This window comes from Streptomyces sp. NPDC087787 (assembly GCF_044743035.1).
Classification (GTDB): domain Bacteria; phylum Actinomycetota; class Actinomycetes; order Streptomycetales; family Streptomycetaceae; genus Streptomyces.
On sequence record NZ_JBIUVQ010000020.1, the window covers coordinates 1 to 55,605 of the forward strand.

Consider the following 55,605-nt stretch of genomic DNA (forward strand, 5'->3'; position numbering starts at 1 on the left):
CGGCCGTCCCATCGCCAACACCCGGGTGTACGTGCTCGACGAACGCCTGCGACCGGTACCGCCGGGCGTCCCCGGCGAACTGTACGTGGCCGGCGCCGGACTGGCCCGCGGCTACCTCAACCGCCCAGCACTCACCGCCGAACGCTTCCTCGCCGACCCGTACGGCCCCGCAGGCAACCGCATGTACCGCACCGGCGACCTCGTACGCCGGCGCACCGACGGCGACCTCGAATACATCACCCGCGCCGACCAGCAGGTCAAGGTCCGCGGCTTCCGCATCGAACCCGGCGAGATCGAAGCCGTACTCACCACCCACCCCCACGTCGCCCAGGCAGCCGTGATCGCCCGCCAGGACCGTGCCGAGGACAAGCAGCTCGTCGCCTACCTGGTGGCCCGCCACGGCGCACAGCCCGTCCGCGACCACGGCGTCGAACAGGACCATGTGGGCGAGTGGCGGGAGATCTACGACGCACTGCCCGTCACCGCGGGCGAAGTCTCGTTCGGGCAGAACTTCACCGGCTGGAACAGCAGTTACGACGCCGAGCCGATCCCCGTCGAGCAGATGCGGGAGTGGCGTGACGCGACCGTGGAGCGTATCCGGGCCCTGCGGCCCCGCCGGGTGCTGGAGGTCGGTGCCGGCACCGGCCTGCTGCTCTCACAACTCGCCCCGGAATGTGAGACGTACTGGGCCACGGACTTCTCCGCCACGGCCGTCGACGCACTCACCCACCACGTGAAGCGCTCACCCGGCCTGGCGGAACGGGTCGTGCTGCGGACGCAGCCCGCGCACGACACCGAAGGGCTGCCGGCCGGCGCCTTCGACACGATCGTGCTCAACTCCGTCGTCCAGTACTTCCCGACCGCCGCGTATCTGGCCGAGGTCGTCGACCGGCTGATGGGACTCCTGGCTCCCGGTGGAACCCTGTTCGTCGGAGACGTCCGCAATCTACGGCTGCTGCGGTCGCTGACCACCGCCGTGCAGCTGCACAAGGCGGACCCGGACACGGATCTCGCCGCGGTGCGCGGCGCCGTGGAGCGGGGAGTGCGGGTCGAAAAGGAACTCCTGGTCGATCCGGACTACTTCACCGCCCTGCACGACCGCGTCGACGGCCTGGGCGCCGTCACCGTCCAGCTCAAACGCGGCCACCACCACAACGAGCTGACGCGGTACCGCTACGACGTCACCTTGCACAAGCAGCCGGTCGCCCCGCTCCCGCTCGAAGGGCGGACCGAGGTGGCATGGGACGGCTCGGACACCCTGCGCGGCCTCCTCGCCGAGCAGGACCCGGCCGTGCTGCGGGTCACCGATGTGCCTAACGGCCGCGTCGCCCGGGAGGCCGCGATCGCGCGAGCCGTGCGGACCGGCGACACCCCGCTGCCCGAGCTGCTGGCACGCCTCCACGCGGTGGACGGCGACGACGGCCCGGACCCGGAGGAGTTCCACGCGCTCGGTGCCGAGTACGGCCGCTGGGTCGGCGTGACCTGGTCCGGCACGGCGGACGACGCGATGGACGTGGTCTTCGCCGACCTGTCGCGGCTGCCGTCGGGCGTACCGGACGGGCTGTACCGGCCCGCCCGGCGTGGTGCGCGGTCGACGTCGCTGACCAACGATCCGGCCGGGGTCCGCACCGCCGGCGCCCTCATGGCCGAGGTGCGGGACTGGGTGCGGGACCGGCTGCCCGACCACCTCGTACCCTCCGCGTTCGTCCCGCTGGGCGCGCTGCCTCTGACCGCGGGCGGAAAGCTGGACCGCGCCGCGCTGCCCGCGCCCGACCCCGGCTCCACGGCTTCCAGCAGGGCCCCCCGCACCCCGCAGGAACAGCTCCTGGCGGAGCTCTTCGCGAACGTCCTCGGTCTGCCACGGGTCGGGGTCGACGACAACTTCTTCGACCTGGGCGGACACTCCCTTCTGGCCACCCGCCTGGTTTCCCGCGTCCGGGCCGTCCTCGGCGTCGAACTCGATGTACGGATCCTGTTCGAGACGCCGAGCGTGGCCGGTCTCGCGCAGCGGCTGGACGAGGCCGGGCGGGCGGCCAGGCCCATGCTGACCCCCCGCCCGCGCCCCGATCGGGTGCCGCTGTCCCACGCGCAGCGCCGCCTGTGGTTCCTGCACGAGATGGACGGGCCGAGCGGCACGTACAACATGCCGCTCGCGCTGCGGCTGACCGGCACGCTCGACCGGCGGGCGCTGCGGGAGTCGCTGGCGGACGTGGTGGCCCGGCACGAGAGCCTGCGCACCGTCTTCCGCGCCGAGGGCGGGGTCCCCCACCAGCACGTGCTCACCCCGTCTCAGGCCCGTCCGAGCCTGCCGGTGACCGGCACCGACGAGGCCGGGCTGCCCGGACGGCTGGCGCAGGCGGCCGGGCGCGGGTTCGGCCTCGACACCGAACCACCGCTCCGGGCGGAGCTGTTCGCGCTGGCGCCCGAGGAGCACGTTCTCCTGGTCGTGGTGCATCACATCGCGAGCGACGGCTGGTCCATGGGCCCGCTCTCACGGGACCTGGCCACGGCCTACGCGGCACGGTGCCGGGGCGAGGAGCCCGCATGGCCGCCGCTGCCCGTGCAGTACGCCGACTACACGGTGTGGCAGCGGGAACTGCTCGGTGAGGCATCCGACGCCGGCAGCCGCTTCGCCACGCAACTCGGCTACTGGACAGAGGCGTTGGCGGGTCTGCCCGAGCAGATCACGCTGCCGGCCGACCGGCCGCGGCCCGCGAGCGCCTCGCACCGCGGCGGTCAGCTGGCGGTGCGGATGGACGCCGAACTCCACCAGGGGCTGCGGGAGCTGGCCACGGCGCACGGCGCGAGCGTGTTCATGGTGCTGCAGGCGGGCCTGGCCACACTTCTCAGCAGGCTCGGCGCGGGCAACGACGTCCCGTTGGGGAGCCCGATCGCGGGCCGCACCGACCCGGCCCTCGACGACCTCGTCGGCTTCTTCGTCAACACCCTCGTGCTGCGTACCGACACCTCCGGCGATCCGGCCTTCAGCGAACTCCTCGGCCGTGTCCGGCAGACCGCTCTGGCGGCCTACGCCCACCAGGACGTGCCGTTCGAGTATCTGGTCGAGGTCCTCAACCCGGCCCGTTCCCTCGCCCACCATCCGCTGTTCCAGGTCATGCTGGCCCTGCAGAACGCCCCCGCGGCCGACTTCGCCCTGCCTGGACTGGACGTCGGACACATGGCGGCGCCGACCGGTACGGCCCGGGTGGACCTCACGTTCAGCCTGGCCGAACAGCACGGTGGCGACGGCAGCCCCGCGGGGATTCTGGGAGCGGTCGAGTACGCCACCGACCTGTTCGACCCGGAGACCGTCGAGGCGCTCTTCGCCCGCTGGACCCGGTTGCTGCGGGCCGTCGTCGCCGACCCGCGACAGCCGATCAGCAGGATCGACACGCTGTCCGACGAGGAACGCGGGCAGTTGCTCGCCGAGGGCACCGGTGTGGAACTGCCCGAGGCCGGACTGCCCGAGCTGTTCGCCTCCCGGGTACGCGCGACCCCGGACGCGGTGGCGGTCGTCTGCGGGTCCACCACACTCACGTACGCGGAACTCGACGCGCGGGCCAACCGCCTGGCCCATGCCCTGATCGGGCAGGGAGTGCGGCCGGAGACGGCGGTGGCGGTACTCCTTGAGCGCTCCCCGGAACTGGTCGTGGCGCTCCTGGCGATCGTCAAGGCCGGCGGCGCCTATGTCCCGCTCGACCCCCGCTTCCCGTCCTCGCGCGTCGACCTGATCGTGCGGGAGACCGGTGCCGCGCTGGTACTCACCGAGGAGGTACTCACCGCGCTCAACCAGGCCGAGGCACGGACCACCGATCCTCAAGTCCACTGCAACCCAGAGCAGTTGGCCTATGTGATGTACACCTCCGGCTCGACCGGACAGCCCAAGGGCATCGGCGTCACCCACCACGACGTCGCTGATCTGGCCCTCGCCCCCTGCTGGAGCGGCGGCGCCCACGAGCGGGTGCCGCTGCTCTCCCCGACGGCCTTCGACGCCTCCACCTACGAGTTCTGGGTCCCCCTGCTCGGCGGTGGCCGGATCGTCGTGGCGCCGCCGGGGCAGCTGGACACCCAGGCGCTGCGGCAGGTGGTCGCGGACAACGAGGTGACCGGTCTCTGGCTGACGGCAGGCTTCTTCCGTCTCGTGGCGGAGGAACAGCCGGACGCCTTCGCCGGTGTCCGCGAGGTGTGGACCGGCGGTGACGTGGTGTCGGCCACGGCGGTCGCCAGGGTGATGGAGGCCTGTCCCGGCATCCGCGTGGTCAATGGCTACGGTCCCACCGAGACCACCACCTTCGCCGCCCACCACCGCATGACCGCACCACCGGACACCACGCGGGGCGTGCCGATCGGGCTGCCGATGGCGAACACGCGCCTTCACGTGCTCGACACGGGACTGCGCCTGGTCCCACCGGGTGTCGTCGGCGAGCTGTACATCGCCGGGACCGGCCTCGCCCGCGGCTACACGGGCCGCCCGGGCATGACCGCCGAGCGCTTCGTGGCCGACCCGTTCGGCCCGGCGGGCAGCCGCATGTACCGCACCGGGGACCTGGTTCGGCGGTCGGCCGACGGCACGCTGGAGTTCACGGGGCGCGCCGACGACCAGGTCAAACTGCGCGGCTTCCGGATCGAGCCCGGCGAGGTCGAGGCAGTGCTCGCCGGTTGTCCCGGGATCGCGCAGACCGCCGTCGTCGTCCGCGAGGACCGGCCCGGGGACAAGCGGCTCGTCGCCTACCTGGTACCCGCGCCCGGCTCGGCGCCCGATCCGGCGGACCTTTCGGAACGGTTGCGGCGCGCCCTTCCCGAGTACATGGTCCCGTCGACGTTCGTTCCCCTCGGTTCGCTGCCGCTGACCCGGAACGGCAAGCTCGACCGCGCCGCGCTGCCCGCCCCCGAGTACGGCGCGTCCGGGCCGGGCCGCGGCCCGCGCGACCCCCGGGAGCAGTTGCTGTGCGGCCTGTTCGCCGAGGTGCTGGGGCGCGAACGGGTCGGCATCGACGAGGGCTTCTTCGACCTGGGCGGACACTCGCTGCTCGCCGCCCGCCTGGTCTCCCGGATCCGGGAGACCATGGGGGTCGGGCTGGGGCTGCGCGCCCTGTTCGAGGCGCCCACGGTCGCCGGCCTGTCGGAACGCCTGGCGACGGGCGGCCCGGAGGACGCCTTCGACGTGGTCCTGCCACTGCGCACCACCGGGGACCGCACACCTCTGTTCTGCATCCACCCGGGCGGCGGCATCAGCTGGTGCTACAGCGGCCTGCTCACCCACCTGGGGCCCGAGCACCCGGTCTACGCCATCCAGGCCCGCAGCCTCGGTCGGCCCGAACCGCGGCCCACCTCCTACCAGGAGATGGCGGTCGACTACGCCGACCAGATCCGCCGGATCCAGCCGGAGGGCCCCTACATGCTGCTCGGCTGGTCCGCGGGCGGCCTCATCGCCCACGCGATCGCCGCGGAGCTGCAGGGCAGGGGCGAGCGCACCTCGCTGCTGGCGATCCTCGACGCCTACCCGGTCAAGGACGTCGCCTTCGACGAGGCACCCGTGCCCAGCGAACGGGACGTGCTGGTCGGCATGGCCGACTGCGACCCGGACGAGCTGGGTGACGCGCCGCTGACCCATCAGGACGTCATGGAGATTCTCCGGCGCCGCGGCAGCGCACTGGCCAACCTGGAGGAACACCACATCGAAGCCGTCGTCGCCATCATGATCAACAACGCGACGCTGGCGCTCGCGCACGAGCCGGACGTCTTCGACGGCGACCTGCTGCTGTTCAACTCCACCATCGACCGGGAGGACGACTCGGCGAACGCCGGCATCTGGCAGCCCTACGTCACAGGGCGCATCGATTCCCACGACATCACCACCCGCCACGACCGCATGACACAACCCGGGTCCCTGGCCCAGATCGGCCCGATTCTCGCGGCGAAGATCGCGGACATCACCGGGACCGCACCGAACCCGACGACCTGTCAGGAGCAGTGATCATGACCAACCCCTTCGAGGACAACGACGGCCGCTACATCGTTCTCGTCAACGACGAGAACCAGCACTCCCTGTGGCCGTCCTTCGCCGACATCCCCTCCGGCTGGGCCGTCACCCACCCGGAGGACACCCGCGAGGCATGCCTCGCCTACATCGAGGAGCACTGGACCGACATGCGGCCCAAGAGCCTCGTCGACGCGATGGACGGTCAGGAGTAGAACCCGTCATGACGACCACCGCCGATCATCCCCCGGCCGGTCCGTGTACCGGCCCCGGCGAGATCACCACCGCGATGGTCTCGGCGGAGTTCCGCCGCGACCCGTACCCGCTCTACGCCCGGATGCGCCGGGAATCCCCGGTGCACCGCGGCCCGCAGGGCATCTGGTATCTCACCCGGTACGCGGACGTCGAGCGGGCCCTGGGCGACCTGCGGCTGTCCAACGACCGCGACCGGATGACCCGCGCCCTGGGCGCTCGTGACGGCAGTCTGCGGGACATCAGCCGGCTCACTGCGCGGCTCGGGCGCGTGATGAGCAACACCGATCCGCCGGAACACGCCCGGCTGCGCAAGCTGGTCAACAGGGCATTCACCGTCCGGCGTGTCGAGGCGCTGCGGGACCGCGTCCAGGCGGTCGTCGACCAGCTCGTCGACAGGGCGTCGGCGGCGGGGCCGTCGATGGACGTCATCGCCGCACTCGCCTCGCGGCTGCCGCACTGCGTGGTCTGCGAGCTGTTCGGAATTCCGGACGGCGAGCGTGAACGCGTCAAGGGGTGGTTCCGTGCGCTGGGCCGGATGACGGAGGACATCGACAAGGCCGTGGAGGCGGTGGACCAGTTCGAGGAGTACCTGATGTGGCTGGTCGGCCGGCGGCGGGACTCCCCCGGGGACGACCTGATCAGCGGGCTCGTCGCCACCCAGGCGCGCGACGACCACCTCACCGACACCGAGCTCCTGTCCACCTGCTTCATGCTCATCACCGCGGGCGATGAGACCACCACCCACCTCATCGGCAACGGCACCCTCGCCCTTCTCCGTCATCCCGACCAGTTGGCCGGGCTTCGCACGGATCCCACGCTGATCCGGCCGGCGGTCGACGAGCTGGTGCGCTACGACTCGCCGACACAGGCGATCGTGCGGGTCGTGGCCGAAGATGTGGAGTTCGCCGGGCACACCCTGGCCGCCGGGGACCTGGTGTACCTGGTCCTCGCCGCCGCCAACCGCGACCCCGAGCGCTTCGAGGACCCGGACCGGCTCGACCTCACCCGCCCCGGCAACCGGCACCTGGGATTCGGCAACGGACCCCACTTCTGCCTCGGGGCGCCGCTGGCCCGGCTGGAGACCGAGCTGGCCATCGGCACACTCGTGCGCCGGCTGCCGGACCTGCGCCTGGACACGGACCAGTTGGAGTGGCGCCCCAACCCGTTGCAGCGTCGCCTGGTCGCGCTGCCTGTCGCCTACTGAACACCCGCGAACCACTGATCGAGGAGTCATCGCCATGACCCGGGAATTCCGGGTGCGCCGGGAACAGGACCTTCCGGCCACGCCCCAACAAGTCTGGAACGCGGTCGCCACCGGAGCGGGCAACCTCGGCTGGCTCTACCCCATGGAGGTCGAGCCACGCGTCGGCGGCGCCGTCACCCGCGGCCACGCCACCGTTGTCGAATGGGAGCCGCCGCACCGCTTCGCCTGCCGTTCCGAGGACGGCAAGGGCTTCTCCAACACCCTCAGCTACGCCATCGAAGCCCGGGACGGAGCCTCCCACCTCTCCATGGGCATCCACTGGGTACATGAGGGAACCGTCGACGGCGGCTGGGACACCCGTGCCGACGCCGCCGAGAAGCACGTCGACTTCTACCAGCACAGCCTCGCCGAGTACCTGCGCCACTTCGCAGGTCACCGCGCCACCTACGTCAAGGCCGACCGGCCCTCACCACCGGCGCGCTCCGACGTGTTCACCTCACTGCTGCGGCAGGCCGGCCTCACACCCGGCACCGCCGTCGGCGACACGGTGCGCTTCCTCGTACCGGACGGCCTCGGCGGGCCGCGGGACGCCGTCGTGGACTACCTCAGCGGCGACTTCCTCGGCCTTCGCACCGACGACGGGCTCTACCGCTTCTTCAACGGGCAGACCTGGAACTGGCCGATCTGGCTCGGCCACCACCTGTTCACCGGACCCGTCGACGAGAAGCGGGCAGCGCAGGAGTGGCAGGCATGGCTGGAGAAGGCGGCACCCTGATGGAGACAAGCCAGATGTCCGACGGAACGCCCCTGTATTCCGCCGAGCTCATCCAGGAAGGCGGCGCCTACAAACTCGTCGTCACCGATCGCCTGCGCCACACCGTGCAGACCGCGTACGTCCCCAGGCGGGCGGTGGAGCAGCTTCCCACTTTCCTCTCCAAGCTCAATGCCAAGCAGACCAACGGGTTCCGGCAGCCATGACGGCCCACGACGACAAGAGATGGTTCCGTGTCCACCGGCGCGCGGAGGAGCCCAGGCTCCGGCTGGTGTGTTTCCCGCACGCCGGCGGCACGGCACAGCTGTTCCACAACTGGCCGGCACTGCTGCCGCGGGACGTCGAGGTGCTCGCCGTGCGCTACCCCGGCCGCCAGGACCGGCTCGCCGAAGCGTGCGTCGAGGACATGGCCACCCTGGCCGACGCGATCGAGGACGCCCTGCTCCCGTGGCTCGAACGGCCGTTGGCGCTCTTCGGACACAGCATGGGATCCTGCGTCGCCTACGAGGTGGCCCTGCGGCTTGAGGCCCGCGGCATCGTCCCCCGGCACCTGCTGGTCTCCGCACGCGCCGCTCCCCACCGCGCCGGGCACACCGCGCTCCACCTCGCCGACGACGAAGCCCTCGTCGCCCGCGTGCGACAGCTTGGAGACGTGTACTCGGAGGCGTACGACATCCCCGAGCTGCGTGAGCTGCTGCTGCCCGCCCTCCGCGCGGACTACCGGCTCATCGAGGGCTATCGCCCCGGGCATCCCGCCCCGGTCAAGGCACCGATCACCGCGTACGTCGGCCGGGACGACCACAGTTGCGTACTCGACCGAGTGCTGGCCTGGTCCGAAGTCGCCGCCCCGGGCTCCTTCGAGCTGCGCTCGTTCCCCGGCGACCACTTCTACCTCGTGCCTCACGAAGCCGAAGTGGTCACGGACATCGCCGGGCACCTGGCGCCCGCGACGTAACGGCCCGTCGGGTGGGGAATGCTCTGAACACGTGGAGGTGTGAAGCGACTCGCGCCGGCTGCTGCCCGTGTCGTCGGTGACCGGAGGCGGAGCCCGGTGCCACGGCACATGGCGCCCGCGGTGTTCCCAGGGGACGATGCCTGTGCCGGGCGCCGAGGCGTACGGCTTCGGCGGCAGCGGCCACGGCGATCGGGACGGAGGGCACGATGCGACCGGACACACGCGCCATCGACGCGGCACTCCGGCTGCTCAGCCGGGACTGGGCGGGACTGGCCGTCGCCCTGCTGCCGGCGACTGTCGGCGCATGGTGCGTCACCCTGGACGGCGGCTGGAGGGTTCTCGGCGGAGTGCTCTGTGCCGCGGCCCTGGCGCTCGCTCTCGGGTCTCTTCGCCACCTGGTGCATGTGGCACGCGTACGGGTGAGGCATCCGCCACCCGGGCGAATGGTCGACGTGGGCGGGCACCGCATGCACATCCTCGCCGAAGGGGACAGGGGAAACCGGCCGACGGTGGTCTGGATGCCGGGCGGCCATGCCGGCGGGTACGCCCTGTACCCGCTGCACGCGTTGGCGCGGGCGCGGATGCGTTCGGTCCTGGTGGACCGGCCGGGCTCCGGCTGGAGCGACCCGGGCCCCTTCCCCCGCACGACGGCCGCCGAAGCCGTCGAACTGCTCACCGCGCTGGAGCGGGGCGGCGAGAAGGGGCCCTACGTCCTGGTGGGGCACTCCTTCGGGGGACTGCTCATGGCCAATGCCGCCAGGCGCCGCCCCGACCTCGTGGCCGGTCTGGTGCTGCTCGATCCGACCCCGCCCGACGCCATCGCCTTCGGCCCGCCGATCCCGGCCCTGCGGCGGGCCTCGGGGCAGCAGATCGCCGTCGCGGCGCGCCGCCTCTTCGGCCTGCACGCCCTCGCGGACCGGAACGGAGCCCTTTCCTCCGGGGGGCCGGCGGAGGTCCTGTCCGCGGTCGAGACCAGGACCAGAGCGGCCTGCGCGGCCGCGTCCATCCTGCGAGAGCTGTCGCCGGACGGCATCACGAGGGACGGCTGGCACACGGTCGTGCATGACGGCGAGCTCGGCTCACTCCCGCTCCTCCTCGTGGCGCCAGGCGACCTGACCGGCGGCGACGAGATCTTCGACAAGGCCGACGCAGAGGAGAACGCCCGGTTACGGCACTTCTTCCTCACCGTCAGGGAACGGTTTCTCACGGCTTCCAGCAAGGCCCGGAGGGTCTACACCCCGGCGGGAACCGGTCACGATTTCCCGAACCAGGTGCCCGAGTTCGTCGTGCGGGTGGTGAGTTCGTTCCTGGAGGAATGTGCGCCGGACGCGCCGCACTCACCATGAGCCGTCGCGGAACCACGGTGGACCGCGGACCACCTCCGCCCAATCGAATGAAAGGCGTCGGCGTCCTCGGGCGCGTCGGCCGGGGGCCGACTACGGTGTCTTTCGGTGGGGGTGAAATTCCTGCCCGACGCTGACTGCCTGCCCGGTCCGGCACGTGTGGCGGCGGGAGCCGTGTTGTGTACACAAGAGAGGGTTCACGCATGCCCCCTGTAGTACCGCCCTTCCTCATCGGCCTCATCGCGGCACCTCTGCTCGACAGAGTCGGCAAACCGCTGCTGCGGGGCATCATCAAGACGTCGGTCGCTCTGACCCTGGAAGTCAAGCGTGCGGCCATCGAGGCGGGCGAGGAGATCCAGGAACTCACCGCCGAAGCGGCCGCCGGGCGGCTCGCGGCCCATGCGCCCCGGACACGGGGCGCCACAGCGGACTGAAGAATGATCAAGGGCCGGTTTCGGATGTCTCCGGAACCGGCCCTGACCTGCGCGGCATGAGACATCGCAGCACTGCGACCGAGTTCGCAACAGGCCCTAGTACTCCAGCTGCGGGTACAGCGCCGTCAGCTCTGCGGACAGTCCCGCCTTCACACGTTGCGTGATCTCGTCGGCCAGTACCTCGTGGGCGCCCGTCTCGATCCCGTCGAGAGCCAGGACGGCGACGTCACGCGGGCGGGACTTGGGCGCGTCCACGCGCGAGGCCATGTCCGTGTCGATGTATCCGACATGCAGCCCGGTGACCGCGATTCCGCGCGGGCGGAGCTCCAGACGCAGGGAGTTGGTCTGCGACCACAGGGCTGCCTTGGTGGCGCTGTAGGAGCCGGCGACGCCCAGCCAGGAGAGCACGGAGTGGACGTTCAGGATGTGCCCGCCTCCATTGCGTTCGATGATCGGGGCGAAGGCGCGGGTGACCAGGAGCGGACCGTAGAAGTTGGTCTCGAACTCCGCGCGTATGTCCTTGAGCGCGGCGTCCAGGAACGAGGTGGCCCCGAGCGAGACACCCGCGTTGTTGACCAGGACCGTGACGTCGCCCGCCTGCGCGGCCGCGGCGGCCACCGACTCGGGGCTGGTCACCTCCAGACCGAGCGGCACGGCGTCAGGGTGGGTCACCGTGCGCGGGTCGCGAGCCGTGGCATACACCTTGGCGGCGCCCCGCTCGTACAGCTCCTCCACCAGGGCCTTCCCCAGGCCGCGACTGCCACCCGTGACGAGCACCACGGCGTTCTTGATCGACGTCATGTTCTTCTCCACCTCGGAAACCGATCGGTTTCCGACAAGGTAAACCGATCGGTTTCCCGGCGCAAGCGGAAGATGGACGGCTCGCGGCCGCCCGTGCGGTACGGGCGGCCGGGGGAGACAAGATGACCGTGCGGCCGAGAGTGCCGACTTCAGAGGCAAAGGACGTGGGGTCAGCGCACCCCGGCCGCGTCGAGCAGGGCGGCCAGCGTGGGCTCCAGAAGCCCGACGAGGTCATCGGCCTTGATGCCCGCCCGCGCGCTGGCGCCGTCGAAGATCAGAGCGAGTTGCCGGGCCAGCAGGTCGGGGTCACTCGCCCCTCCGGACGCCGCTTCCGTGCGGAAGAACGCCATCAGGTGCTCCTTCACCCGGCACGCCACACGGCTCGCAGGGTGCTCCTCGTTCTTGAGTTCGACCTGAACGGCAAGATACGGGCACCCTCGGTACTCCTGCGTCCCCGCCTGCGCCTCGACCTGCCGGAAGACGTGAAGGATCCGGTCGCGTGGCGAACGTCCACTGTCCGGCGGCGGCAGCAACAAGGTCTCGAACTCCGCCGCACGGCTCTCCAGGCTCGCCGCCAGCAGGGCGTCCTTGCTCTCGAAGAGTTGATACATGGACCGCTTGGACACGCCGGCCGCCTTGCACAGCGCTTCGACACCCACACCCACGCCCTCGCGATAGGCGAGGGCGGCCGCCGCATCCAGCAGTCGCTGCCGGGGGCCGGACTTCACCTCTGTGGTCATACGGAGAGGTTAACCTCGCCCCCACCACGGATACCGATCGGTTTAACTCGTACGAGCATGCGACGACGTACCGCGGCCCCCGTCCGGTGCCGGGTCGGCCGGTCCGGGCAGCCCGCCGGGACCGGCTTCCGGGACCGGGCGTACGAGGGCCGACTCGACGCTCTCGCCGAGGAAGCCGCCCGACTGGTGCTGCCACAGCTTGGCGTAGGCACCGTCCGCCGCGAGCAGTTCCTTGTGGGCGCCCTGCTCGACGACACTGCCGCGGTCGAGGACGATGAGACGGTCCATACCGGCGACAGTGCTCAAGCGGTGGGCGACCACGAGGGCCGTACGTCCGTCCATCAACCGCCACAGGGCGTCCTGGACGAGGAGCTCGCTCTCCGAGTCCAGCGCGCTGGTCGCCTCGTCGAGCAGCAGGATCGGGGCGTCGCGCAGGATGGCCCTGGCGAGGGCGACGCGCTGGCGCTGGCCGCCCGAGAGCTTGACTCCCCGCTCCCCCACCAAAGTGGCGAAGCCGTCGGGGAGTTGGTCGGCGAACTCCGTGACGTGCGCGGCCGCGGCCGCCGCGCGGATCTCCTCGTCGGTGGCGCCGGGCCGGGCGAAGGCGATGTTGTCCCGCAGACTCCGGTGGAACATGGCGGGTTCCTGCGGGACGTAGGCAATCAGTGAGCGCAGGTCGCTCTGGCGCAGCCGGCTGATGTCCTGACCACCGATCAGGACGCGTCCGTCGTCGATGTCCGACATCCGCAGCAGGAGCCGGGTGAGCGTGGTCTTGCCGCCGCCGGACCTGCCGACCAGACCGATCCGCGCGCCCGCGGGCACGTCCAGGTCCAGCCCCTGGAAAATCGGCTTCGCACCCGTATGGGCGAAGGTCACCGCCTCGAAGCGGATGCCCGTGTCCCGCGGTGAGAGCGGTTCGGGATTCACCGGGTCGAGCACGGTGGGCGGATCCAGCAGCAGCTCCGTGAACTGGGCGGCCTCGGTCATCGAGCTTTCCAGACGCCGGTAGATCTGGTTGAACTCGAACATGATCTGTGTGGCGTTGGAGTAGTAGGTGAAAGCGACGACGATCTCCTCGACTCCCTGGCCCGAGCCGCCGAAGGCGATGGCGACCAGCAGACCCAGCACGTTGGTCAGCACGGACATGGGGGCGACCAGGGTGTCGACGCGCAGATTGCCGTAGTCCCACGACCTCAGCGTCAGGCGCCGGGAGTCCGCGACCCGGCTGCGGTGTTCCTCGGCCTCCCGCCGCTCGGCCGCGAACGCCCGGATGGTCTCCATGTTCGCGAGGCTGTCGGCGACGTGGCCGGAGACCCGGGCGATCGCCGCCTCGCGGTCGTTGACGAGTCTCTGCCGGCGGCGGATCAGAGGCGTCGCGGCCACCACGGTCAGCGCGATCATCACCAGAAGGCCGGCGACGAGCATCGGTTCGTAGCCCCACAGCACCACGGCGCCGAACACCAGGGGGACGAGACTGCCCACGATCCGGTACGTCACCGTGTCGACGAAGTCCTCGAAACGCTTGCCGAAGCTGAGCACCCGTTTGGTCAGGGAGCCGGCGAAGTTGTCGTGGAAGAATGCCGCGTCCTTGGCCAGGAGTTCGTCCATGCCGCTCACGTACAGGTGTTCCATGCCGAGGGCGTCCACGCGGTTCAGGCAGTGCTGCCCGATCCGCCACAGCGTCTCGGCGAGCAGCAGCGTCACGCCGAAGCCCAGCACGTACGGCAGCGCCGAGCTGAGGGTGAGACCACCGTAGCCGGCGGCCTGTCCTGCCAGTTTGGCGATCAGCAGGGGGGCGACGTAGCGGATGCCGATGTTGCCCACGGCCGGCAACAGCAGCGCGGGCAGGGCCAGCAGTCGTAGCCGCAACAGTTCCCGGCCGTAGCGGCGCAGTGCCAGAACGACCGCGCTCCTGCCCGGCGTCGGTCCTCGCGTATCTGTTGTCCCCATCACACTCCCGGAGGTTCGGAAGTCGGAAGTCTCCCGTCCGCAGAGCCTCCCAGTCCAGGCATTTAACGCGGAACGGCGAGAACCGGACACCGCTGCGTTCAGCGTGCGCAGAGGTGTCCGGAGGTGAGCTTGAGGCAGCTCCCGCCGGTGTTCGTTGCGTGCCGGCAGACGGCCCATCAGAGGATCGGGATCGCCGAACTGCTCGATCGCGGTGTCGATCACCTGCCGGGGTGTGTCCGCGGCGCGAAGGCCGGCCGGATGGACAGCGATCACGGCCGCAGGGGCGGCGCTCTCCGCCCTCTTCAGCGCGCTGCCGAGCCCGATCGTCGTGACACGCCGAGGCTGGTCAAGCACGCCGGTCCCCGGCTGGTCCCCAAGAATGCCCAAGGGCCGGTTTCGGATGTCTCCGAAACCGGCCCTCTGCGACTGTCTCCAGTCGGGACGACAGGATTTGAACCTGCGACCCCTTGACCCCCAGTCAAGTGCGCTACCAAGCTGCGCCACGTCCCGCTGCGTTCGCGTGGTGGTTCGTCCGAACGCGCAGGTGAACCCTACCTTACGCGGGCGGGTGCGGCCGACTTGCGGCTATCCCTCCGCGCCCGTGTAGAAGGCGGTCGTGCGGCCGGCGGCCGCACGTGCGTGTGCCGGTTCCTCGCCGCTCGCGACGTTGGCCTGGTACCACCCCTCGCTGCTCTCGGCGATGAACCTGCGGCCGTCCTCGGAGCCCATCCAGGTCATGGCCTCTCCGGAGTCGACCTGAGCGCCGCTGGACAGGTGGAGGGTCAGGCCGATGAGCATCATGTCCCAGCCGACCCCGACCGCGCCGGGCCCGTACTCGCCCCATTTGGCGTCGTCGATGCGGAAGAGGTGGTCCAGCTCGAAGCGCGTGCCGCCGTCCTCCCGCGCGGTCAGGCGCAGCTCGATCCAGCTCGTCTCGTCGCCGTACTCCCAGGTGGCGGCGAAGCTCTCGGGCGGTTCACAGCGCTCGACCGTGCCTCCGGCGTTGCCCTGGAGCTGGTAGTGGCCGCCCAGGCGGAGTTCACCGGTGACGGGGAGGAACCAGCGCGGGATGCGTTCGGGGTTGGTGCACGCGTCCCAGACGTCCTCGACCGGGGCGTCGTAGTCCTACCTCACGGTGACCACGCGGGCCTCGGCCGCCTTGAAGGCACGGCGGCCGACCCGGCGGTGTACGGCGTCGATCTGCTGGGTCACGTCGATCATGGGTGCTCCTCGGGGGTGGTCGCCACCGCGCGGCCGGCGTTCGGGTGTCCCGTCGGCCGACTCGATGGCCGGTGCGTCAGCGGGTGCGGCGGGACGCCTCGGCGGTCTCCTGCTCATTGTCGACGTGCTGGGCGTAGACGAGGAAGTCGTCGACCATGCGGTGGAAGAGTGTCGCGAGCCGGCGCAGGTCCTCGGGGGACCAGTCGGCCAGGGCCGCCTCCATACCGCGGGCGCCGGCCTCCCGGACGCGGGCGATGGCGTCCCTGCCGAGGTCGGTGAGCTGGATGCGCTGGGCGCGGCGGTCGTCGGGGTCGGGGATCCGGGTCACATGGCCCGACCGCTCCAGCTGCTGGACCGTGCGGGTGACGTGGGAGGCCTCCACGCCCAGGCGGTTGGCCAGCTCCCCCGGCCGCTGGGGCTCGCAGTCGGCGATCTGCCGCAGCAGGGCGACCGCCGCCCGGTCCAGCGGCACACCCGCCATACTCATCAGCTTCTCGTGCTGCCGGGCCCGTGTACCCAGGTAGGTGATGCGCATCAGGGCGCGCTCGATCTCGGCCACCTCGGGCGAGACGGGTCCGGTGGGCAACGATGGAGTGACCATACGGGCAACTTTACCATATCATTGCCTTACTCAAGCAAATTGCCGCGCGCCGGCCGGGGCACCGTCCCCGTGTCCCCGGGACGTCCCCGCCGTCCCAGGGACACGGGGACGGCATCGCGGGGGTGCGGCACGGAAACGCTGGGCGGCATGTGATCACGACCGCGTGACCACAGGAACGACAGCCCGGAGGTTTCCATGATCCGACGGACCCTCACCAGCGGCGTGCTGGCCACGGTCGCGGCGCTCGCGCTCGTGCCGACGGCGGCCGACGCCGCCCCGGCCGGTCCCGGCTCGCACCCGGCCGTGTCGGCGGCCGCCTCGCATCCGCTCCCCTCGCTGCTGCCCGAGCCCGCCCGGCCGGCGGGTCACGTCAACCGGTGGGCGACGCAACACCGTTCGACTCACTCCCTCGGGCGTGTGATCACGCACCGACGGGCACTGAACGTCCGCTCCGGCCCCGGCACCCGGTACCGGGTGGTCGGCGCCCGGCACGCACACCGCCTGGTGGCGCTGAAGTGCCGGACGCACGGGTCCCGGGTGGGCGGCACTCGGCAGTGGTACCGCCTCGCGCACGTACGGGGTTACGTCTCCGCGCGCTACGTGCGGGTCCGGAACACCCTGCCCTGGTGCTGACGTACCGTCAGGCACGGTCGAGGTGACCGGCCGGGCCCGTCCGGGAGCGGCATGCTCCCGGACGGGCCGTCGGCTCGAGGTGTGTCGATGACCTCACCCCGGGAAACCATCCCGACAACCGGGGCGAAACGCCCAAAGCGGGAACGGAGTCGGGAGCAGCAGCATGCGGCAACCCCAAGGAACGGCAGCCCCACCCGGGCAGTTGACGACAGCCCTGCGCGAGCTGCGGGACCGTACGGGTCTGAGCCTGGCGGCCCTGGCCGCGCGCACTCCGTACAGCAAGTCCGCCTGGCACCGCTATCTGACCGGGGCCAAGCATCCGCCCCGCTCGGCCGTGGAGGCGCTGGCACGGCTCTCGGGCGCCGATCCCGACCCGGCGCTGGCCCTGTGGGACGCCGCCGGCGCGTCCCCTTCCGCGGCCACCGGGACCGGCCCCGATCCGGAGTGCGTCCCAGGGCGCGCATCCGAGTCCGAGCCCCCGCACCGGTCCGGGGCCGGGCCCCGGTCGCAGTCCGGGCCCCGGCCGGCGTGGGTGGGGCGGCTGCCGCTGCTGACGGTTCTCGTCCTGCCGGCCGCGGTCACCGTGGTGGCCGCGCCGCTCCTCACGTCCTCCCCCGGCAGGCCGGCGGGGGCCCGGGTGGTGGTGGCGGCGCCACGCTGTCACGGCGCCTCCTGCCAGGGGGAGTTGCCCGACGCCTCGGCCTGCGCCGGGGACGCGCGGACCCAGAGCGCCGTGTCCGGCGCGTCGTACACCGTGCGGTTGCGGTACTCGCCCTCCTGCCGCACCGTCTGGTCCCAGGTGCGGGTACGGGGCGCGGTCGCCCGGGAGATCTCCGTACGGATGGGCGGGAACGTCCTGTCGGCCACCTACGCCGCGGGCGACACCAGCGGCGATACGAGCCCCATGCTCGGTGTCTCCTCGCCACGGGGTGTGGAGGCCTGCGCCGAGGTCGAGGGGAAGCTGGCCTGCACCGGCCTGGGCCCCGACGCGACTGTCCACCCGTGACGGCCTTCCCGCCCCACGCGAGGCCGGGGCGTCAGCCCGCGGCCAGGAGATCCTGGTGGGAGCCGCTCGGCGCGGGGCGCTTCGGAGTGCGCAGGGCCGCGATGCCGATGAAGACCATGGAGGAGACGCCGGCCAGGGCGAAGGCGGTGAAGCCCCAGGAGCCGTGGCCGGCGGCCGGCAGCCGGCCGCCGGCCGCCGAGCCAGGGACCGGAGACGGCGCCGAAGCGGCCCATGCCGGAGGTCCGGCCGACGGCGGTGGCGCGGTTGCCGGGGCTGGAGCGCAGGGAGACCGTGGCGTAGATCATGGTCTGCGCGCTGTTGAGGAACACGCCGGTCAGGAAGACCACCGTGAACGTCAGCGCCGGCGGCATGTGGACGCCGAGCAGGAAGACCCCGGCGGCGGTCAGCGCGAACCAGATCGCGGAGATGCGCGGGGCGCCGGTGGGGGTCCCCCGCGCGAGCGGAGCCGAGCGTGGTGTGAGGGCGCCGCGGCCGCCACGGGCGCGCCGCGCGGAAATCGGCCCGCGGAAATCGGCCCGCGGGTGCCGGCCGCGCGTGCCGGGCCGCGCCGCCGCCGGAAGCGACGAAGTGTCCTCGGACCAGGGCCGATCCCCTACACCCTGTCGGCCTTCCGGTGCCGTCCGCCCCGGCTAGGGTCGCGGCATGACGCACAGTTTCGTTCTGCATGTCCCCGACGCCGACCTCGTGCCCGAGCCGCTCGAACCCGAGCAGATCGTCTCCGGGACGCCCGAGGTGACCGGCAAGGTGGTCTGGGAGTCGGCGGACGGCCGGCAGGTCCGCGGGATCTGGCAGATCACGCCCGGGGTCGTCACCGACACCGAGGCGGACGAGCTGTTCGTGGTGATCAGCGGCTCGGCGACCATCGAGGTCGAGGACGGTCCGACCCTGCGCGTCGGCCCGGGCGACCTGGCGGTGCTGCGCGAGGGCGACCGCACGACGTGGACGGTGCACGAAACGCTGCGCAAGGCCTACGCGATCAACCTGTGAGGCCCGCGGGGGAGTTCAGCCGGCCATCTGGTGCGGTGGCATGTTGTGGGGGGTCACCACCTGGATCGCCGACGGAAGCGTCGGTCCGGCGGGCGGCAGGGCGCCGTGGGCCCGCATCACCAGGTGGCAGGCCTCCCGCAGGTCCTGACGCAGATCGTGGTGGAGCACGGCGGACAGGCGGTGCTCGCGCAGCAGGCGGGTGTTGTCCTGGTCGAGGTCGTGGGCGATGAACACCGCGCACTCGCGGCCGAGGTCGGCGAAGGCCCGCAGGGTGGCGATGTTGCCGCCGCCGATCGAGTAGACGGCGCGGATCTCCGGGTCGCGCTCCAGGGCGGCCCGCACGAGGTCGTACTGCGTGGCGTCCAGGCCCTGCCCCTCGGCGATCTCCACCAGGGCCCGCCGGGGGTGACGGGCGCGCATGGCGCCGCGGAAGCCCATCTCGCGTTCCTCCTCGTTGCGGAAGAAGCCGCTGCTGAGGCTCGTGAGCACATTGCCGGGCCGGTCGCCGAGCCACTGGCCCATCAGGTACGCGGCCGTCGCGCCCGCCGCCCGGTTGTCGCTGCCGACGTAGCCGAGCCGGGCGCTGGCGGGCAGGTCGGTGACGAGGGTGACGACCGGGATGCCGGCCGCCACCAGCCGGCCGACCGCCGCGGTGACCTCGGGGACGTCCGGGGCCTTGAGGATCACGCCCTGCGAGCCGCGCCGTGCGATCCGGTCGAGGACGGCGACCTGCTCCCGTACCGGGCCGGTCTCGCGGAAGTGGAAGCGGGAGCGCACCACGGCCGGGTGCAGGGACGGCAGTTCGGCCTCCAGGGCGGCACGTACGGCGGTGCTGAACCGCTCGGGCGCCTGCATCACGATGTCGACCATGAAGGTGCGGCCCACGAGGCGGACCTGGGTGCGCTGCCGGTCGAGGTCGGCGATGGCCCGGCGCACCTCCCCCGCGGTGCTCTCCCGCACGCCGCCGCGGCCGTTGAGCACCCGGTCGACGGTGGCCTCGCTCAGCCCGGCCTGACGTGCTATCTCGCGGATCGGGAAGGGGTGGCCCATGCGCAGGCTCCTCGGGAAGGTCCTTGAGGGGTTTTTGATGGCTCGCCGATGGTTGTTCGAGGTGTTTGTAATGACAAGAATGACAGGGCGCGAAGGCCCTGACCAAGTCGGCCGACGACCGAAAGGACGACGATGTCCTCCGTCTCCGTACACCGCCGTGCCTGGCTGTCCGAGCAGGACTGCGACCTCGGCTCCTTCCGCGCGCTCGTCGAGCGCGCGACCGACCTCGCCGGCTATCCGCACGCCTCGGCGGTGGACCGGGGCGTCCTCGTCTACGACGCCGGTCGGCTGCGCGGGGCCGGGGACCGCCCCGCCCTGCGGGCCGAACTGGTCCGCGCCCTGGACGAGGGCCCCGGCATCGTGGTGTTCCGGGGCGCCTTTCCCGACACCGCCGTGGTCGACCGGGCAACCGGCGTCTTCCGCGCCCTGATCGCCGAGCAGCACGCCTCGGGCGCGGGCGGCGGGGACCACTTCGCCAAGCCCGGCGCCAACGACCGGGTGTGGAACGCCCTGGAGAAGGCGGCGCTGCACGACCCCGAGACGTTCGCCGACTACTACGCCAACGACGTCCTGGCGCTGGTCGGCGAGGCCTGGCTGGGCCCCGGTTACCAGGTCACCTCGCAGATCAACGTGGTCAACCCGGGCGGCGCGGCCCAGACCGTGCACCGCGACTACCACCTGGGGTTCCTGCCCAACGAGGTCGCCGCCGCCTACCCGGCGCACGTCCACCGGCTCTCCCCCGTGCTGACCCTCCAGGGCGCGGTCGCGCACTGCGACATGCCCGTGGAGTCCGGTCCGACGATGTACCTGCCGTACTCGCAGCGGTACGAGCCGGGGTACCTCGCCTGGCGACTGCCCTCGTTCCAGGCGTACTTCGAGGACCACCACGTGCAACTGCCGCTGGCCAAGGGGGACGCCGTCTTCTTCAACCCGGCGCTCTTCCACGCCGCCGGGACGAACCGGTCGGCGGACATCCGGCGCATGGCCAACCTGCTCCAGGTCTCCTCCGCGTTCGGGCGCGCGATGGAGACCGTCGACCGCGAGGCCGTCGCGGGTGCCGTCTTCCCCGTGCTGCTCAAGCGCAAGGCGGAGGGCGCCGACGCCGCGTGGCTGGACCGTGTCGTCGCCGCGAGCGCCGAAGGCTACCCGTTCCCCACCAACCTCGACAGCGATCCGCCGGTCGGCGGTCTGGCTCCGCCCTCGCAGGCGGACCTCGTACGGCGGGCGGTGCGCGAGGAGTGGACACCGGACGCGCTGCGCGCGGAACTGCGGGCCGCCGCCGAGCGGCGCGAGAGCTGAGGACGGTCATGGGACTTCTCGACGGATCCGCGGACGGCCTGCTCCACGGCAAGGTCGTCCTCGTCAACGGCGGCAGCCAGGGCGTGGGGGCGGCGATCGCGCGGGCCGCCGTCCGCGAGGGCGCCGTCGTCGCCGTGACCGGGCGGCGGACCGAGCCGGGCGAGGCCCTTGTGGCGGAGCTGACGGCCGCCGGGGGCACCGCGACGTTCGTCCGGGCCGACCTGGCCGACGCCGGACAGGCCAAGGGGTCGGTGGCACGGGTGGTCTCCGCCTACGGGCGGATCGACTGCCTGGTGAACTCCGCGGGGCTGACCTCGCGCGGCACGCTCCTCGACACCACGCCCGAGCTGTTCGACGCGCACATCGCGGTCAACCTCAAGGGGCCGTTCTTCGCGATGCAGGCGGCGGTGGCCGACATGGTGGCGCGCGGGGCGCCCGGCACCGTCGTCAACATCATCACGTCCTCGGCGCACGGCGGGCAGCCGTTCCTGGCGCCGTACGTCGCCGCCAAGGCCGGTCTGGTGGGCCTCACCCGCAACGCCGCGCACGCCCACCGCCACGACCGGGTGCGGATCAACGGACTGAACATCGGCTGGACCGCGACCGAGGGCGAGGACGCCACCCAGCGCGCCTTCCACGGCGCCGGCGACGACTGGCGCGAGCGGGCCGCGGAGCGGCTGCCGATGGGCAGGCTCGGTCAGCCGGACGAGATCGCCGACTTCGTGGTCCTGCTGCTGTCCGAGCGGTCCGGGGTGGTCACCGGTTCGGTGATCGACTGGGACCAGAACGTGCTCGGCGGACTGGACTGAGCCGGACTGGACCGACGCACTGCCGCACCACCACGCACAACCCACGCACCCAAGGAGCACCAGCCCCCATGCGCATCGGAATCCTCGGCCTCGGCCGGATCGGCGCCTTCCACGCCGAGACCCTCTCCGGACTCGACGCGGTCGAGTCACTCGTCGTCGCCGACCCGTTCACGGACGCCGCGAAGGCCGCCGCCGAGCGGTTCGGGGCCGAGGTGGCCGACTCGCCCGAGGCGATGCTGGCCGCCGGGGTGGACGGTGTCGTCGTGGCCGCGGCGACCGACGCCCACCCGGCGCTGATCCTCGCCGCCGTCGACGCAGGGGTCCCCGTCTTCTGCGAGAAGCCGGTGGCCCGCACCATGGCGGAGGGCGTCGAGGTCCTCACGGCCGTCCAGGACGGCGGCGTGCCCGTGCAGATCGGCTACAACCGCCGCTTCGACGCCGGTTTCGCCGCGGCCCGCGCCGCCGTGCTCAGCGGCGAGCTCGGCAAGCTGCACACCGTACGCTCGACCACGCTCGACCCGGCGCCGCCGCCGGCCTCGTACATCGCCTCCTCCGGCGGGATCTTCCGGGACTGCTCGGTGCACGACTTCGACATCATCCGCTGGGTGACCGGGCGGGAGGTGACCGAGGTGTACGCCGTCGGCGGCAACCGGGGCGCCGGCTACATCAGGGAGGCGGGCGACGCCGACACCACCGGTGCCGTGCTCACGCTGGACGACGGAACGATCGCGGTGGTCTCCAACAGCCGCCACAACGCCCGCGGTTACGACGTCCGCATGGAGCTGCACGGCTTCGAGGACTCGATCGCCGTCGGCCTGGACGACAAGCTGCCGGTGCGCTCCGTCGAACCCGGGGTGACCTTCCCCGCCGGCACCCCGCACGACTTCTTCATGGACCGATTCACCGCCGCCTACCGCGCCGAACTCACCGCGTTCACGGAGGTCGTGGCCGGCCGGCTGCCCTCCCCCTGCACGGTCGCGGACGCCCTGGAGGCCGGCTGGATCGCCGAGGCGTGCACCCTGTCCCTCCACGAACACCGTCCGGTGCGCGTCGAGGAGGTACGAACCGTCTGACCCGCCGGGCCGCGACGCGGCCTCAGGACTGCGGGCCCGTGCTCGTCAGGGCCGCGCGTTCCCGGGCGGCGCGTACGGCCGCCGCAAGGGTGGTGATGTCGTAGGCACCGTGGTGGCGGCGGCCGTTGACGAAGAAGGTCGGGGTGCCGGAGACGGCGCTGAGGTCGGCCGACTCCACGTCGTCGGCCACCCGTTGCGCGCCCGCCCGCGCCCGCAGGTCCCGGCGGAAGCGGTCCATGTCGAGGCCGACCTGTGCGGCGTGGCTCAGGAGGTCCTTGGGGCTCAGGTCGCCCTGGTGGCCGATCAGGACGTCGTGCATCTGCCAGAAGCGGCCCTGGCGGGCGGCGGCCTCCGCGGCCTCGGCGGCGAGCTGCGCGTTCGGGTGGACGTCGGTCAGCGGCAGGTGCCGCCAGACGTAGCGCACGTCGTCGCCGAATTCGGTGAGCAGCTCCCGCACGACCGGCTCGGCGAGTCCGCAGTACGGGCACTCGTAGTCGCCGTACTCGACCAGCGTCACCGGGGCGTCGAGCGGCCCGCGGACGTGGTCGCGCCCGGGGTCGACGGGCTCGCCGAGGTCGACGATGACCCGGCCGCGGCCCAGCAGCGCGCGGGCCCGGCTGCGCGGGGGCAGCAGGGACAGGGCCCCGGTCACCAGCCAGGTGAGGGCGAAGGAGCACACGACGGTCGCCAGAATGCCGATCTTCGCCTCCTCAAGGCGGGGCCCGCGGAAGGCGAGCGTGGCGATCAGCAGGGACACGGTGAAGCCCACCCCGGCCAGACCGCCGCCCGCGGCGATCGCGCCCCAGCCGATCGGCGGGCGCAGCCGACCGCGGCTGAGCCGTACGGCGAGCCAGGTGGAGCCGGCGACGCCGATCGGCTTGCCGAGGACGTACCCGAGCAGGATGCCGAGGGTGACGGGCGAGGTGAAGGCGTCCGCGAGCCGGGCCGCGCCGAGCGGGAGACCGGCGTTGGCCAGCGCGAACAGCGGCACGATCAGATAGCTGGTCCACGGGTGGAGCATGCGCTGGAACCGCTCGTTGGGCGACAGCGTGGTGGCCAGACCCCGGCGCAGGGTGCGTTCCAGTTCGGGTGTGGGCTGCTCGCGGAAGCGGCGGAAGAGCCGGCTGGCGCGTTCCAGGGCGTGCCGCTGGGCGGGGTGGGCGTAGGTGAGCAGGCCCATGACCAGCCCGCTGACCACCGGATCGACGCCGGAGCGCAGCAGCGCGCCCCACAGGACCAGGGCGACCAGCGCGTACGCGGCGGAGATCCGTACGCCGGCCAGGCGCAGCGCGATCAGCACGGCCAGGACGCCGAAGGCGGTGAGCAGGGCGGGCACGTAGAGGGTGCCGCTGTAGGCGAAGGCGATGACGGCGAGCGCGAGGAAGTCGTCGGCGACCGTGACGCCGAGCAGGAAGACGCGCAGGCCACCGGGCAGCCGGGAGCCGAAGACGGCGAGGATGCCGAGCGCGAACGCCGTGTCCGTGGACATGGCCGCGCCCCATCCCCGCGCGGTGGCGTGGCCCGCGTTGACGGCCAGGTAGATCGCCACGGGTACGGCCATGCCGCTGATCCCGGCGATCGCCGAGAGGGCGAGGCGTCTGCGCTCTCTCAGCTCCCCGATGTCGAACTCCCGGCGGGCCTCGAGGCCGACGACGAAGAAGAACAGCGCCATCAGCCCGCTGTTGATCCACTCCCGCAGTCCCAGGGAGACGCCGGTCGAGCCGATCATGAGCGAGACGTGGGTGCGCCAGAACGACTCGTACGTGCCGGGCGAGGCGTTGGCCCACACCAGCGCCGCGACGGCGGCGGCGAGCAGCACCGCGGCGCTGCCGGTCTCGGTGCGCAGGAAGGTGCCCAGCGGGCCGTGCGCGCCGGCGCCGCAGGCGGTCTGCCCGCTCATGGGCGGCGGCGCCGTCGGTGTGGTCGGGTCCCGGGACACGTCGTCAGTCCGTGGGGCGGCCGGTCACCGGACGGCCGCCCGGGTCGGCAGGTCGAAGACGTGCCCGGGGGTGACGATCTTCGTGATCGCCCGGCCGAGCAGGGTGCTGGGCTCGGTCCCGTGCTCGTCGATGTCGCTGTTCAGCAGGACGACGAGGGTCGTGCGCGCCGCGGGGAGGTGGACGGTGAGGGACTCGTAGCCCGGCAGGGAGCCGTTGTGGCCGATCCAGCCGCGCACGTCGAAGATGCCGAGGCCGTATCCGGCGCCGGGGGCGGAGGTCGGGTGTGTGGTGAGCCGCTGTTGCTGGGAGGCGGGGCTGATGAGCCTGGTGCCGTCGGGCAGGGCGCCCGTGGCGACGGTGCGCGCCCAGACGCGCAGGTCGTCGAGGTTGGAGACCATCGCCCCGGCCGCCCAGGCCCAGGAGGGGTTCCAGTCGGCCGCGTCCCGCACCTCGCCGTTCGCGGTCCGGTTCGTGCGGCCCTGCGCGTGGGGGCGCGGGAACCGCGCCCCGGCCGGGAAGAAGGTCTGGTCGAGTCCGGCCGGGCGCAGTACGTGGGTGGCGAGGTAGTCCGCGAGGGGCCGGCCGCCGGCCTTCTCGACGACCAGGCCGAGGAGGATGAGGTTGGTGTTGCTGTAGTCGAACTTCCGGCCCGGCGGGAAGAGCGGGGGGTGCTTGAAGGCGTGGGCGAGCAGTTCGTGCGGGGTGACGGACCGGTGCGGGTCGGAGGCCAGCGCCTTGCGGAAGCCCGCGTCCGCCCTGTAGTCGAACAGTCCGCTGCGCATGCCGGCGAGCTGTCGCAGGGTGATCCCGTTCCCGTTCGGCACGTCGGCGACGTACTTGCCGACGGGGTCGTCCAGGCGCACCTTGTGCCGGTCCACGAGGTGCAGCAGGGCCGTCACGGTGAAGGTCTTGGTCTCGCCGCCGATCCGCATGTACAGGTCGGGCGACATCTTCCGCCCGGTACTCCTGTCGGCGACGCCGAAGGACTTGACGTACTCGCCCTCGTCCGGTGTCCACAGTCCCACGGTCACTCCGGGCACGCCCGCCTGCCGCATGACGCGCAGCACGGCCTGGTCGAGCTGCCGGACCACGTCGGGGCTCAGTCTGCGCACTCCGGTGTTCGACATGCCCGCAGGCGCGGTTGCCGTGACCGCGCCGGGGTGGGCGGCGGGTCCGGCGGAGGCGGTCCCGCCGGCGAGGGGCACCACGAGCACTCCGACGGCGGTCGCGGTGACGACAGCCCGTCGCAGTCGTGGACACACGTGGGTCATGCGCCGGCTCCAAGCGCCTGGGAACGGGCCCGCGGCCGTCCCGGACGAGCGGGGGACGAAGGACACCGCCCAAACTTCCACGGCGACCCACGCCGCCCCTCAGCTTAAAAGCGCCGACGCGACCCCGCCTGCCGACGCCGGACGCGGCCGCGCCTGTCGACGACGGGGCACGGCACCGCCCTGCGGGACGCCCCGGCACACCGCCCTACGGGCGACCGAGCGCGAAAGCGCCTGCCGGCGACGCAGTTCGACACCACCCGGCGGGCATCCGGACGCAGCACCACGTGTCGGCGGCACGGCACGGTGACGGTCTACGGCCGACCGGGCGCGACAACGCCTCCCGGCGACACGGTCCCGACACCACCCGGCGGGCATGCGGACACAGCACCGCGCATCGGCGGCACGGCACGGTGACGGTCTACCGCCGACCGGGCGCCACAGCGCCTGTCCGCGACACGGCGCGACACCACCCTCCGGGCGACCGGGCGCGGCACCACGCGTCAGCGGCACGGCACGGTGACGGTCTACGGCCGACCGGGCGAGAACCGCCCTTCGGGCGACCCGGGCGCGACAGCGCCTGCCGGCGACACGGCGCGACACCACCCTGCGGGCATCCGGACACAGACCGCCACCGCGTCGGCACGACGCGACACCGCCCAGGGGCCGACCGGGCGCCACAGCGCCTGTCCGCGACGCGGCGGGACACCGCCCTCCGGACGCCCGGCGCGACAACGCCTCCCGGCGACACGGCGCGACACCACCCTGCGGGCATCCGGACGCAGCACCGCGCGTCGGCGGCACGACGCGGTGACGGTTAGCGGGCAACGGGCGAGAACCGCCCCCCGGGCGACCCGGCGCGACAGCGCCTCCCGGCGACACGGCGCGACACCACCCTGCGGGCATCCGGACACGGCACCGCGCGTCGGCGGCACGACGCGGTGACGGTTAGCGGGCAACGGGCGAGGCACCGCCCTTCGGGCGCCCCGGCGCGACAGCGCCTGCCGGCGAGGCGGCGCGACACCACCCGGTGGGTGTCCGGGCACGGCGGCGCGGTGGCGGTCTGCGGGTGACGGGCGAGGCACCGACCGGTGGCGGTCGGCTACGCGCCGCGCCAGACGTTGGCGAAGGCCGCGCCCTCGATGGCTCGGCGCTGGCGGACGGCCTCCAGTTCCATCACGGCGTCGTGGACGGCGGCGAGGACGGTGAGGACGGCGTCGTCGGTGATGCCCGGCTCCGCCGCGGACATCTCGTCGCGGATGCCGACGGCCGCCGCGAGTGTGAGCAGCACCGGCTCGTCGGCCGCCCAGCGGTAGGCCGCGCGCCGCCGTGCCCCGGTGTCGCTGAGGACCGTGCGGCCGCCCCGGAACGGCAGCCAGCGGCTGCGTTCCCAGGTGACCTGGCCCTCCTGTTCCAGGGCGGTCAGATAGGCCCCGGCCAGACCGCGCCCGCGCCGCCAGAGCCAGTCCTCCAGGGTCTCGTACGGCACCTGGCGCACCAGCGACGAGGCGGCCTCGGCCAGCAGCGGGTCGCCGACCTGTGGCAGGAGCCGCGGCACGATCCGGTCGCCGTCCAGCTCCAGCAGCTCGGCCCGCAGCAGGTCGTACGCCTCGGCGCCGGCCAGCGCCAGGGAGAGGTCCCCGCGCTCGGGCGGCCGGCTGGGTTCCACGTCCAGGGCGACGATCATCAGGTCACGCGCTGTGCTCATTACGCTCCCCGTCGAGGAGGTGCCCGCCCCTGCGCCATCGGCACGCAGAACGCGACGTTCCGTGCTTCCCGTACGCCCCGACTGTAGCGCGGGGCGTACGGCGGGTGTCATCCGTACAGGGACGGACGTTCGGGCAGCTCCACCTCCACCCGGCCGCCCTCGGTCAGGGAGCGGACGCCCGCCGCGCAGACCGCGGCCGCGGCGAGGCCGTCCCAGACGCTGGGGCCAGTGGGCGTGCCGTGGCGGACGGAGTCGACCCAGGTCTGCACCTCGCGGTCGTAGGCGTCCTCGAAGCGTTCGAGGTAGTCCTGGGCGATGGTGCCGCCCCAGCGGCCGTCCGCCTGGGTGACCATGGCGTGGCCGTCGCCGACGTGCGCCGTGCCGCGCTCGCAGACGGCCTCGGCCCGCACCTGGTAGCCGAAGCCGCAGTTGACGAAGACCTCCACGTCGGCGATGGCACCGCCGTCCGTTTCGAGGACGACGAACTGCGGGTCCTGGAGGCCGGCGGGGGCGTCGCCGGACGGGGCGGGACGCAGGACGGTCACCGCGGTGATCTCCTGGCCGAGCAGCCAGCGGGTCGCGTCCACCTCGTGCGCGAGCGAGTCGCTGATGAGCAGGTCGCTGGTCCAGCCGGGCGGGGAGGTCACGTTGCGGTGGCGCTGGTGCAGCAGCAGCGGGCGGCCCAGCCGGCCGGTCCGCAGGAGCTGTTCGAGCCGGACGTACTCGGCGTCGTAGCGCCGCATGAAGCCCACCTGGACGCGCCGCCGGCCGAGCCGCCGCTCGGCGTCGAGTACGCGCAGGGCGGAGGCCGGGTCGGGGGTGAGGGGTTTCTCGCACAGGACGGGCAGGTCGTGGGCGAGGGCGGCGAGCAGGGCCGCCTCGTGGGCCGGGCCCGGCGAGGCCACGAGCACCGCGTCGACGTCGGCGGCGGCCAGCGCGGCGGCCGGGTCGGTGTACGCGGCGCAGCCGCCGGCGCGGGCCGCGACGGCCTCGGCGCGTTCCGCGTCGGCGTCCACGACGGCGCTCACCCGGGCGCCGCTGACGACCTCCCGGATCCGGCGCACATGGTCGGCGCCCATGCGGCCGACGCCGATGACGGCGACGTTCAGAGTCGATGACCGGGCCATCGTCGTACCTCTCCTCGGCGTCCGGAAGTCGTCCTTTCCAGGGAGCCTGGTGTCTTTCCCGGCGGGGTCAGGCGCCGCAGGACCGCAGGAACCGGCGTGTGCGCACCGCGATGGGCAGCGGCGTGTCCGGCTCGCACGGGTACATGTCCTGCTCGACGATCGCGAAGAGGTCCACGCCGAGCCCCTGCGCTGCCGTCAGGACCGGTTCAAGGGCCGGTACTCCGGCCGGCGGCTCGCACATCACGCCCCGCTGGACCGCCGGCCCGAACGGCACCTCGTGCGCCACCACGTCGGCGAGGATCTCCGGGTCGACCTGCTTGAGGTGCAGGTAGCCGATGCGCTCGCCGTAGGTCTCGATCAGCTTGACGCTGTCGCCGCCGCAGTAGGCGTAGTGCCCGGTGTCCAGGCAGAGGTTGACGAGACCGGAGTCGGTGGAGTCGAGGAAGCGTTCGACGTGGGCCTCGGTGTCGATGTGGGTGTCGGCGTGCGGGTGGACGACGATGTCGAGGCCGTACGTCTCCCTGACCTGGCGGCCGAGCCGTTCCATGCCCCGGGTCAGGTGCGTCCACTGCTCGCCGGTCAGCTCCGGCGGCTCCAGGATCTCGGCGGTCTTGTCGTCGCGCCAGAACGAGGGGATGACGACGAGGTGGCGTGCTCCGGTGGCCCGGGTGAGTTCGGCGACCTGGCTGACGTGCTCCCAGGTGGACTCCCACACCGACGGGCCGCGGTGCAGGCCGGTGAAGACGGTGCCCGCCGAGACCTTCAGGTCGCGCCTGGCCACCTCGTCGTTGAGCCGGGCCGGGTCGGTCGGCAGGTAGCCGTAGGGACCGAGTTCGATCCAGGAGTAGCCGGCCTCGGCCACCTCGTCGAGGAAGCGTTCCCAGGGCACCTGCGCGGGGTCGTCGGGGAACCAGACGCCCCAGGAGTCGGGGGCGGAGCCGACCCGGATGCGGTCCAGCACGGGGGCCATGTCATCAGTTCCCTTCGGTGGGTTCCGGTGCGGACGCGGTGGGCGCGGCGAGGACGTCCGCCTCCGGGAGCTCCTCGGTGTCGACACCGCGGACCTGCGACAGCTCGTGCTTGAGGGCGGCGAGTTCGGTGCCGCCCGCCATGTGGTGGGTCAGCTCGTCCAGGCCGACCTCGCTGCGGCCCGCGCTGAGTTCGAGGGTGCCCAGGCGCAGCACGCTGAAGTGGTCGCCGACCATGTAGGCGTGGTGGGGGTTGTGGGTGATGAAGATGACGCCGAGGCCGCGGTCGCGGGCGGCGGCGATGTACTTCAGCACGACACCGGACTGCTTGACGCCGAGGGCGGCGGTGGGCTCGTCCAGGATGAGGACGCGGGCGCCGAAGTGGACGGCGCGGGCGATGGCGACGCACTGGCGCTGGCCGCCGGAGAGCGTTCCGATGGGCTGTTCCAGGTCGTCCAGGACGATGCCCATGTTGCGCAGTTCCTCGTCCGCGGTCCGCTTCATCCGGGCGATGTCGAGGCGGCGTACGGGCCAGGGCCCCTTGGTCAGCTCGGAGCCCAGGAAGAAGTTCCGCCACACGGGCATGAGCGGGACGGTCGCCAGGTCCTGGTAGACGGTGGCGATGCCCCGGGCGAGGGCGTCGCGCGGGCTGGAGAAGCGCACCGGCGCTCCGTCGACGAGGAACTCGCCCTCGGTGTGCTGGTGCAGCCCGGAGATGATCTTGATGAGGGTGGACTTGCCGGCGCCGTTGTCCCCGAGCACGCAGGTGACGCGCCCGGGGCGGACGGCGAGGTCGACGCCGTGCAGGGCGCGGATGTTGCCGTAGGACTTGCCGGCGCCGCGCAGTTCGACGACGGGCCCGTCGTGCGCGGGCGGGGTGTCGGGGAGGACGGCTCCGTGGGCCGCCGCCTTGTCGCTGGTCATGTCGGTCACCTCCGGGTCGCCGTGCGCCGGACCCACAGATTGATGAGGACGGCGCCGAGCAGCATCACGCCGAGGAAGGCCTTGAACCAGTCGGGGTTCCAGCCCGCGTAGACGATGCCCTGGTTCACCATGCCGAACATGAAGGCGCCGAAGACGGGGCCGACGGCGGAGCCGTAGCCGCCGGTGAGCAGGCAGCCGCCGATCACGGCGGCGGCGATGTAGATGAGCTCCTGGCCGACGCCCTCGCCGGACTGCACGGTGTTGAACGAGAACAGCTGGTGCATGCCCGCGAACCAGGCGCCGAAGCCGACCAGCATGAACAGGGTGATCTTGGTGAAGGTGACGGGCACGCCGACCGCGCGGGCACTGTCCTTGTTGCCGCCGACCGCGAAGATCCAGTTGCCGTACTTGGTGCGCAGCAGGACCCAGGTGGCCAGTGCGGCGAAGACCAGCCACCACACCACGGTGATCTTCACCTGGACGCCGCCGACGTCGAAGGACGAGGCGAAGACGGCCTTGGCCTGCTCGAAGCCGTCCATGTCGCTGATGTCGTCGGTGGCCACGTTGCCGGTGACCAGTTTGGTCACGGCGAGGTTGACTCCCTGGAGGATCAGGAAGGTGCCGAGGGTGACCAGGAAGCTCGGCAGGCCGGTCTTGACCAGCAGCCAGCCGTTGAAGGCGCCGACGCCCAGGGACACCGCCAGGGCGACGATCACCCCCGCCCACACGTTCATGGTGAGCTGGTAGCTGAGCATGCTCGCGGTGAGCGCCGAGGTGATCACGGCGACACCTGAGGAGAGGTCGAACTCCCCGCCGATCATCAGCAGGGCCACCGGCAGGGCCATGATGCCGATGGTCGACGACTGGTACAGGACCGTCGCCATGGAGCCGCCCTGGCGGACCGAGGGGGCGGCGACGAGGAAGAACACGAGCACGGCGACGGCGCCGAGGAAGACCCCGACCTCCGGGCGGGCCAGCAGCCGCAGCGCCAGCGGGCGCCTTACGGTGCGGCCGTCGGTCTGCCGGGAGCCGGGAGCCGGCGGTGCGCCCACCGCCGGCGCGGCCTTTGAGGACATGTCACTCACCGGGTGCCCTTCGCGGCGAACCCCGCGATCTGCTCGACGTTGGACTTGTCGACGAAGGCCGGTCCGGTGAGCACCGGCTGCTCACCGCCGCCGCTGTAGTTGCCGTTGTTCTTGTACAGCCACAGGCCGTCCACGGCCAGGTAGCCCTGGAGGTAGGGCTGCTGGTCGACGGCGAACTCGATGTCGCCCTTCTTGACGGAGCCGGCCAGCTCCTTGTTGAGGTCGAAGGTGGCGACCTTGGCCTTGCTGCCCGCGTCGCCCACCGACTGCACCGCGGTCATCGCGACCGGGGCACCGAGGGTGACGACGTGGTCGACGGAGCCGTTCTGCTTGAGCTTGGCGGTGATGGTGGACTTGACCGACGGCATGTCCGCGCCGTTGACGTAGAGGTTCTCGATGGAGCCCTGGAAGGTCTTCTTCACGCCGTCGCAGCGCTGGGTCAGGCCGACGTTGCCCTGCTCGTGGATCACGCAGACGGCCTTCTTGGCGCCGACCTCGTTCAGCTTCTTGCCGAACGCCTCGCCCGCCACCGACTCGTCCTGGCCGAAGAACTCCAGCAGGTTGAGCTTCTTCCAGTCGTTCAGGCCGGAGTTGAGTCCGACCACGGGTATGCCCGCCTGCTCGGCCTTGGCCAGCACGCCCCGCATCGCGTCCGGCTTGGCGAGGGTGACGGCGATGCCGTCGACCTTCTGGTCGATCGCGTTCTGGACGAGGTTGGCCTGGCTGCCGGCGCTCGGGTCGGCGGAGTAGACGAGCTTGATGTTGTCCTTGGCGGCGGCCGCCTCCGCGCCCTTGCGGACGATGTCCCAGAAGGTGTCACCCGGCGCCTGGTGGGTGACCAGCGCGACCGTCATCCGGGGCGTGTTGGCCTTGCCCGCGGCGCCGCTGCCGCCGTCCCCGCCGTCCTCGGCCTTCTTTCCGCCCGAGCTGCTGGAGCAGCCGGCGAGGGCCAGGGCCGCCATCGCGGTCACGGCCACAAGGGGGGCGACTCCGCGGAAGCGGCGAGAAGAGCGGTCCATCTTTCCTGCACCTCACTGTGGCTGGGGAAAAGCTCGGGTCGAACTCTGGGAACTCTTGGAACTCGTTGAAAACCAGGGGAAGTCAGCGTTGGGACCGGATCCAATCCCGTGGCGGGCCCGCTGTCAATACTTTGTCAAGACATCTGTTCTACGACCTAGTCCGAATGTAAGAACAAAGCCTTGACAGTGCGGCCCTCCGGGTCCTACATCTGGGAGGGCGGCAGGCCCCGGGCTCCGCGTCCCCGTCACAGGGACCCCCGGGATCCGCACCCCAGCCCAGCTCGAGGAGCGTCGCGCATGGCAGAGCCCGCTGAGTCCGCCCAGGCCTTCGACCTGATCACCATGGGACGCATCGGAGTCGATCTCTACCCCCTGCAGTCCGGCGTACCCCTGGCGCGCGTGGAGACCTTCGGCAAGTACCTCGGCGGTTCCGCGGCCAACGTGGCCGTCGCCGCGGCCCGGCTCGGCCGCTCCACCGCGGTGATCACCCGCACCGGCGACGACCCGTTCGGCGCGTATCTGCACGAGGCGCTGAAGGGCTTCGGCGTCGACGACCGCTGGGTCACGCCGGTCGCCGCGTACCCGACCCCGGTGACCTTCTGCGAGATCTTCCCGCCGGACGACTTCCCCCTGTACTTCTACCGCCGGCCCAAGGCGCCCGACCTGGAGATCCACACCGGCGAACTGGACCTCCCGGCCGTCCGCGCGGCCCGGATCTTCTGGGTCACCGGCACCGGGCTGAGCGAGGAGCCGAGCCGCTCCGCCACGCTCGCCGCCCTGGCCGCGCGCGACAAGGCGGGCACCACCGTCTTCGACCTCGACTGGCGCCCTATGTTCTGGCCGGATCCCGTCCAGGCCCGCCGGCATTACGCCGAGGCACTGCGGCACGCCACCGTGGCGGTCGGCAACATCGACGAGTGCGAGATCGCCACCGGCGTACGCAAGCCGGAGGCGTGCGCCGAGGCACTGCTTGCGGCCGGTGTGGAACTGGCCGTCGTCAAGCAGGGCCCCAAGGGCGTCCTCGCGGTGCACCGGGACGGCAGCCGGGCCGAGGTCCCGCCGGTACCCGTCGAGGTCGTCAACGGCCTCGGCGCGGGCGACGCGTTCGGCGGCTCGCTCTGCCACGGACTGCTGTCCGGCTGGGACCTGACGACGACCATGCGGTACGCCAACGCGGCCGGCGCCCTCGTCGCCTCCCGCCTCGCCTGCTCCTCCGCGATGCCCACCCGTGCGGAGGTCGACGACCTCCTCGCGCGAGCCACTGCCTGAACGGAGCCTCCTCTTGAGCCTCAGCATCCCCGACCTGACCGCGGTCCGCGCCCGGCACCCCGAGGCCGTAGCGGAGGCCGCCGCGCGCCGGGTGCGCCGCCCGCTGATCGGCGACAGCGGCCGGCTGATGATCGTGGCGGCCGACCACCCCGCGCGCGGCTCGCTCGGCGTCGGCGGCCGCGGACTCGCCATGGCCAACCGGGCCGAACTGCTCGAACGCCTGTGCGTCGCACTGTCACGGCCCGGTGTCGACGGGGTACTCGCCACCGCCGACGTCCTGGAGGACCTGCTGCTGCTCGGAGTGCTCGACGGCAAGGTCGTCATGGGCTCGATGAACCGGGGCGGCCTGTCCGGCGCCTCCTTCGAGATGGACGACCGCTTCACCGGGCACCGCCCCCGCGACATCGCCCGGTTCCGCTTCGACGCGGGCAAGCTGCTGCTGCGCGTCGACTACGACGACCCCGGCTCACTGAGCACCATGGAGTCCACCGCGCGGGCCGTCGACGAGATGGCGGAGCTGCGCCTGCCCGTCTTCGTGGAGCCGTTCATCGCGCGCCGCTCCGGCGGCAGGGTCGCCAACGACCTGTCCGCCGAGGCCGTCACCCGCTCCATCGCCATAGCGTCCGGCCTGGGCGGCACCTCCGCCTACACCTGGCTGAAACTGCCCGTCACCGAGGACCCGGACGACATGGCCGAGGTCCTGCGGACCTCCACGCTCCCGGCCGTGCTGCTCGGCGGCGAGATCGGCGACGACCAGGAGGGCGCCTACGAGCGCTGGCGCAAGGCGCTCAGGCTCCCCACCGTGCAGGGCATGGTCGTCGGCCGGTCGCTGCTGTACCCGGCCACGGGCAGTGTGGAGGACGCGGTCGACACGGCGGTGAGCCTGCTGTGACCGGTACCTGCCGAAGCGGTCCCGCCCCTTCTCGTCCGTAACCCGCCGCGCTCCAGCCGCGACAAGGAGGCATTTCGTGACCAGCCCGTACCACCTCCCCGCCGGAAAGGCCGTCAGTGGGCCCTACGCGGTGGACGTGAGCCCGGAGTCCGCCGGCTGGGGCCACTCCAGTCTGCGCGTCCTGGAACTGCCGCCGGGCGGCTCGCAGACCTTCGACACCGGCGACAGCGAGTGGATCGTGCTGCCGCTCGCCGGTGGCTGCACGGTCGTGGCCGACGGCGACCTCGGCAGTGACACGTTCCAACTCACCGGCCGTGACAACGTGTTCAGCGGCGTGAGCGACTTCGCGTACGTACCGCGCGACGCCCGCGCGACCGTCACGTCCACCGGCGGCGGACGGTTCGCGCTCACCGGCGCCCGCTGCACCCGGCGCCTGCCCGCCCGCTACGGTCCGGCCTCCGGCGTACCGGTGGAGCTGCGCGGCACCGGCAACTGCTCCCGCCAGGTCAACAACTTCGGCGCGGCCGGCGTCTTCGAGTGCGACAGGCTGATCGCCGTGGAGGTGATCACCCCCGGCGGCAACTGGTCCTCCTTCCCGCCGCACAAGCACGACGAGCACCGGCCGGGCGAGGAGTCGGTCCTGGAGGAGGTCTACTACTTCGAGTTCGCCGGCCACGACGGCACCCCCGGCCTCGGCTACCAGCGGGTCTCCCCGTCCGGTCCCGGCCGGGAGACGGACGTGCTGGCCGAGGTGCGCGGCGGTGACGTGGTCCTGATCCCGGACGGCTGGCACGGGCCGTCGATGGCCGTGCCCGGCCACCACATGTACTACCTCAACGTCATGGCCGGCCCGGACGACGAGCGCGCCTGGCTGATCTGCGACCACCCCGACCACGCGTGGATCCGCGGCACCTGGCCCGGACAGCCCGTCGACCCCCGCCTGCCCCTGTACACCGCCCCTTCCCCGTGAGGTCACGATGAGCCACTCCACGATCCGCCTCACCGCGGCCCAGGCCCTGGTGCGGTTCCTCGCCGTCCAGTACACCGAGCGGGACGGCGTACGGCACCGGCTGATCGCCGGCACCTGGGGCATCTTCGGCCACGGCAACGTGGCCGGTCTCGGGCAGGCGCTGATGGAGGCCGGCGAGGACGTCATGCCGTACCACCAGGGCCGCAACGAGCAGGCCATGGTGCACGCGGCGGTCGGGTACGCCCGGCAGCGCGGCCGGCTGTCCACCCAGGCGGTCACGACGTCCATCGGCCCCGGCGCCACCAACCTCGTCACGGGTGCTGCCCTGGCCACGATCAACCGTCTCCCGGTGCTCCTGCTCCCCGGCGACTACTTCGCCTCGCACGCCGCCGACCCACTGCTCCAGCAGCTGGAGCACCCCGTCGAGGCGGACGTGTCGGTCAACGACTGCCTGCGCCCCGTCTCCCGCTGGTTCGACCGGATCACCCGGCCCGAGGCCCTGATCCCCTCCGCCCTGAACGCCATGCGGGTGCTCACCGACCCGGCCGAGACCGGGGCGGTCACCCTCGCCCTGCCGCAGGACGTGCAGGCGGAGGCCTTCGACTGGCCCGAGGAGTTCTTCGCCGAGCGGGTGTGGCGGGTCCGGCGTCCCGCCCCGGACCCGGCCGAACTCGCCGACGCCGTACGGGCCGTGCGCGCCGCCCGGCGCCCGCTGGTCGTCGCGGGCGGCGGCGTCCACCACAGCGGCGCCGAGGACGCGCTGAAGGCGTTCGCCGAGGCCACCGGCATCCCGGTCGCCTCCACCCAGGCGGGCAAGGGCTCGCTGCGCCACGACCACCCGGCCGACCTCGGCGGCATCGGCCACACCGGCACGGCCGTCAGTGACGACCTGGCCCGCACCGCGGACCTCGTCATCGGCGTCGGCACCCGCTACACCGACTTCACCACCGCCTCCGGGACGCTCTTCCAGAACCCGGAGGTCCGTTTCGTCAACCTCAACGTGACCGCGTTCGACGCCCACAAGCTGGCGGCCACCACCCTCGTCTGCGACGCGCGCACCGGTCTCACGGCGCTCACGGAGGCACTGTCCGGACACCGGGTGGACGCCGCGTACGAGGCCGGGTACCGCGCCGGCAAGGAGCGCTGGGAGCGGGTGGTCGAGGCGGCGTTCGGCGTCGGCGACGACAGTGCCGTGCCGACCCAGAGCCAGGTGCTGGGCGCCCTGGACGCGGTCGTGGGCGACGACGACGTGGTGATCAACGCGGCCGGCTCCCTCCCGGGTGACCTGCACAAACTGTGGCGGGCCCGCTCTCCGCGCCAGTACCACCTGGAGTACGGCTACTCCTGCATGGGCTACGAGATCCCGGCCGCGATCGGCGTGCAGCAGGCCGCCCCGGACACCCCGGTGTGGGCGCTGGTCGGCGACGGCACCTATCTGATGATGCCGACGGAGATCGTCACCGCCGTCCAGGAGGGCCTGCCCGTCAACGTGGTGCTGGTCCAGAACCACGGGTACGCCTCCATCGGCGGGCTGTCGGAGTCGGTGGGCGCCGAGCGCTACGGAACCGCCTACCGCTACCGCGCCGCCGACGGCTCCTTCACCGGGGCTCCCCTCCCCGTGGACCTCGCCGCCAACGCCGCCAGCCTCGGCATGGAGGTGCTGCGCGCCAAGACGGTCGGCGAGCTGCGCGGGGCGCTCGGCGCGGCCCGTGCCTCCGACCGCCCGACGTGCGTCTACGTCGAGACCGACGTCGAGCGTTCCGCCCCGGCCGCTCCCCCGGCCGAGGCCTGGTGGGACGTGCCGGTGGCCGAGGTGGCAGCGCGCGAGCCCGCCGTCCGGGCCCGCGCGCGCTACGACCGCGAGGCGGCCGCCCGCCGCCGTCATCTGTGACCGTCCCGGCCGGGGCCGCACGCGCCCGTGTCCCAGCAGACCCGACCCGAAGGGGGTGACGCCGTGGCGACGACCGGTGACCGGTCCCGTCCCGGGACCGTCTGCGCGCTCGACTCCCTGGACTTCGCCCTGGACCGGGGCAGTCCGGTGCCGCTGTACCACCAGTTCGCCCAGCAGCTGGAGGCCGCGATCGAACGCGGGCTCCTCATCCCGGGGAACCTCCTCGGCAACGAGATCGACCTGTCCACGCGGCTGGGCCTGTCCCGCCCCACGGTCCGCCAGGCCATCCAGTCCCTGGTCGACAAGGGCCTGCTGGTACGGCGGCGCGGGGTGGGCACCCAGGTGGTGCACAGCCGGGTCAAACGCCCCCTGGAGCTGAGCAGCCTCTACGACGACCTGGAGACGGCCGGGCAGGCCCCCACCACGCGCGTACTGCGCAACGAGCGGGTGCCCGCGACCGCCGAGGTGGCCGCGGCGCTCGGCCTCGCGGAGGGCGCCGAGGTGACGGCGCTGGAACGGCTTCGGTTCACGCACGGCCGGCCGGTGGCGTACCTGCGCAACCACCTGCCGGCGGCCCTGCTCGAACCGGCCACCGCCCGGCTGGAGTCGACGGGCCTGTACCGGGTGATGCGCTCGGCTGGCATCACCCTGCACAGCGCCCGCCAGACCATCGGCGCCCGCACGGCCACCACCGAGGAGGCGCCCCTCCTCGACGAACGCCCGGGCGCCGCCCTGCTCACCATGCAGCGCACGGCCTACGACGACACGGGCCGAGCGGTCGAGTTCGCCCACCACGTCTACCGCGCGTCCCGCTACACCTTCGACTTCGAACTGCTGGTGAGATCGTGAGGGGCCGCGGCCACGGGTCGCGGGGGCGGGCCAGGTCCGTCGGTATTCAGACGTAGCCGAGATCGACCGGTCGGACCGGCGCCCCACCTCTCCGTACGTCGGCGAGCAGTGCGGGCAGTTGGGGCGGCCACAGCGGCTCGGTGTCACCGGACAGTCCCTCCGGCGACCACCAGCGCCACCGGAGGATCTTGTCCGCGGCATGCGAGGCGGCGAGATCACCGACCGGGTCCCGGCGGGGGCCGTGCGCGAGAAAGACGTGCTCGTGCTGGCGAACGGGAACACCGGCCCGGGTGAAGTCGTGCTCCCAGAGGCACAGCAGGGTGCCGTCCAACTCGATGTCGGTCCACCCGGTCTCTTCGCGCAACTCGCGCTCGACGGCCTGCAGCGGTGTCTCGCCCGGTTCCATCCCGCCGCCGGGCATCGCCCAGTGGACACCGACTTCGTCATTGTCATACCGGAACATGAAGACCGACCCGGTCGGATCGAGGACCGCGACTCTGGCTGCTCGTCTGGGGACCCGCATCGGATCATCCTGCCAGGGCGGCACGATCGACGCATAGAAATGATCAAAGGGGCTGCCCGAAGGGCACGAGGCACCCTTCCGGGATGCCGGTGACCCGTGCGGGCGAGTTGAATGGAAGGCAGGCCACCACAACGCCCCGGGGGTGAGACAGACGAGTGCGAGCCCTGTGTCCGACGTCGCCGGGCGACTGCCGAGCGACGGAGCGGCAATGGTGCTGGACGACCACGGGACCATGCGGGCGTGCACGCCCGCAGCCGAGGAACTGCTCGGCGCGGGGGCCGGGGAGCTGATCGGCGAGCCGTTCGCCGACCTGCTCGCCGAGCCCTGCGAGGGGCTGCTCCCTCCCGGCGGCCCGGCGACGCTGCGCCACCGCGGCGGCCGGGCCGTCGAGGTCCGGCTGGAGGTGCTGCCACTGAACGGCGGTCCCCGGGCTCTCTGCCTGATCTGGGCGGTACCGGTGACGACGGCCGCGAACCGGGAGCAGGCGGAGCGCGGACTGGCTCTCCTGCGCGGGGCGGAGAATCTGCTGCTGGGTTCGCTGGACATCGTCCGTACCGCCGAGGGGCTCGCCAGGGTGCTGGTGCCGGAGTACGCCGATCTGGCGGCGGTGGATCTCGCGGAGGCGGCCCTGGTGGGCGAGGAGCCCGGTGACTACTCGCTCGGCGCTCCGCTGCGGCGGGTCGCGGTGGCCGCCGGGAGTGGCGCCTGGCCGGCCGAGCTGCTCCCGGCCGGGGCCTCGCTGCGAGCCCGGGAGCAGGAGAAGGAGCTCGTCTACCGTGGCTCCGCGCTGGCCGTGCCGGACCTGTCCGAGCTGCGGATCGCGCTGGCGGACGACACCGAGGGACGCCGCCGGGTACTGCCCGACGCCGCGGAGTCCCTGTTGCTGATGCCGCTGCGGGCTCGCGGGCTGCTGCTGGGAGCAGTGGTGCTGTGGCGCCGCGGTGACCGGACCCGTTTCGACCAGGAGGACGTGGAGCTGGGCTCGCGGATCGGCTCCCGGGCCGCGATCAGCCTGGACAACGCACGGCGCTACGCTCGCGAGCACCGTATCGCGGAGGCCCTGCAGCGCAGTCTGCTGCCGCAGGCGGTCGTCGAGGTGAGCGCGGCGGACACGGCCGGCTCCTACGTACCGGCCGGCACCACGACGGGCATCGGCGGGACCTGGTTCGACGTGATCCCGCTGTCCTCCTGCCGGGTCGCCTTCGTCGTGGGCGACGTGACGGGGCACGGCGTGGAGGCAGCCGCCGCGATGGGACGGCTGCGGACGGCGGTGCAGACCCTCTCCGACATGGACCTGCCGCCCGAGGAACTGCTGGCCCACCTCGACGACCTGGTCGTCCGGCTGTCGGCGGCGGAGGCCGCCTCTCCGGGGTCGGATCGCGGGCAGGGAACCGTCCTGGGGTCCACATGCGTGTACGCGGTGTACGACCCGATCGCGGGGGTGTGCACGATCGCCAGTGCGGGCCACCCGCCGCCGGTGCTGTCCGTCCCCGGGCGGCCGGGGGCCGACTTCGCGGCGGTCAGGCCGGGGCGGTCGCTCGGGGTGGGCGGTCTGCTCTTCGAACCGGCGGAGTTGCCGATGGAGCCGGGCGCGCTGCTCGCCTTCTGCACCGGCAAGCTGCTGGCGAACGGCGGGGACGGCACCGAAAAGCGGCTGTGGCAACTCCGCGAGCAGGTGGACGCCGCCGTGCAGGAGGACCGGCCACCGGCGGAGACCGGACGCACCGTGCTGCGGCATCTGCTGCCCGAGGCGCCCGACCATGACGTGGCCCTGCTGATGGCCCGGCTGCACGTCCTGCCCCCGGACTGCAGCGCCACCTGGGAGCTCCCGGCCGATCCGGAGGCGGTGGGCCGGGCCCGGGAGATGGTGACGGCACAGCTGGAAACCTGGCAGCTGCGGGAACTGGCGTTCACCACCGAGCTGATCGCCAGTGAGCTGGTGACCAACTCCATCCGGTACGCGGGCGGCCCCGTGGGCCTGCGGCTGATCAAGGACCAGGTGCTGACCTGCGAGGTCTCCGACCCGAGCCAGACCCAGCCCAGGCTGCGCCGGGCCCGGCTGACCGACGAAGGCGGCCGCGGACTGTTCCTGATCGCCCAGTTGTCGCAACGCTGGGGAAGCCGCTACACCCACCACGGCAAGACCATCTGGACCGAACAGCCACTGCCCGCCGGCTGACGCGCCGGCGAACGGCGGGTCCCACGGCGGGAGCCCGCGAAGACGGCTCCACGGTGAGAAAAGGCACACCGCGCCCGCCGGATGCGAAGCCGATCGGCACCACGAAAGCCCAGGTGGAACGCACATCTGAGACCTCCGCCGAACCCGAAGCGGTGCACGGAGATCACTTCGTTAGGCGTTCTAACATTAATGACAGGCCCCACGACAGGGTGCCCCCTGTGCATGGCCTCCCCATTCCGCCGGGTCGAGGCCGCCGGGTGTCTGCGCACGCCGACGCCCGACCGAACTCGTCTCCGACAGGAGGAGGACCGTATGCCCGAAGCCGCAGACACGTCCCGCCCCGGGGGCGAGCCGCCGAAGGCCCCCATCGAACGCCGCCACCTCGGCGGCACCGAACGGCGGCGCCACGGCCAGGAGGCCGAAAACCGTCCTCCCGTTTCCCGCCAGGAACTCAGCAAGGCCCCCGCGGAGCTCATCGAGGAGCCCGGCCCCAGGGTCAACTGGCGCGTCTTCCTCATCGCCTCGGCCGTGATCGTCGCCTTCTCCCTCTGGGCGATGCTCGTGCCCGCGCACGCCTCCGGCACCATGCAGACCATGGTGGCCTGGATCTCGGAGAACCTCGGCTGGTTCTACGTCCTGACCGTCACCGTGGTGATCGTGTTCGTCCTCTGGGTCGCGCTGTCCAAGGAGGGCTCCGTCCGGCTCGGTCCCGACCACTCCCGGCCGCAGTACAAGCTCTTCACCTGGATGGCCATGCTGTTCGCCGCCGGCGTGGGCATCGACATGCTCTTCTACTCCGTCACCGGGCCCATCACCCAGTACATGGCCCCGCCGACGGGCGAGGGCCGGACAGGCGCGGCCGCCCAGGACGCCGTGGTCTGGACCATGTTCCACTACGGCGTGGCCGGCTGGTCCATGTACTCGCTGCTCGGCATGGCCATGGGCTACTTCGCCTACCGCTGGGGCATGCCGCTGTCCATCCGGGCCGCCCTGTACCCCCTGCTCGGCAAGCGCGTACGCGGCCGGATCGGCGACACGATCGACATCGTCACCCTGGTCGGCACCGTCTTCGGCGTCGCCACCTCGATGGGCATCGGCGTCGTGCTGCTGGACGTCGGCTTCGCCTCGCTGTTCGGCCTCCAGGAGGGCCTGTCCCTGCAGATCGCGCTGGTCGTCGCGGCCGTGATCATGACCATCGCCGCCTGCACCTCGGGCGTGAACAAGGGGATCCGGCTGATCTCCGAGCTGAACATCTGGAGCGCGGCGGCCATGCTGCTCTACATCCTGGTGACCGGCAAGTCGGCGTTCCTGCTCAACGCGCTGGTGGAGAACATCGGCCGGTTCGTCTTCTCGCTGCCGGACCGAACCCTGCAGACCTTCGCCTACCAGGACGGGGGCTCCAAGTGGATGGGCGGCTGGACCCTGTTCTTCTGGGCGTTCTGGCTGGCCTGGGGTCCGTTCGTGGGCCTGTTCCTCGCCCGTATCTCCCGCGGCCGGACGCTGCGCGAGTTCGTCATCGCCGCCATCACCGCCCCGGTGCTCTGCGACTTCCTGATCGTGAGCATCTTCGGCAACAGCGCCATGTACCAGGTCATGCACGGGAACACGAAGTTCGCCCAGCTGGCCATGCACAGCCCGGAGGAGGGCTGGTACGCGCTGCTGAAGATGTTCCCCGGCGCCGGCTTCCTCATCGGCCTCGGCACGCTGTCCGGATTGCTGTTCTATCTCACCAGCGCCAACTCCGGCGCCATGGTGATGTCCAACTTCTCCTCCTCGATCCCCAACCCGTCGCAGGACGGGGCGAAGTGGCTGCGCGTCTTCTGGGCAGTGCTCACCGCGGTGCTGACCATCGCGATGCTGGTGGCCGGCGGGGTCACCACCATGGAGTACGCGACGCTCATTTTCGCCCTTCCGGTGACGGTCATCGCCTGGCTGGTGATGGCCTCGTTCTCCAAGGTCCTGCGCATGGAGCGGGCCGAGCGCGAGGGCCGGGTCCTGCGCCGGCAGTCGACGGCGGCACACGGCGGCCACGTGCCCGAGCGCACCTGGCGCCAGCGGCTGGAGCGGATGCGCTCCTACCCCTCGAAGAAGCAGGTGGCCCAGTTCATGGAGCGCACCGTGCAACCGGCGCTGGCCGACGTGGTCCGCGAATTCGGGAAGCAGGGCCACCAGGCCACGCTGGACCAGGTCCCCGACGAGCACACCGGCGTCTCCGGCCACGCGCTGGTCGTCGCGATCCCCGGGCACCGCGACTTCCACTACCAGGTGCAGGCCGTCGAGGCCCCGGTGCCGATGTTCGGCGGACGCATGTCCAGCCAGACGGACGTCTACTACCGGGTCGAGGTGTTCACCCAGACCGGCTCCGAGGGCTACGACCTCATGGGCCTGTCCCACCAGCAGGTGATCGACGACGTCCTGGACCGCTACGAGGCGCACCTGGGCTTCCTCGCCTACTCCGCCGAGCACGACTACGCCTCGGTGCTCACGCCGCCGGTCGCGACCGCCGCGGGCACCATCCCGGTGGTGGAGCCCGCGGAACCGCAGGACGACTCCGGTGCGGAGACAGTGGGCAGCGGGCCGAAGGCGTAGGCGCCGTTCGGCCCCGGTCCCCAGCCGGCCCCCAGTCGGCCCCCAGTCGGCCCCCAGCATGATCAAGGGCCGGTTTCGGATGCCTCCGAAACCGGCCCTGATCTGCGACTGTCTCCAGTCGGGACGACAGGATTTGAACCTGCGACCCCTTGACCCCCAGTCAAGTGCGCTACCAAGCTGCGCCACGTCCCGATGCGCGGTCGTGCGGTGAACCGCTTGATCGCGCGAACGTCACTTTACCGCACCTCGGGGGTCACGCCGAAAAGGGGCGCGTGGTCGGGGACAATCGGCGTATGAGCGGCACTTCCTCGGGCAGCACATCCTCCGGCGGCACTCCGTCCGGCGGGCCGGCGGGCGCGCGGGACCGGGACGGTGAGGGGCGGGCGCGCAACGCGCGGCCGCGGGACGGGCTGGGACGGCCCCTGCCGTACGGCGCCGACGGGGTGCCGCGGCAGCCCGAGGGCGTGGTGCGTACTCCGCCGGAGACGGTCGCCGAGGCGCAGGCGCTCCTGGAAGCGGGCAAGCCGTTCCACGCGCACGAGGTCTTCGAGGACGCCTGGAAGTCGGGGCCGCGGGGGGAGCGCGCCCTATGGCGTGGCCTTGCCCAGCTCGCGGTGGGGCTCACCCACGCGGCCCGCGGCAACGTCACCGGCGGCGCCCGGCTGCTGCGGCGCGGAGCGGTGGCCGTCGAGGAGTGGGTCGCGGACACCGGGGAGCGGACTCCGCACGGCGTGGACACGTCCGGGGTGGTGGCGTGGGCGCGGGAGCTGGCGGAGGGCGTCGAGAGCGGGGCGGCGGGTGTCGTCGACGCGGCGGAGCGGGCGCCTCGGCTGCGCCGCGGTGGCGCGTAGCGGTGCCCGTGGCGGTCGGTGCGGCACCGGTGGACGCGTTGTCAGTGCCGTGCGGCAGACTCGGGGAGTGCGAAAGATTCATGTGATCGGTATCGGCGCGGGCGACCCCGACCAGCTCACCCTTCAGGCGGTCAGGGCGCTGCGCGACACGGACGTGTTCTTCGTCCTCGACAAGGGCGAGGAGAAGTCGGACCTCGTGGACCTCCGCCGGGACATGCTTCGCACGCACATACCGGAGGGGACGTACCGCGTGGTGGAGGCCCGTGACCCGGAGCGGGACCGGACGGCGGGCGGTGCCGCCTACTCCCCCGCCGTGGGCGACTGGCGCAGCGCACGCGCGGACATCTACGAGCGGCTGATCACCGGGGAACTGGGCGAGGACGAGACCGGCGCGTTCCTGGTGTGGGGCGATCCGGCGCTGTACGACAGCACGCTCGGCATCCTCCAGGAGGTGCTGGCGCGGGGCACCGTGGACTTCGCGTACGACGTGGTGCCCGGCATCAGCAGCGTCTCGGCCCTGGTGGCCCGGCACCGCACGGGACTCAACCGGGTCGCCCGGCCCGTGCAGATCACCACCGGACGGCGGCTGGCGGAGGGGTTCCCGGAGGGCGTGGACGACGTGGTGGTGATGCTCGACGCCCACCAGGCCTTCCGGCACTGCGCCGACCAGGACATCGACATCTACTGGGGCGCCTACATAGGCACCCCCGACGAGATCCTCGTCTCCGGCCCGATCGCCGAGGCCGCGCCGCGCATCGAGCGGCTGCGGGCCGAGGCCCGCGAGCGCAAGGGCTGGATCATGGACACGTATCTGCTGCGCCGCCACCCGGGGGACCGGGCGGATTAGGCCGGGCTGCCCGGCCGAGGCGTTCCAGTGCGGCCGTGACGTCCGCTACGGCGGTCAGTCCCGGCGGCAGCGGCGGACGGCGTACGACGACGACCGGCAGCCCGAGTTCCCGCGCGGCGGAGAGCTTGGCCGCGGTGGCCGCTCCCCCGCTGTCCTTGGTGACCAGCACGTCGATGCGATGCGCCCTGAGCAGCTCCTTCTCGCCGGCCACGGTGAACGGCCCGCGGGCGAGCACCACCCGCGTGTCCGGTGGCGTCGGAGGCTCGGGCGGCTCGACCGACCGTACGACGAGGTGGGTCTCGGTCAGGTGGGCGAAGGCGGCCAGGCCCAGCCGTCCGGTGGTCAGGAACGCCCGGCGCCCGAGCCGCGGCAGCAGCTCAGCCGCGGCGTCCAGTGAGTCGACCGGGTGCCAGCGGTCCCCTGGTCCCGGGCGCCATCCGGGCCGGCGCAGTACCACCACGGGCACGCCGGTCGCCGCCGCGGCCCGCGCCGCGTTCCGTGTGATCGCCTCGGCGAAGGGATGGGTGGCGTCGACGACGGCGTCCACGCGGTGCTCGCGCAGCCAGGAGGCCAGTCCCTCCGCCCCACCGAAACCGCCGACCCGCACGTCCCCGTCCAGCGCTCCCGGTCGCGTCACCCGCCCCGCCAGCGAACTGGTCACCCGCACCCCGTCCCGCGCCGCGAGCACCGCGGCCAGCTCACGGGCCTCGGCGGTACCACCGAGCAGCAGGATGTGCGAGGGCATGGCGTTGAGCGTAAGGGGTGACGGGCGGGGGCCCGGTACGCGGGGACTGAGGGGGCTCGGGTTCAGGGCAGCCCGTGGTCGGCGAGCGGGCCCACCGACCAGCCGGACTCGTGGCAGGTGGTGAGCAGGTCGGGCAGCGCGCCGAGGGTGGCCTTCCAGGAGTCGGGGAAGGAAGCGTGGTCGGTGTCGTGCAGGAGGATCGTGCCGCCGCCGCGCAGGTCCGCGCTGACGGTCGCGCGGACGGAGGCGGGGGTCGCGTCCGCCGTCCAGTCGCGGCCCCAGGCGGTCCACAGCACGGGCCGCAGCCCTGCGCGCCGTGCGGCGGCCCAGCGCCCCGCGGTGAGGATGCCGTAGGGCGGGCGGTACCACCGCGGCCGCCGGCCCGTGATGTCGTGTACGGCCAGCGCCGCCCGCGCGGTCTCCCGGGCGTCTCGCGCCGGGGTCGGCAGCCAGGGGCGGCTGTGGGTCCAGCCGTGCACGGCGAGTTCGTGTCCCCGGTCCGCGATGTGCCTGGTGAGGCAGGGGTGGCGGGTCACGTTCTCGCCCAGGACGAAGAACGTGGCGCGTACGGCGAGCCGGTCCAGCTCGTCCAGGAAGAGCGGCGTGGAGACCGGGTCCGGACCGTCGTCGAAGGTCAGTGCGACATGGTCGGAGCGGCCGGTTCCGGCGAGGCCGGGGAAGCACAGGGCCCGGAAGCGGGGCAGCCAGGTCGCCGCCGGGACGATGTGCGCGGCCGCGACGAAGGCCACCGGCGCGAGGACCGCCGACGCGGTGCGCGCGTGGCGGCTGCCGGGTTCTCCCGCCATCTGCCGGATCCCTCTCGCGGGCGCTCTGTCTGCCACCTGACGGCTGCTCCTCACGTCCTCACGTCCTCACGTCCTCACTTCCCCGTTCCTCAAGTCCTCACGGGTGCTCCGCCTGCGCTTTCCCCGGACCGGAGGCCGCGCCGACCGACGGTTCCGCGTCCCACTTGCCCGACACGGCGGGGGAACGGGACAGGCCGACCGTGCCGGCCGCGAGGAGACCGATACCGACCGCCTCGGGCACCAGCCGGACGCCCAGGGCGATGTGCTCCCCGAACAGCGCCCATCCCAGCGCCACGCTCGTCAGGGCGTCGCCGAGGGTGAGAGCGGGCTGGGAGGCGACGAGCGTGCCCGCCCGGAGGGCGCACTGCAGCAGTCCGAAGGCGGCCAGCCCGGTGATCGCCGTGGCGTACGGCGTCCAGTGCGTCGCCAGCGTGGCCAGGCCCTGCTGGTAGAGGCCCGTCACCTCCTTGAGGAGGGCGGCCGTCGCCGCGAACAGCACGGCCGAGGCCAGACCGAGTACCGCGGCCCGGGGCGGGCCCTTGACCAGCCGCGAGACACCGATCAGCAGGAGGACCAGGCACACCACGGCGATGCCGACCGGGATCCAGCGCGCCCCCTCGGCCGTGGCCCGTCCGGCGGACGGCGCGGCGGCGGCGAGGAAGACGGCCAGTCCGGCGGCCAGGGCGAGGAACGACAGCCAGGTGATCCGGGCCGGCCGCCGGCGGAAGACGATGCTGCCCATCGCCAGCGTGAACAGAAGTTCGGTCGCGAGGAGGGGCTGGACGAGTGACAGGCTTCCCACGGCCAGCGCGGCGGCCTGCAGGACCGCGGACACCGCCAGCATGGCCGCCCCGCCCAGCCAGATCCGCCGCCGCCTGACCTTGACGGCGTGCGGCGAGCGGACGGCGGCCGGACCCTTTCCACCGGTGGCGGGGCCGCCTTCCCCGCCGTCCGGTGTCTCCGTCGCCGCGCGCCTCATCAGGACCGAGGCCGCGGCGTTGGCGCACGCGGCGAACAGTGCGAGGACGATGGTGAGCGCGTTCACCCCGAGCGTCACCCGAACCGTGCGGCGAGGCGGCGGTACAGGGCGGGCGCGGCGCCGCGCACGCGGCCGGGCAGGCGGGTCCAGCCGGGGACGTACACCTCGTCCCGGCCTCGCGACACCGCCTCCCACACCGCGTCGGCGACCCGGCTCGCCGGGACGGGCCGGGGCCGGGAGCGCCGGTAGGGCACCCCGCGGCGGTCGAAGAACGGCGTGTCGACCACCCCGGGCACCACATGGCTGATGCCGACCCCCGTACCGCGCAGTTCGTAGCGCACGGCGTCGGCGAAGGCGCCCAGCGCGGCCTTGGCGGCGGAGTAGACGGCCTCGTCGCGGACGCCGACCGTGCCGGCCAGGGAGCCGATGATGACCACGCGGCCCGTGCCCTGCCTGATCATCTGGGGCAGCAGCAGCCGGACCAGGCGCAGCGTCGCCAGTACGTTGACGTCGATCACCTCGTCGATGGCGGACTGCGGCATGGTGCTGAACGGTCCGGCCCACCCGATGCCCGCGCCCGCCACCAGCAGGTCGACGCGGCCCACGCTGTCGAGCGTGAAGTCCGCCAGCCGCCGTTCGGCGCCCTGGCCGGACAGGTCCGCCGGGTAGGCCAGGGCCGAGGTGCCCCGGGCGACCTCCTCCAATCGGATGCGATCGCGCCCGTTGAGCACCAGGCGCCAGCCGCCCTCGGCGGCCAGCCGCCGTGCCACGGCCGCGCCGATCCCTGATGAGGCACCGGTCACGAGGGCGCCCCCGCCCGGCGCCGCGGCACCGCCGGTCCGGCCGGGCGCCGGGCTCGGCGCCGCCGGTGCCTCGGCCGGCGTGCCGGAGCCGGACCGTACGCGGGAGGGGGCGTGGGACATCGGGACGCACCTCGAGGATCGGACGGACCGCGGGCCGCCGGTGCGGCCCCGGCGGTACGGGACGGCCTCCGGGGTGGTGAAGTATCCCGGAGGCTGTGCCCGAAACGTGGGACGGGCGGAAGGATGTGCCCGTTCGTTTGACTGCGGTGGGTGAGGGTTACTCACATCCAGTGTCGTCCGAATCGTCCGTTCCGCCACCGCTGCCCGCCGCCGAGGAGCCCGGAACGCGCCGCGTGCCCGCCCGGCCGGCCCTGACGTCCCCACCGGAGGCGCGGCGGCTGCTCGTGCTGAGCGCGAGCATGGGGTCGGGCCATGACGCGGTGGCCGCCGAGCTGGCCCGCCGAGCCCGCGCCGCGGGCAAGGAGGCCCAGGTCGTCGACGTACTGGCCCTGCTGCCCGGCGGCCTGGGAAGCGGTCTGCGCGGCTTCTACCGGACCGTCGTCCGCGAGGCCCCCTGGGTCTACGCCGGCATCTACGACCTGTTTCTCGCGCCCGGCCCCCGGCCGCGCCCGAGCGGCACTCCGCTGGCCCGCCTGGCCGGCGGGCGTCTGCTGAGCCTGGTGGGTGCATGGCGGCCCGATGTGGTGGTGCCGGTCTTCCATCTGGCGGCCCAGCTCACCGGTCATCTCCGGGGGCGGGGCGTGCTGCGGGTGCCCAGCGCGGTGGTCGTCGTCGACTTCGCGGCGCACCGGCAGTGGCTGCACCCGGGCAACGACCTGCATGTGTGCCTCACGGACGAGACCGCCGGGGAGGTGCGGCGGGGCACCGGGCGGGCGGCGGAGGCGGCCGGTCCGGTGGTGGCACCGGAGTTCTTCGCGGCGGGGCCGGGCACCGCCGTGTGGCGGCGCCGGCTGGAGCGGTGCGGCGGGGGGCGGCCCGCGGTGCTGGTCTCCGCGGGGGCCTGGGGAGCCGGCACCCGCCTGGCCGACACGGCCCGGCTGCTCGTCGCGCACGGCTTCCTGCCGGTCGTGCTCTGCGGCCGCAACGAACGGCTCCGCCGGGCTCTGTCCGGCGTCCCGGGTGTCCTCAGCCCCGGTTGGGTGACGGACATGCCGGAGTTGCTGCACGCGTGTGCCGCCCTGGTGGACAACGCGGCCGGGCAGACGGCCGTGCAGGCACTCGCCGCGGGCCTGCCCGTCGTCGGTCACCGCCCGCTGCCCGGACACGGGGCGGAGGGGGTGCGCCGTATGGCTGCCCTCGGCGTCTGCGACCACGCACCGGGCCCGGACGCCCTGCTGCGCTCGCTGACCCGTCTCACGGCGCCGGGCGCACCGCGTGAGGAGCGGATCGCGGCCGGGCGCGCCCTCTTCCGGGAGGACCCGCTCGGCCTGGTGGTAGGGGCCGCGGGGGCGAGCCGCCCTTCCTAGGGCCGGTCGCCCCGTGTCTCGTCCCGCCGGAGGTCCAGGCGTCCCACACGGGCGACGTTCTCCCGGTCCTCGGCGTCCTCGCTCGGCGCGGCGGCGAACCAGGCGTCGAGGATCTCCTTGAGGAGCGGTTCGGAGGTCAGCCGCAGGCCCAGCGCCAGCACATTGGCGTCGTTCCAGCGGCGGGCGCCGTCCGCCGTGTAGGCGTCGGTGCACAGTGCGGCCCGTACGCCCGGCACCTTGTTCGCGGCGATGGACGCGCCCGTGCCGGTCCAGCAGCAGACGACGGCCTGGTCGGAGCGCCCCTCGGCGACATCCCGGGCCGCGGCGGCCGAGCACGCCGCCCACTGGGGGTCGTCCCCGGAGCGCAGCGCGCCGTGGGTCACCACCTCGTGCCCGCGCTCACGCAGCAGGGCGACCAGCGAGCGGGCGACGGGTTCGGCCATGTCCGAGGAGACGGAGATCCGCATGTGCCGGAGACTACTCAGCGCGCCGTCCGGACTCCAGGGGCGCCCGTCCGTCCCGGCCTGTGGGAGCGGCGAGGCCCTAGAACCACGCCATCCCGGCGAGCACGGCGGAGACGAACAGTACGGCGCCGCCCACGAGGGCGGCCACGCGGAAGTGGCGGCGCAGCGAGGAGCGCACGCCGGGTCTGCGCGGGGGCACCCGGTGCACGCTGGTGTTCCAGCCGCCGGAGTCCATGGCGGTGCTCCCCGACGCGGCCCCGGTACGCGCGGGGGCGGGAGCGGCGGCGCGGCGGTGCGAGGGGGCGGTGCCGCGCTGGCTCGGACCGCGGTGCTGCCCGTGGCTCCCGCCGCCGCCCCACTGCTCCGGGGGAAGCGGCTCGGGCACGCCGCGCCACGCGCCGCCCGCGAACCAGTCCGCGGCCTGCTGGGCCGTGGGCCGTTCCTCCGGCCGTTTGGCCAGCATGCTCAGCAGGTACGCCTCGAAGGCGGGCGGCAGCGCCGCGCCACGCTGGTGCGGCGGCACGGGCGCGGAGTCGACGTGCTGGTAGAGCAGGGCGGTCGCGGTCGACGCCTCGAAGGGCGGGGAGCCGACGGCCAGGTGGTAGAGCACGCAGCCCAGGGAGTACATGTCCGAGGCCGCGCTCGCCGGGGTGCCGATGGCGCGTTCGGGCGCCAGGTAAAGGCCGGTCCCGACGATCTGTCCGGCGGTGGTGAGCGCGCCGGAGGGGTCGTCGACGAAGCGGGCGATGCCGAAGTCGGCGATGCGGACGCTGCCCTGCTGGTCGCTGAGCAGGTTGCCGGGCTTGACGTCCCGGTGCACGATGCCCTGGGCGTGCGCCGCGGCGAGGCCCTCCGCCGAGTGCTGGGCCACCTGGGCCAGCCGTTCCGGTGTGAGCGGGCCGCCGGCGGTCAGCTCACCGGCCAGGCTGTCGCCCTCGATCAGTTCCATCACGAGGAAGCAGCGGTCCTCCCAGGCACCGAAGTCGAGCGTGCCGACCACGTGCGGGTGGTTCAGCCGGGCCGAGGTCTGCGCCTCCAGTCTGAACCGGGCCTCGGCCGAGGCGTCCGATCCGTCGTTCAGCAGCAGTTTGACCGCGACCGGTCTGCCGAGCACCTCGTCGAGGCCTCGCCAGACCTCGCCCATTCCGCCGCGCCCGATGACCGTCTGCAGCCGGTACCGCCCCGCCACCAGCACCCGTAACCCCGCCCTCAAGATCCCCGAATTCCCGCCCTCACGACCGCTCCCCGCAGCGGGCGCGGCAGCGGCCGGGCAGCGCATACGGGTCGCGGCAACCGCGGCTCATCTTAACGATCACGCAGGGTGCTCCCGACCCCTGCCCGGCCATACCGGCCGGATTGTCCGGACTAGAAACCTTCGGGATTCGGGACCGGGGCCCTCCGGGTGAAAAGCGGGGAGTCGATCGTCATACAAATATGTAGAGCTGATCATGTATGTCATCGTCGCCCTACCCGGCTGATCCACCCCGGAAGGACGGGAAGGAGAGGACGAACGGTGACCCCTCTGACATGGCTGCTCATCCCGCTGGCGACGGCGTTCATGGCGAGCATCTGGGGCGTCGTCGCGGGACGGCCGCGGCGCGCCGACGACGTGGGGGAGGTGGAGCGCTACGACCGCTTCCGAGCGGCGCTGGCCCGCGCGGACCGGACGACCTGACCGAACGACTGACCGGACGGCTAGCGCAGCAGAAGCTGCAGTCCGCCCACGACGGTGGCCGCGATCACCAACTGTTCGAACAGCCGCTGGTTGATGTGGTGCACCGCCCATTTGCCGAGCAGCGCGCCGGGCACGACGAAGACCACGAGCACGGCGTCCAGGAGCAGCGAGCGGCCGTCGATCAGGCCGAGGCCGGCGCTGAAGGGCACCTTGGAGACGTTGACGATGAGGAAGAAGAACGCCGACGTGCCCAGGAAGCCGAGCTTGCGGAAGCCCGCGGAGAGCAGGTACAGCGACATCACCGGGCCGCCCGCGTTGGCGACCATGGTGGTGAAGCCGCCGAGGACACCGTAGGAGCGGGCCTTGAGGCGGCCCGGACGGGTGGTGACCGGGTCCGGCGCCTCCTCCCGGCCGGCGCCGCGCCGCCGCCACACCGTCACCCCCGCCATGAACAGCAGGATCGCCCCGATCGACGTCCGTACGACCCCGTCGTCGGCCCACATCAGGAACACGGTGCCCACGACCACTCCCGCCGCGACCGCCGGGAACAGCCGCCACAGTGTGGGCCAGTGGGCGTGCCGCCGGTAGGTGAGGACGGCGAGGACGTCGCCGGCGATCAGGACCGGCAGCAGCACGCCGGTGGAGGCGCGGGCGGGCAGGACGGCCGCGAAGACGGCGAGGCTGACCGTGTTGGCCCCGCTGACTGCGGTCTTCGAGAAGCCGACGAGCAGGGCCGCGAAGGCGAGCGCGGCGAATCCCCACCCGGATATGTTCCAGAGCGTCATCGTGTTCATGCGGTGACCGATGTTAGGTCCTGACAAGTGCGGGGCGTAAGGAACGTCCCACCTGAAGGAGCCATGGCCGACGTCCGTGAGCACTCCGGGCGCTACGAGGAGCCGGCCCGCGCGCCGGCGGCGCACGGCGCGGTCGTGTACGGGCCCGACCACATGGGCCACGGCAGGTCGGCGGGCGAGGCCCGCCGAAGCGGCCGACGGTCGAGGCGTTCGCGCGGACCCTGGAGGCCGTCGCCGAGGGCGGCGACATCGGGGAACTGCCGGTGCTGTGGCTGCACGGCGGCGACTACCGGTCCCACCTGGGGCAAGCGGTTGTTTGCTCCCTCGCGGCGAGGGCACCCGCGCCTGCAGGGAGCGGTCGCGCAGCGTGGGCGGGACCGGCGAGGACGAACGCGTCGCACCGCTCCGTACCGCCAGAGACGACCCCCAAGGAGAACCACCGTATGACTGTCGTGAAGAGCACGATCTCCGACTCGGCCCTTCAGGTCACCGGGGACGCGCTGCAGAGCACTCTCGTGGACCTTCTCGGGCTCTCCCTGATCGGGAAGCAGGCACACTGGAACATCGTCGGACCGCGGTTCCGGTCCATCCACCTCCAGCTCGACGAGGTGGTGGCGGCGGCCCGCGAGTTCGCCGACACGGTCGCTGAGCGCGCCGCCGCGCTCGGTCTGCCGCCGGACGGGCGCCCGGAGACGATCGCCTCGGCCTTCACACTGCCCGGCCCCAAGGACGGCTGGGTGCGCGACGCGGAGGTCGTGGAGGTCATGGTCGAGTCCCTGGAGGCGGCCATCAAGCGGCTGCGCGAGCGCATCGACGCGACGGAGAAGCCCGACCCGGTCACCCAGGACCTGCTGATCACGATCACGGCCGAACTGGAGAAGCAGCGCTGGATGTTCGCCGCCGAGAACGTGAGCGAGCGCGGCTGAGACCCGTACGGCGGTGGGCCCGGCAGACCGGCGTGCGCACCGCCGCCGTCACCCGAGCGGCCCCGTCCCGCGGTCACGGGCATGCGGGACGAGGGACCCGCGCCTAACGTCGACATGGCACACCAGTGGCGGTGTCCGGGACGGCTCGCACGCCGTTCGCGGGTGCCGGTTCGGCGTGGGAGGCCGGTCAGCCATGAGACTCACCGAAGCACGCCGGCGCGGCCGGCGCCGGGACCGGGACCGGCCCCTGCTCGTCAGCAGATGGCGTGAGACGGCGGACCGGCACCTGACCCCGCTGCAGCGGTCGCTGCTGATCACGTGGATCTCCTTCGGGGTCACCTTCGGCACCGTCCGCGTCATCACGCACGGCATCCGGGGCGGCTGGCTGCCCTGGGGCAACATCTCCGCCGGCGGCGAGCACGTGCACCACTACAACATCGGCATCGCCACCCTCACGGGAGTGGGCCTGATCGCCGTACGCGGTGACGAACGCGCGGTCGGGCACCCCGCCGTCGCGGCCGCGTACGGCTGCGGCACCGCGCTCATCTGCGACGAGTTCGCCCTCCTGCTGGACCTTCAGGACGTCTACTGGGCCAAGCAGGGCCGGATCAGCGTCGACGTGTCCCTCGGAATTCTCTCCGTGCTGGGCGCATACCTGACGGCGAAGCCGTTCTGGCACGAGATCGGTCGTGTCACCCGCCACCACGTCGTCGCCGCGGCCACCCGCCACGGCGCCACCGCCTGATTCCCGCACCCGCCCGATTTCCGCACCGCCCCACCACGGCCCGGCCGCCGCCATGCACGCCGCGCGGGCGGTCGCGCCCACCGTGAGGAGCACGGCATGAGCACAGCCGAGCACCAGGAGGACGGCACCGAGGCCGCCTCCGGGCAGC

General features: G+C 72.6%; 50 protein-coding genes, 2 tRNA genes and 1 pseudogene (1 of these 53 only partly in view). 29 read left to right on the forward strand and 24 right to left on the reverse strand.

Annotated elements, in window-relative coordinates; translation table 11 throughout:
• The 8 genes from ACIOWN_RS27740 to ACIOWN_RS27775 all read left to right on the forward strand — a co-directional run.
• Positions 1-5,977, forward strand: a 5,977-nt coding sequence (locus ACIOWN_RS27740) for an amino acid adenylation domain-containing protein (protein ID WP_401983637.1), incomplete at its 5' end; no start/stop codon positions are given.
• Positions 5,978-5,979: 2 nt separating this feature from the next.
• Complete coding sequence (locus tag ACIOWN_RS27745) at positions 5,980-6,195, forward strand: MbtH family protein (protein WP_362353792.1); 216 nt, start codon at positions 5,980-5,982, stop codon at positions 6,193-6,195.
• Positions 6,196-6,203: 8 nt separating this feature from the next.
• Positions 6,204-7,439, forward strand: a complete 1,236-nt coding sequence (locus ACIOWN_RS27750) for a cytochrome P450 (RefSeq protein WP_401983639.1) — start codon at positions 6,204-6,206, stop codon at positions 7,437-7,439.
• A gap of 34 nt (positions 7,440-7,473) precedes the next feature.
• Positions 7,474-8,214, forward strand: coding sequence for an SRPBCC domain-containing protein (locus ACIOWN_RS27755; protein WP_362353796.1), 741 nt, complete (start codon positions 7,474-7,476; stop codon positions 8,212-8,214).
• Entirely contained in the window at positions 8,190-8,417 is a 228-nt protein-coding gene (locus tag ACIOWN_RS27760) for a hypothetical protein (protein WP_362353798.1), read from the forward strand. Before ACIOWN_RS27755 ends, ACIOWN_RS27760 begins: the two co-directional genes overlap by 25 nt.
• Positions 8,414-9,166: a thioesterase II family protein gene (locus ACIOWN_RS27765; protein ID WP_401983640.1), complete on the forward strand. Its 753-nt coding sequence runs from the start codon at positions 8,414-8,416 to the stop codon at positions 9,164-9,166. The genes ACIOWN_RS27760 and ACIOWN_RS27765 overlap by 4 nt, the downstream gene beginning before the upstream one ends.
• 206 nt (positions 9,167-9,372) lie before the next feature.
• Positions 9,373-10,512, forward strand: coding sequence for an alpha/beta fold hydrolase (locus tag ACIOWN_RS27770; RefSeq protein ID WP_401983641.1), 1,140 nt, complete (start codon positions 9,373-9,375; stop codon positions 10,510-10,512).
• A 200-nt stretch (positions 10,513-10,712) separates the two neighbouring features.
• Positions 10,713-10,943: a DUF5132 domain-containing protein gene (locus tag ACIOWN_RS27775; protein WP_362353804.1), complete on the forward strand. Its 231-nt coding sequence runs from the start codon at positions 10,713-10,715 to the stop codon at positions 10,941-10,943.
• 96 nt (positions 10,944-11,039) lie between these two features.
• Here the strand turns inward: ACIOWN_RS27775 and ACIOWN_RS27780 are convergent, their stop codons facing one another.
• The 6 genes and pseudogenes from ACIOWN_RS27780 to ACIOWN_RS27805 form a co-directional block, all read right to left on the reverse strand.
• Positions 11,040-11,744, reverse strand: coding sequence for an SDR family oxidoreductase (locus ACIOWN_RS27780; protein ID WP_362353806.1), 705 nt, complete (start codon positions 11,742-11,744; stop codon positions 11,040-11,042).
• Between the two features lie 170 nt (positions 11,745-11,914).
• Entirely contained in the window at positions 11,915-12,484 is a 570-nt protein-coding gene (locus tag ACIOWN_RS27785) for a TetR/AcrR family transcriptional regulator (protein WP_401983642.1), read from the reverse strand.
• Positions 12,485-12,526: 42 nt separating this feature from the next.
• Positions 12,527-14,434, reverse strand: coding sequence for an ABC transporter ATP-binding protein (locus ACIOWN_RS27790; protein WP_401983643.1), 1,908 nt, complete (start codon positions 14,432-14,434; stop codon positions 12,527-12,529).
• Between the two features lie 436 nt (positions 14,435-14,870).
• Positions 14,871-14,944 (reverse strand) — tRNA-Pro (locus ACIOWN_RS27795).
• Positions 14,945-15,019: 75 nt separating this feature from the next.
• Positions 15,020-15,541: pseudogene (locus tag ACIOWN_RS27800) on the reverse strand (SRPBCC family protein); the annotation flags it as partial.
• A gap of 190 nt (positions 15,542-15,731) precedes the next feature.
• The gene (locus ACIOWN_RS27805; protein ID WP_362353813.1) at positions 15,732-16,256 is read right to left on the reverse strand and encodes a MarR family transcriptional regulator; all 525 of its coding nucleotides are present in this window, start codon (positions 16,254-16,256) and stop codon (positions 15,732-15,734) included.
• A 195-nt stretch (positions 16,257-16,451) separates the two neighbouring features.
• Here ACIOWN_RS27805 and ACIOWN_RS27810 point away from each other — a divergent pair, with 195 nt between their 5' ends.
• The 3 genes from ACIOWN_RS27810 (at position 16,452) to ACIOWN_RS27820 (ending at position 18,903) form a co-directional block, all read left to right on the forward strand.
• Entirely contained in the window at positions 16,452-16,889 is a 438-nt protein-coding gene (locus ACIOWN_RS27810; protein ID WP_401983646.1) for an SH3 domain-containing protein, read from the forward strand.
• Positions 16,890-17,052: 163 nt separating this feature from the next.
• Complete coding sequence (locus tag ACIOWN_RS27815; protein ID WP_401983647.1) at positions 17,053-17,895, forward strand: DUF2690 domain-containing protein; 843 nt, start codon at positions 17,053-17,055, stop codon at positions 17,893-17,895.
• A 663-nt stretch (positions 17,896-18,558) separates the two neighbouring features.
• Positions 18,559-18,903: a cupin domain-containing protein gene (locus ACIOWN_RS27820; RefSeq protein WP_362353818.1), complete on the forward strand. Its 345-nt coding sequence runs from the start codon at positions 18,559-18,561 to the stop codon at positions 18,901-18,903.
• A gap of 15 nt (positions 18,904-18,918) precedes the next feature.
• On the opposite strand, the gene ACIOWN_RS27825 is transcribed toward ACIOWN_RS27820, so the two are convergent.
• Entirely contained in the window at positions 18,919-19,953 is a 1,035-nt protein-coding gene (locus ACIOWN_RS27825; protein ID WP_401983648.1) for a LacI family DNA-binding transcriptional regulator, read from the reverse strand.
• A 132-nt stretch (positions 19,954-20,085) separates the two neighbouring features.
• Here ACIOWN_RS27825 and ACIOWN_RS27830 point away from each other — a divergent pair, with 132 nt between their 5' ends.
• The 3 genes from ACIOWN_RS27830 (at position 20,086) to ACIOWN_RS27840 (ending at position 23,134) form a co-directional block, all read left to right on the forward strand.
• Entirely contained in the window at positions 20,086-21,252 is a 1,167-nt protein-coding gene (locus tag ACIOWN_RS27830; RefSeq protein WP_362353822.1) for a phytanoyl-CoA dioxygenase family protein, read from the forward strand.
• A gap of 8 nt (positions 21,253-21,260) precedes the next feature.
• Positions 21,261-22,061 carry an SDR family oxidoreductase gene (locus ACIOWN_RS27835; RefSeq protein ID WP_362353824.1) on the forward strand — a complete coding sequence of 267 codons (801 nt, stop codon included), beginning with the start codon at positions 21,261-21,263 and terminating at the stop codon, positions 22,059-22,061.
• A gap of 68 nt (positions 22,062-22,129) precedes the next feature.
• Positions 22,130-23,134 (forward strand): Gfo/Idh/MocA family oxidoreductase, encoded by a 1,005-nt coding sequence (locus tag ACIOWN_RS27840; RefSeq protein ID WP_362353826.1) that lies wholly within the window; start codon positions 22,130-22,132, stop codon positions 23,132-23,134.
• A gap of 22 nt (positions 23,135-23,156) precedes the next feature.
• Here ACIOWN_RS27840 and nhaA read toward each other — a convergent pair whose 3' ends face one another.
• From nhaA to ACIOWN_RS27880, 8 genes are all read right to left on the reverse strand, one after another.
• Positions 23,157-25,034 (reverse strand): Na+/H+ antiporter NhaA, encoded by a 1,878-nt coding sequence (nhaA, locus tag ACIOWN_RS27845; RefSeq protein WP_362353828.1) that lies wholly within the window; start codon positions 25,032-25,034, stop codon positions 23,157-23,159.
• Between the two features lie 63 nt (positions 25,035-25,097).
• On the reverse strand, positions 25,098-26,345 hold the full coding sequence (locus tag ACIOWN_RS27850; protein ID WP_362353830.1) for a serine hydrolase domain-containing protein: 1,248 nt from the start codon (positions 26,343-26,345) through the stop codon (positions 25,098-25,100).
• A 1,099-nt stretch (positions 26,346-27,444) separates the two neighbouring features.
• Positions 27,445-28,050, reverse strand: a complete 606-nt coding sequence (locus ACIOWN_RS27855) for a GPP34 family phosphoprotein (RefSeq protein WP_362353832.1) — start codon at positions 28,048-28,050, stop codon at positions 27,445-27,447.
• A gap of 107 nt (positions 28,051-28,157) precedes the next feature.
• Positions 28,158-29,177 (reverse strand): Gfo/Idh/MocA family protein, encoded by a 1,020-nt coding sequence (locus ACIOWN_RS27860; RefSeq protein ID WP_401983651.1) that lies wholly within the window; start codon positions 29,175-29,177, stop codon positions 28,158-28,160.
• A gap of 67 nt (positions 29,178-29,244) precedes the next feature.
• Positions 29,245-30,147, reverse strand: coding sequence for a sugar phosphate isomerase/epimerase family protein (locus ACIOWN_RS27865; protein ID WP_401983652.1), 903 nt, complete (start codon positions 30,145-30,147; stop codon positions 29,245-29,247).
• A gap of 4 nt (positions 30,148-30,151) precedes the next feature.
• Positions 30,152-31,069, reverse strand: a complete 918-nt coding sequence (locus tag ACIOWN_RS27870) for an ATP-binding cassette domain-containing protein (RefSeq protein ID WP_362353836.1) — start codon at positions 31,067-31,069, stop codon at positions 30,152-30,154.
• Between the two features lie 5 nt (positions 31,070-31,074).
• Entirely contained in the window at positions 31,075-32,145 is a 1,071-nt protein-coding gene (locus ACIOWN_RS27875) for an ABC transporter permease (RefSeq protein WP_362353959.1), read from the reverse strand.
• Between the two features lie 5 nt (positions 32,146-32,150).
• Positions 32,151-33,173, reverse strand: a complete 1,023-nt coding sequence (locus tag ACIOWN_RS27880) for a sugar ABC transporter substrate-binding protein (RefSeq protein WP_362353838.1) — start codon at positions 33,171-33,173, stop codon at positions 32,151-32,153.
• A 297-nt stretch (positions 33,174-33,470) separates the two neighbouring features.
• Between ACIOWN_RS27880 and iolC the strand changes: the two genes are divergently transcribed.
• The 5 genes from iolC (at position 33,471) to ACIOWN_RS27905 (ending at position 39,044) form a co-directional block, all read left to right on the forward strand.
• Positions 33,471-34,442: a 5-dehydro-2-deoxygluconokinase gene (iolC, locus tag ACIOWN_RS27885; protein ID WP_401983654.1), complete on the forward strand. Its 972-nt coding sequence runs from the start codon at positions 33,471-33,473 to the stop codon at positions 34,440-34,442.
• Positions 34,443-34,455: 13 nt separating this feature from the next.
• The gene (locus ACIOWN_RS27890; RefSeq protein WP_401983656.1) at positions 34,456-35,334 is read left to right on the forward strand and encodes a deoxyribose-phosphate aldolase; all 879 of its coding nucleotides are present in this window, start codon (positions 34,456-34,458) and stop codon (positions 35,332-35,334) included.
• A 76-nt stretch (positions 35,335-35,410) separates the two neighbouring features.
• Complete coding sequence (iolB, locus tag ACIOWN_RS27895) at positions 35,411-36,304, forward strand: 5-deoxy-glucuronate isomerase (protein ID WP_362353844.1); 894 nt, start codon at positions 35,411-35,413, stop codon at positions 36,302-36,304.
• 7 nt (positions 36,305-36,311) lie between these two features.
• The gene (gene iolD, locus ACIOWN_RS27900; RefSeq protein ID WP_362353846.1) at positions 36,312-38,195 is read left to right on the forward strand and encodes a 3D-(3,5/4)-trihydroxycyclohexane-1,2-dione acylhydrolase (decyclizing); all 1,884 of its coding nucleotides are present in this window, start codon (positions 36,312-36,314) and stop codon (positions 38,193-38,195) included.
• Between the two features lie 63 nt (positions 38,196-38,258).
• A complete protein-coding gene (locus ACIOWN_RS27905; RefSeq protein WP_401983658.1) occupies positions 38,259-39,044 on the forward strand; it encodes a GntR family transcriptional regulator in 786 nt (261 codons plus the stop codon).
• A 46-nt stretch (positions 39,045-39,090) separates the two neighbouring features.
• Here ACIOWN_RS27905 and ACIOWN_RS27910 read toward each other — a convergent pair whose 3' ends face one another.
• Positions 39,091-39,567, reverse strand: a complete 477-nt coding sequence (locus ACIOWN_RS27910; protein WP_401983660.1) for an NUDIX hydrolase — start codon at positions 39,565-39,567, stop codon at positions 39,091-39,093.
• A 208-nt stretch (positions 39,568-39,775) separates the two neighbouring features.
• Between ACIOWN_RS27910 and ACIOWN_RS27915 the strand changes: the two genes are divergently transcribed.
• Together ACIOWN_RS27915 and betT are read left to right on the forward strand one after the other, a co-directional pair.
• Complete coding sequence (locus tag ACIOWN_RS27915; RefSeq protein ID WP_362353851.1) at positions 39,776-41,746, forward strand: SpoIIE family protein phosphatase; 1,971 nt, start codon at positions 39,776-39,778, stop codon at positions 41,744-41,746.
• Between the two features lie 312 nt (positions 41,747-42,058).
• Positions 42,059-44,335 (forward strand): choline BCCT transporter BetT, encoded by a 2,277-nt coding sequence (gene betT / locus ACIOWN_RS27920; RefSeq protein WP_401983662.1) that lies wholly within the window; start codon positions 42,059-42,061, stop codon positions 44,333-44,335.
• A gap of 118 nt (positions 44,336-44,453) precedes the next feature.
• Here the strand turns inward: betT and ACIOWN_RS27925 are convergent.
• Positions 44,454-44,527 (reverse strand) — tRNA-Pro (locus tag ACIOWN_RS27925).
• 101 nt (positions 44,528-44,628) lie between these two features.
• Here ACIOWN_RS27925 and ACIOWN_RS27930 point away from each other — a divergent pair.
• Together ACIOWN_RS27930 and cobF are read left to right on the forward strand one after the other, a co-directional pair.
• Entirely contained in the window at positions 44,629-45,186 is a 558-nt protein-coding gene (locus tag ACIOWN_RS27930; RefSeq protein WP_362353854.1) for a DUF309 domain-containing protein, read from the forward strand.
• A 67-nt stretch (positions 45,187-45,253) separates the two neighbouring features.
• Positions 45,254-46,033, forward strand: a complete 780-nt coding sequence (gene cobF / locus ACIOWN_RS27935) for a precorrin-6A synthase (deacetylating) (protein ID WP_362353856.1) — start codon at positions 45,254-45,256, stop codon at positions 46,031-46,033.
• Here cobF and ACIOWN_RS27940 read toward each other — a convergent pair.
• From ACIOWN_RS27940 to ACIOWN_RS27955, 4 genes are all read right to left on the reverse strand, one after another.
• A complete protein-coding gene (locus tag ACIOWN_RS27940) occupies positions 45,984-46,778 on the reverse strand; it encodes a cobalt-precorrin-6A reductase (protein ID WP_362353858.1) in 795 nt (264 codons plus the stop codon). The two genes, cobF and ACIOWN_RS27940, sit on opposite strands and share 50 nt — an antisense overlap.
• A gap of 62 nt (positions 46,779-46,840) precedes the next feature.
• Positions 46,841-47,584 carry a polysaccharide deacetylase family protein gene (locus ACIOWN_RS27945; RefSeq protein ID WP_362353860.1) on the reverse strand — a complete coding sequence of 248 codons (744 nt, stop codon included), beginning with the start codon at positions 47,582-47,584 and terminating at the stop codon, positions 46,841-46,843.
• A 97-nt stretch (positions 47,585-47,681) separates the two neighbouring features.
• The gene (locus ACIOWN_RS27950; RefSeq protein ID WP_362353861.1) at positions 47,682-48,629 is read right to left on the reverse strand and encodes a DMT family transporter; all 948 of its coding nucleotides are present in this window, start codon (positions 48,627-48,629) and stop codon (positions 47,682-47,684) included.
• Positions 48,630-48,637: 8 nt separating this feature from the next.
• Entirely contained in the window at positions 48,638-49,486 is an 849-nt protein-coding gene (locus ACIOWN_RS27955; RefSeq protein WP_362353863.1) for an SDR family NAD(P)-dependent oxidoreductase, read from the reverse strand.
• Positions 49,487-49,785: 299 nt separating this feature from the next.
• Between ACIOWN_RS27955 and ACIOWN_RS27960 the strand changes: the two genes are divergently transcribed.
• On the forward strand, positions 49,786-50,853 hold the full coding sequence (locus tag ACIOWN_RS27960; protein ID WP_362353961.1) for an MGDG synthase family glycosyltransferase: 1,068 nt from the start codon (positions 49,786-49,788) through the stop codon (positions 50,851-50,853).
• On the opposite strand, the gene ACIOWN_RS27965 is transcribed toward ACIOWN_RS27960, so the two are convergent.
• A complete protein-coding gene (locus ACIOWN_RS27965) occupies positions 50,850-51,320 on the reverse strand; it encodes an RpiB/LacA/LacB family sugar-phosphate isomerase (RefSeq protein WP_362353865.1) in 471 nt (156 codons plus the stop codon). The genes ACIOWN_RS27960 and ACIOWN_RS27965 overlap by 4 nt on opposite strands.
• A gap of 76 nt (positions 51,321-51,396) precedes the next feature.
• Complete coding sequence (locus ACIOWN_RS27970; protein WP_401983676.1) at positions 51,397-52,512, reverse strand: serine/threonine-protein kinase; 1,116 nt, start codon at positions 52,510-52,512, stop codon at positions 51,397-51,399.
• Positions 52,513-52,830: 318 nt separating this feature from the next.
• Between ACIOWN_RS27970 and ACIOWN_RS27975 the strand changes: the two genes are divergently transcribed.
• Positions 52,831-52,992, forward strand: a complete 162-nt coding sequence (locus ACIOWN_RS27975; RefSeq protein WP_362353869.1) for a hypothetical protein — start codon at positions 52,831-52,833, stop codon at positions 52,990-52,992.
• 20 nt (positions 52,993-53,012) lie between these two features.
• Here the strand turns inward: ACIOWN_RS27975 and ACIOWN_RS27980 are convergent, their stop codons facing one another.
• Positions 53,013-53,786: a sulfite exporter TauE/SafE family protein gene (locus ACIOWN_RS27980; RefSeq protein ID WP_362353871.1), complete on the reverse strand. Its 774-nt coding sequence runs from the start codon at positions 53,784-53,786 to the stop codon at positions 53,013-53,015.
• A gap of 63 nt (positions 53,787-53,849) precedes the next feature.
• Between ACIOWN_RS27980 and ACIOWN_RS27985 the strand changes: the two genes are divergently transcribed.
• The 4 genes from ACIOWN_RS27985 to ACIOWN_RS28000 all read left to right on the forward strand — a co-directional run.
• Positions 53,850-54,233 (forward strand): serine aminopeptidase domain-containing protein, encoded by a 384-nt coding sequence (locus ACIOWN_RS27985; protein WP_362353873.1) that lies wholly within the window; start codon positions 53,850-53,852, stop codon positions 54,231-54,233.
• Entirely contained in the window at positions 54,230-54,712 is a 483-nt protein-coding gene (locus tag ACIOWN_RS27990) for a DNA starvation/stationary phase protection protein (protein WP_362353875.1), read from the forward strand. Before ACIOWN_RS27985 ends, ACIOWN_RS27990 begins: the two co-directional genes overlap by 4 nt.
• A 193-nt stretch (positions 54,713-54,905) precedes the next feature.
• The gene (locus tag ACIOWN_RS27995) at positions 54,906-55,457 is read left to right on the forward strand and encodes a hypothetical protein (protein WP_362353877.1); all 552 of its coding nucleotides are present in this window, start codon (positions 54,906-54,908) and stop codon (positions 55,455-55,457) included.
• A 96-nt stretch (positions 55,458-55,553) separates the two neighbouring features.
• Positions 55,554-55,605 carry the start of a DUF3566 domain-containing protein gene (locus ACIOWN_RS28000; protein ID WP_362353879.1) on the forward strand. The gene runs 608 nt beyond the window's last position, so 52 of the gene's 660 nt are visible here — the first part of the coding sequence; its start codon is at positions 55,554-55,556; the stop codon falls past the right edge of the window.

Excerpts from the sequence above, each read along its gene's own strand:
- ACIOWN_RS27745 (WP_362353792.1), top strand. The coding sequence starts at position 5,980 with ATGACCAACCCCTTCGAGGACAACGACGGCCGCTACATCGTTCTCGTC.
- ACIOWN_RS27750 (WP_401983639.1), top strand. The coding sequence starts at position 6,204 with ATGACGACCACCGCCGATCATCCCCCGGCCGGTCCGTGTACCGGCCCC.
- ACIOWN_RS27755 (WP_362353796.1), top strand. The coding sequence starts at position 7,474 with ATGACCCGGGAATTCCGGGTGCGCCGGGAACAGGACCTTCCGGCCACG.
- ACIOWN_RS27760 (WP_362353798.1), top strand. The coding sequence starts at position 8,190 with ATGGCTGGAGAAGGCGGCACCCTGATGGAGACAAGCCAGATGTCCGAC.
- ACIOWN_RS27765 (WP_401983640.1), top strand. The coding sequence starts at position 8,414 with ATGACGGCCCACGACGACAAGAGATGGTTCCGTGTCCACCGGCGCGCG.
- ACIOWN_RS27770 (WP_401983641.1), top strand. The coding sequence starts at position 9,373 with ATGCGACCGGACACACGCGCCATCGACGCGGCACTCCGGCTGCTCAGC.
- ACIOWN_RS27775 (WP_362353804.1), top strand. The coding sequence starts at position 10,713 with ATGCCCCCTGTAGTACCGCCCTTCCTCATCGGCCTCATCGCGGCACCT.
- ACIOWN_RS27780 (WP_362353806.1), bottom strand. The coding sequence starts at position 11,744 with ATGACGTCGATCAAGAACGCCGTGGTGCTCGTCACGGGTGGCAGTCGC.
- ACIOWN_RS27785 (WP_401983642.1), bottom strand. The coding sequence starts at position 12,484 with ATGACCACAGAGGTGAAGTCCGGCCCCCGGCAGCGACTGCTGGATGCG.
- ACIOWN_RS27790 (WP_401983643.1), bottom strand. The coding sequence starts at position 14,434 with ATGGGGACAACAGATACGCGAGGACCGACGCCGGGCAGGAGCGCGGTC.
- ACIOWN_RS27805 (WP_362353813.1), bottom strand. The coding sequence starts at position 16,256 with ATGGTCACTCCATCGTTGCCCACCGGACCCGTCTCGCCCGAGGTGGCC.
- ACIOWN_RS27810 (WP_401983646.1), top strand. The coding sequence starts at position 16,452 with ATGATCCGACGGACCCTCACCAGCGGCGTGCTGGCCACGGTCGCGGCG.
- ACIOWN_RS27815 (WP_401983647.1), top strand. The coding sequence starts at position 17,053 with ATGCGGCAACCCCAAGGAACGGCAGCCCCACCCGGGCAGTTGACGACA.
- ACIOWN_RS27820 (WP_362353818.1), top strand. The coding sequence starts at position 18,559 with ATGACGCACAGTTTCGTTCTGCATGTCCCCGACGCCGACCTCGTGCCC.
- ACIOWN_RS27825 (WP_401983648.1), bottom strand. The coding sequence starts at position 19,953 with ATGGGCCACCCCTTCCCGATCCGCGAGATAGCACGTCAGGCCGGGCTG.
- ACIOWN_RS27830 (WP_362353822.1), top strand. The coding sequence starts at position 20,086 with ATGTCCTCCGTCTCCGTACACCGCCGTGCCTGGCTGTCCGAGCAGGAC.
- ACIOWN_RS27835 (WP_362353824.1), top strand. The coding sequence starts at position 21,261 with ATGGGACTTCTCGACGGATCCGCGGACGGCCTGCTCCACGGCAAGGTC.
- ACIOWN_RS27840 (WP_362353826.1), top strand. The coding sequence starts at position 22,130 with ATGCGCATCGGAATCCTCGGCCTCGGCCGGATCGGCGCCTTCCACGCC.
- nhaA (WP_362353828.1), bottom strand. The coding sequence starts at position 25,034 with ATGAGCGGGCAGACCGCCTGCGGCGCCGGCGCGCACGGCCCGCTGGGC.
- ACIOWN_RS27850 (WP_362353830.1), bottom strand. The coding sequence starts at position 26,345 with ATGACCCACGTGTGTCCACGACTGCGACGGGCTGTCGTCACCGCGACC.
- ACIOWN_RS27855 (WP_362353832.1), bottom strand. The coding sequence starts at position 28,050 with ATGAGCACAGCGCGTGACCTGATGATCGTCGCCCTGGACGTGGAACCC.
- ACIOWN_RS27860 (WP_401983651.1), bottom strand. The coding sequence starts at position 29,177 with ATGGCCCGGTCATCGACTCTGAACGTCGCCGTCATCGGCGTCGGCCGC.
- ACIOWN_RS27865 (WP_401983652.1), bottom strand. The coding sequence starts at position 30,147 with ATGGCCCCCGTGCTGGACCGCATCCGGGTCGGCTCCGCCCCCGACTCC.
- ACIOWN_RS27870 (WP_362353836.1), bottom strand. The coding sequence starts at position 31,069 with ATGACCAGCGACAAGGCGGCGGCCCACGGAGCCGTCCTCCCCGACACC.
- ACIOWN_RS27875 (WP_362353959.1), bottom strand. The coding sequence starts at position 32,145 with ATGTCCTCAAAGGCCGCGCCGGCGGTGGGCGCACCGCCGGCTCCCGGC.
- ACIOWN_RS27880 (WP_362353838.1), bottom strand. The coding sequence starts at position 33,173 with ATGGACCGCTCTTCTCGCCGCTTCCGCGGAGTCGCCCCCCTTGTGGCC.
- iolC (WP_401983654.1), top strand. The coding sequence starts at position 33,471 with ATGGCAGAGCCCGCTGAGTCCGCCCAGGCCTTCGACCTGATCACCATG.
- iolD (WP_362353846.1), top strand. The coding sequence starts at position 36,312 with ATGAGCCACTCCACGATCCGCCTCACCGCGGCCCAGGCCCTGGTGCGG.
- ACIOWN_RS27910 (WP_401983660.1), bottom strand. The coding sequence starts at position 39,567 with ATGCGGGTCCCCAGACGAGCAGCCAGAGTCGCGGTCCTCGATCCGACC.
- ACIOWN_RS27915 (WP_362353851.1), top strand. The coding sequence starts at position 39,776 with ATGGTGCTGGACGACCACGGGACCATGCGGGCGTGCACGCCCGCAGCC.
- betT (WP_401983662.1), top strand. The coding sequence starts at position 42,059 with ATGCCCGAAGCCGCAGACACGTCCCGCCCCGGGGGCGAGCCGCCGAAG.
- ACIOWN_RS27930 (WP_362353854.1), top strand. The coding sequence starts at position 44,629 with ATGAGCGGCACTTCCTCGGGCAGCACATCCTCCGGCGGCACTCCGTCC.
- ACIOWN_RS27940 (WP_362353858.1), bottom strand. The coding sequence starts at position 46,778 with ATGCCCTCGCACATCCTGCTGCTCGGTGGTACCGCCGAGGCCCGTGAG.
- ACIOWN_RS27945 (WP_362353860.1), bottom strand. The coding sequence starts at position 47,584 with ATGGCGGGAGAACCCGGCAGCCGCCACGCGCGCACCGCGTCGGCGGTC.
- ACIOWN_RS27955 (WP_362353863.1), bottom strand. The coding sequence starts at position 49,486 with ATGTCCCACGCCCCCTCCCGCGTACGGTCCGGCTCCGGCACGCCGGCC.
- ACIOWN_RS27960 (WP_362353961.1), top strand. The coding sequence starts at position 49,786 with ATGGGGTCGGGCCATGACGCGGTGGCCGCCGAGCTGGCCCGCCGAGCC.
- ACIOWN_RS27965 (WP_362353865.1), bottom strand. The coding sequence starts at position 51,320 with ATGCGGATCTCCGTCTCCTCGGACATGGCCGAACCCGTCGCCCGCTCG.
- ACIOWN_RS27980 (WP_362353871.1), bottom strand. The coding sequence starts at position 53,786 with ATGAACACGATGACGCTCTGGAACATATCCGGGTGGGGATTCGCCGCG.
- ACIOWN_RS27985 (WP_362353873.1), top strand. The coding sequence starts at position 53,850 with ATGGCCGACGTCCGTGAGCACTCCGGGCGCTACGAGGAGCCGGCCCGC.
- ACIOWN_RS27990 (WP_362353875.1), top strand. The coding sequence starts at position 54,230 with ATGACTGTCGTGAAGAGCACGATCTCCGACTCGGCCCTTCAGGTCACC.
- ACIOWN_RS27995 (WP_362353877.1), top strand. The coding sequence starts at position 54,906 with ATGAGACTCACCGAAGCACGCCGGCGCGGCCGGCGCCGGGACCGGGAC.